General features: G+C 74.4%; 38 protein-coding genes. 5 read left to right on the top strand and 33 right to left on the bottom strand.

Translation table 11 applies throughout. The annotated features are described in order from the left end of the window. Positions 1–696: 696 nt before the first annotated feature. Positions 697–1,995 carry a tyrosine--tRNA ligase gene (tyrS, locus tag BUE45_RS28965; protein WP_073384099.1) on the bottom strand — a complete coding sequence of 433 codons (1,299 nt, stop codon included), beginning with the start codon at positions 1,993–1,995 and terminating at the stop codon, positions 697–699. 231 nt (positions 1,996–2,226) lie between these two features. Between tyrS and BUE45_RS28960 the strand changes: the two genes are divergently transcribed. From BUE45_RS28960 to BUE45_RS28945, 4 genes are all read left to right on the top strand, one after another. Beyond that, positions 2,227–3,057 carry an alpha/beta fold hydrolase gene (locus BUE45_RS28960; RefSeq protein WP_245833532.1) on the top strand — a complete coding sequence of 277 codons (831 nt, stop codon included), beginning with the start codon at positions 2,227–2,229 and terminating at the stop codon, positions 3,055–3,057. Next, positions 3,050–3,655 carry a TetR/AcrR family transcriptional regulator gene (locus tag BUE45_RS28955; RefSeq protein WP_073384097.1) on the top strand — a complete coding sequence of 202 codons (606 nt, stop codon included), beginning with the start codon at positions 3,050–3,052 and terminating at the stop codon, positions 3,653–3,655. Before BUE45_RS28960 ends, BUE45_RS28955 begins: the two co-directional genes overlap by 8 nt. After that, a complete protein-coding gene (locus tag BUE45_RS28950) occupies positions 3,655–4,233 on the top strand; it encodes a permease (RefSeq protein ID WP_073384096.1) in 579 nt (192 codons plus the stop codon). Before BUE45_RS28955 ends, BUE45_RS28950 begins: the two co-directional genes overlap by 1 nt. Positions 4,234–4,379: 146 nt before the next feature. Then, complete coding sequence (locus BUE45_RS28945) at positions 4,380–5,078, top strand: HNH endonuclease family protein (protein ID WP_073384095.1); 699 nt, start codon at positions 4,380–4,382, stop codon at positions 5,076–5,078. 99 nt (positions 5,079–5,177) lie between these two features. Here BUE45_RS28945 and BUE45_RS28940 read toward each other — a convergent pair whose 3' ends face one another. From BUE45_RS28940 to BUE45_RS28790, 31 genes are all read right to left on the bottom strand, one after another. Then, positions 5,178–5,702 carry a hypothetical protein gene (locus tag BUE45_RS28940; protein ID WP_245833531.1) on the bottom strand — a complete coding sequence of 175 codons (525 nt, stop codon included), beginning with the start codon at positions 5,700–5,702 and terminating at the stop codon, positions 5,178–5,180. A gap of 277 nt (positions 5,703–5,979) precedes the next feature. Beyond that, the gene (locus BUE45_RS28935; RefSeq protein ID WP_073384094.1) at positions 5,980–6,414 is read right to left on the bottom strand and encodes a DUF742 domain-containing protein; all 435 of its coding nucleotides are present in this window, start codon (positions 6,412–6,414) and stop codon (positions 5,980–5,982) included. Then, complete coding sequence (locus BUE45_RS33955) at positions 6,404–9,955, bottom strand: sensor histidine kinase (protein ID WP_073384093.1); 3,552 nt, start codon at positions 9,953–9,955, stop codon at positions 6,404–6,406. The genes BUE45_RS28935 and BUE45_RS33955 overlap by 11 nt, the downstream gene beginning before the upstream one ends. Before the next feature lie 253 nt (positions 9,956–10,208). After that, positions 10,209–11,123 carry a sirohydrochlorin chelatase gene (locus BUE45_RS28925; RefSeq protein ID WP_073384092.1) on the bottom strand — a complete coding sequence of 305 codons (915 nt, stop codon included), beginning with the start codon at positions 11,121–11,123 and terminating at the stop codon, positions 10,209–10,211. Positions 11,124–11,278: 155 nt separating this feature from the next. After that, a complete protein-coding gene (locus tag BUE45_RS28920) occupies positions 11,279–11,881 on the bottom strand; it encodes a GTP-binding protein (RefSeq protein WP_073384091.1) in 603 nt (200 codons plus the stop codon). Then, a complete protein-coding gene (locus tag BUE45_RS28915; RefSeq protein WP_084738075.1) occupies positions 11,862–12,320 on the bottom strand; it encodes a DUF742 domain-containing protein in 459 nt (152 codons plus the stop codon). The genes BUE45_RS28920 and BUE45_RS28915 overlap by 20 nt, the downstream gene beginning before the upstream one ends. Beyond that, on the bottom strand, positions 12,317–12,751 hold the full coding sequence (locus BUE45_RS28910) for a roadblock/LC7 domain-containing protein (protein WP_073384089.1): 435 nt from the start codon (positions 12,749–12,751) through the stop codon (positions 12,317–12,319). The genes BUE45_RS28915 and BUE45_RS28910 overlap by 4 nt, the downstream gene beginning before the upstream one ends. A 1-nt stretch (position 12,752) precedes the next feature. Continuing rightward, a complete protein-coding gene (locus tag BUE45_RS28905) occupies positions 12,753–15,251 on the bottom strand; it encodes a sensor histidine kinase (protein ID WP_073384088.1) in 2,499 nt (832 codons plus the stop codon). A 321-nt stretch (positions 15,252–15,572) separates the two neighbouring features. Then, on the bottom strand, positions 15,573–16,988 hold the full coding sequence (gene argH, locus BUE45_RS28900; RefSeq protein ID WP_073384087.1) for an argininosuccinate lyase: 1,416 nt from the start codon (positions 16,986–16,988) through the stop codon (positions 15,573–15,575). A gap of 47 nt (positions 16,989–17,035) precedes the next feature. Then, positions 17,036–17,569, bottom strand: coding sequence for an arginine repressor (locus BUE45_RS28895; RefSeq protein WP_073384086.1), 534 nt, complete (start codon positions 17,567–17,569; stop codon positions 17,036–17,038). Beyond that, a complete protein-coding gene (gene argF, locus BUE45_RS28890; RefSeq protein WP_073384085.1) occupies positions 17,566–18,513 on the bottom strand; it encodes an ornithine carbamoyltransferase in 948 nt (315 codons plus the stop codon). The genes BUE45_RS28895 and argF overlap by 4 nt, the downstream gene beginning before the upstream one ends. Continuing rightward, complete coding sequence (locus BUE45_RS28885) at positions 18,510–19,718, bottom strand: acetylornithine transaminase (protein ID WP_073384084.1); 1,209 nt, start codon at positions 19,716–19,718, stop codon at positions 18,510–18,512. Before BUE45_RS28885 ends, argF begins: the two co-directional genes overlap by 4 nt. Further along, positions 19,715–20,716, bottom strand: coding sequence for an acetylglutamate kinase (gene argB / locus BUE45_RS28880; RefSeq protein ID WP_073384083.1), 1,002 nt, complete (start codon positions 20,714–20,716; stop codon positions 19,715–19,717). The genes BUE45_RS28885 and argB overlap by 4 nt, the downstream gene beginning before the upstream one ends. Then, positions 20,713–21,492, bottom strand: a complete 780-nt coding sequence (locus tag BUE45_RS28875; protein WP_073384082.1) for a bifunctional ornithine acetyltransferase/N-acetylglutamate synthase — start codon at positions 21,490–21,492, stop codon at positions 20,713–20,715. The genes argB and BUE45_RS28875 overlap by 4 nt, the downstream gene beginning before the upstream one ends. A gap of 26 nt (positions 21,493–21,518) precedes the next feature. Then, a complete protein-coding gene (gene argC, locus BUE45_RS28870) occupies positions 21,519–22,547 on the bottom strand; it encodes an N-acetyl-gamma-glutamyl-phosphate reductase (RefSeq protein WP_073384104.1) in 1,029 nt (342 codons plus the stop codon). Between the two features lie 125 nt (positions 22,548–22,672). Continuing rightward, on the bottom strand, positions 22,673–24,124 hold the full coding sequence (locus BUE45_RS28865) for an NAD(P)/FAD-dependent oxidoreductase (RefSeq protein ID WP_084738073.1): 1,452 nt from the start codon (positions 24,122–24,124) through the stop codon (positions 22,673–22,675). A 169-nt stretch (positions 24,125–24,293) separates the two neighbouring features. Beyond that, positions 24,294–24,689: a MarR family winged helix-turn-helix transcriptional regulator gene (locus BUE45_RS28860; RefSeq protein ID WP_245833536.1), complete on the bottom strand. Its 396-nt coding sequence runs from the start codon at positions 24,687–24,689 to the stop codon at positions 24,294–24,296. A gap of 245 nt (positions 24,690–24,934) precedes the next feature. After that, on the bottom strand, positions 24,935–26,161 hold the full coding sequence (locus BUE45_RS28855) for an aminotransferase family protein (RefSeq protein WP_073384080.1): 1,227 nt from the start codon (positions 26,159–26,161) through the stop codon (positions 24,935–24,937). A 423-nt stretch (positions 26,162–26,584) separates the two neighbouring features. Further along, positions 26,585–29,074, bottom strand: a complete 2,490-nt coding sequence (gene pheT / locus BUE45_RS28850; RefSeq protein WP_073384079.1) for a phenylalanine--tRNA ligase subunit beta — start codon at positions 29,072–29,074, stop codon at positions 26,585–26,587. Then, a complete protein-coding gene (gene pheS, locus BUE45_RS28845; protein ID WP_073384078.1) occupies positions 29,074–30,192 on the bottom strand; it encodes a phenylalanine--tRNA ligase subunit alpha in 1,119 nt (372 codons plus the stop codon). The genes pheT and pheS overlap by 1 nt, the downstream gene beginning before the upstream one ends. 180 nt (positions 30,193–30,372) lie before the next feature. Then, positions 30,373–31,539 carry a sensor histidine kinase gene (locus BUE45_RS28840; RefSeq protein WP_073384077.1) on the bottom strand — a complete coding sequence of 389 codons (1,167 nt, stop codon included), beginning with the start codon at positions 31,537–31,539 and terminating at the stop codon, positions 30,373–30,375. Positions 31,540–31,819: 280 nt separating this feature from the next. Next, positions 31,820–32,665 carry a TrmH family RNA methyltransferase gene (locus BUE45_RS28835; RefSeq protein WP_073384076.1) on the bottom strand — a complete coding sequence of 282 codons (846 nt, stop codon included), beginning with the start codon at positions 32,663–32,665 and terminating at the stop codon, positions 31,820–31,822. 32 nt (positions 32,666–32,697) lie between these two features. Continuing rightward, positions 32,698–33,069, bottom strand: coding sequence for a 50S ribosomal protein L20 (gene rplT / locus BUE45_RS28830; RefSeq protein ID WP_073384075.1), 372 nt, complete (start codon positions 33,067–33,069; stop codon positions 32,698–32,700). A gap of 160 nt (positions 33,070–33,229) precedes the next feature. Next, on the bottom strand, positions 33,230–33,424 hold the full coding sequence (rpmI, locus tag BUE45_RS28825) for a 50S ribosomal protein L35 (RefSeq protein ID WP_073384074.1): 195 nt from the start codon (positions 33,422–33,424) through the stop codon (positions 33,230–33,232). A 187-nt stretch (positions 33,425–33,611) separates the two neighbouring features. Continuing rightward, positions 33,612–34,187 (bottom strand): translation initiation factor IF-3, encoded by a 576-nt coding sequence (gene infC, locus BUE45_RS28820; RefSeq protein ID WP_073384102.1) that lies wholly within the window; start codon positions 34,185–34,187, stop codon positions 33,612–33,614. 392 nt (positions 34,188–34,579) lie between these two features. Further along, positions 34,580–35,404 (bottom strand): shikimate dehydrogenase, encoded by an 825-nt coding sequence (locus BUE45_RS28815; RefSeq protein WP_073384073.1) that lies wholly within the window; start codon positions 35,402–35,404, stop codon positions 34,580–34,582. Next, positions 35,404–38,130, bottom strand: a complete 2,727-nt coding sequence (gene mltG / locus BUE45_RS33030; protein WP_218619603.1) for an endolytic transglycosylase MltG — start codon at positions 38,128–38,130, stop codon at positions 35,404–35,406. The genes BUE45_RS28815 and mltG overlap by 1 nt, the downstream gene beginning before the upstream one ends. Further along, positions 38,127–38,615: a Holliday junction resolvase RuvX gene (gene ruvX / locus BUE45_RS28805; RefSeq protein WP_073384100.1), complete on the bottom strand. Its 489-nt coding sequence runs from the start codon at positions 38,613–38,615 to the stop codon at positions 38,127–38,129. The genes mltG and ruvX overlap by 4 nt, the downstream gene beginning before the upstream one ends. A gap of 534 nt (positions 38,616–39,149) precedes the next feature. Further along, complete coding sequence (gene alaS / locus BUE45_RS28800) at positions 39,150–41,819, bottom strand: alanine--tRNA ligase (protein WP_073384072.1); 2,670 nt, start codon at positions 41,817–41,819, stop codon at positions 39,150–39,152. A gap of 1,035 nt (positions 41,820–42,854) precedes the next feature. Next, on the bottom strand, positions 42,855–43,127 hold the full coding sequence (locus BUE45_RS28795; RefSeq protein WP_073384071.1) for a hypothetical protein: 273 nt from the start codon (positions 43,125–43,127) through the stop codon (positions 42,855–42,857). Continuing rightward, positions 43,124–43,516 (bottom strand): DUF948 domain-containing protein, encoded by a 393-nt coding sequence (locus BUE45_RS28790; protein WP_073384070.1) that lies wholly within the window; start codon positions 43,514–43,516, stop codon positions 43,124–43,126. Before BUE45_RS28790 ends, BUE45_RS28795 begins: the two co-directional genes overlap by 4 nt. 338 nt (positions 43,517–43,854) lie before the next feature. Between BUE45_RS28790 and BUE45_RS28785 the strand changes: the two genes are divergently transcribed. Beyond that, the gene (locus BUE45_RS28785) at positions 43,855–45,390 is read left to right on the top strand and encodes a serine/threonine protein kinase (protein ID WP_073384069.1); all 1,536 of its coding nucleotides are present in this window, start codon (positions 43,855–43,857) and stop codon (positions 45,388–45,390) included. Between the two features lie 37 nt (positions 45,391–45,427). Here BUE45_RS28785 and BUE45_RS28780 read toward each other — a convergent pair. Continuing rightward, a partial coding sequence (locus BUE45_RS28780) for an AAA family ATPase (protein ID WP_073384068.1) occupies positions 45,428–46,331 on the bottom strand: 904 nt, incomplete at its 5' end.

Raw genomic sequence — 46,331 nt, 5'->3', positions numbered from 1 at the left:
TCGCACACTCCGGACGAAATCTCACCGACTTCGCCGTCGTGTGACGGGGCCAAAACAAACTTGGCTGTAAAAATCGAACACGCGCTGTTGAGTTCTCAAGAAGCAACCGCCCTTCCCGTACAAGCACCGGACCTGGGTCCGTGTTGCTCTTCCGTGGAAGGCGTCTGCGTTTCCGCTTTGTTGTGTCTTCACTTTATCAGTGTTTCTGCGACCCGCCAAACCGGCGTTTTCGCGGAATCAACCGACCAGGAGTGGAGAATTCCTGTTTTCCCTCACCGCCCTTTTCAAGGCGACCCCCTGACCCTACCGCCTCCGGGCGCATGCCCGTGACGCTCTGGATCGGAGTGAAGAAGAGGTGTCGCGCGATCGCGGTCCGGGGCCGAACACGCCCTCAGGGCGCTCGCCGTCCCGCAGCGACTTTGCCGAGTATAGGCGGAGGTATCGAGGACGTCAAACCACGGCCCGGGTCGGGTGTCGAACCGGGAACCTGGCGCCCCTCGGGGCCGCGTCTTCGGGTCCTGGGGACCTCGTGATCCTCGCGCTCCCCACACCGGGAGCCGCGTGTGCACGTGGGCCGTTGTCACTGGACAACGCTGGTCCTCCCCGGGGGATTCCTGATCGAAACCCCGCGAACGGGGCGAATTCTCCGCGCCCCGGTGCCGGGGGCCGGCGCCCACGGGCGCCGGCCCCCGCGGGTCAGCCGAGGACGACCCCGCCGATGTTGCGCTTGCCCTTGCGCAGCACCACGAAGCGGCCCTGGAGGACGTCGTCCTCGCTCAGGCGCGCTTCGACGTCGGTCACCTTCGTGTTGTTCACGTACGCGCCGCCCTCCTGGATGGCGCGGCGGGCCGCGGACTTGCTCGGGGTCAGGCCGCTCTGGGCGAACAGGTCCGCCACCGCGGGCAGGTCGGACACCGGGCCGGCCACCTCGGCCTTGGGCACCTCGGCCAGGGCCGCCTCCAGGGTGCGCCCGTCCAGCTCGGACAGCTCGGCGCGGCCGAAGAGGGCCAGGCTGGCGTCGACGACGTTGCGGCACTCGTCCGCGCCGTGCACCAGTGTGGTCAGCTCCTCGGCCAGGGCGCGCTGGGCGGCACGGGCCTGCGGGCGCTCCGCGGTCAGGGCCTCCAGCTCGGCGATCTCCTCCCGGGAGCGGAAGCTGAACACCTTGAGGTAGCGGAGCACGTCGCGGTCGTCGGCGTTGAACCAGAACTGGTAGAACGCGTACGGCGAGGTGAGCTCCGGGTCCAGCCAGACGGTGCCGGTCTCGGTCTTGCCGAACTTGGTGCCGTCGGCCTTGGTGAGCAGGTTCGTGGTCAGGGCGTGCGCCTGGCCGTGCGGCTCGTTGCCCTCGATCCGGCGGACGAGGTCCAGGCCCGCGGTGATGTTGCCCCACTGGTCGGAGCCGCCGGTCTGGAGCGTGCACCCGAAGCGCCGGTACAGCTGCACGAAGTCGTAGGACTGCAGCAAAACGTAGCTGAACTCGGTGTAGCTCATGCCCTCGCCGTCGAGACGGCTCTTGACGGTGTCGCGGGCGAGCATCTGGTTGACGCTGAAGTGCTTGCCCACGTCGCGCAGGAACTCGATGGCGTTGATCCCCGACAGCCACTCGCCGTTGTCGGCGAGGATCGCGTCGGTCGGCCGCGGCGCCTCCCCCTGCGGGGTGAAGCGCAAGAACGCGGACAGCTGGCCGCGCAGCGCCTCCACCCAGCCCAGCACGGTCTCCACCGTGTTGAGCCGGCGCTCGGCGCTCGGCTTGGGGTCCCCGATGAGGCCGGTGCCGCCGCCGACGAGGGCGATGGGCCGGTGCCCCGCCTGCTGGAAGCGGGCCAGGGTGAGGATCTGGGTGAGGTGACCGACGTGCAGGCTGCCCGCCGTCGGGTCGAAGCCGCAATACAGGGTGATCGGACCATCGGCGATCGCCTTGCGGAGTGCGTCAAGGTCGGTCGTCTGCGCGATGAGGCCGCGCCACTGGAGTTCGTCGATGATGTCGGTCACTGTGCTTGCTCTCTGATTCGTAGGCGGGCCCGGGGCCCGATCTGCCTTGCAGTGTAGGTCGGCCCGGCCGGGGGCTCACCCTCTTTTCCCCGCGCCGCCCGCTGACCTGCGGTCCACCGCAACGGTATCGGCTCGGCGCCCGCGCACGCCCGTGCGGCTTCCGGATCCCCCGGGGGCGGGGCCTTGACGCGCTTGGCTAATGCCATTAGCTTTACGGCTATGGAGATGAGCTTGAGTACTGGAGCGACCGTTCACCGCATCACCCGCCCCGGCGGACGGATCGCCTACGACCTGTACGGGGCCGGGCACACGGACGGGACGCTGGTGGTGTGCGTGCCCGGGATGTTCGACCACCGGGCCTCCTTCCGGTTCGTGGGAGAGGCGCTGGCGCGCGCCGGGCACCGAGTCGCGGTGATGGACCTGCGCGGCCACGGGGACAGCGACGCGACGTTCGACGACCACACCGGCCGGGCCGCCGCCACCGACGCCCTCGCCCTGGCCGAGGAGTTGGGCGGCCGGGACGTCGTCCTGGCCGGCAACTCGCTGGGCGGTACGGCGGCGGCCATCGCCGCGCTGGAGCGCCCCGACCTGGTGGCCGGGATCGCCCTGCTCGCGCCCTTCCTGCGGCAGCCCTCGCCCGGACCCGCCACCCGGATCGCCCAGCGGCTGATGCTGCTGCGCCCCTGGGGTCCGCGGATGCTGGTGCGCTTCTACGACTCCCTGAACAAGGGGCGCCGGCCCCAGGGCCACCGGGAGCACCTGGACCGGATCCACGCCATGCTGCGCCCCGCCGACCGCTACCGGGCGGTTCTCGCCACCGTCGAGGCGCTCGGTGAGGAGGTGCGCTCCGCCGAGGGGCTGCGGGCGGAGGCCGTGGTCGTCGTCGGTGAGCAGGACCCGGACTGGAAGGACCCGGTCGCCGAGGCCGCCTGGGCGGCCTCGGTGGTCGGCGGCCGGGTGGTCGCGGTCCCCGAGTGCGGCCACTACCCCCAGAGCCAGCGGCCCGACCTGGTCGTCCCGGTGCTGGAGGAGCTGATCGCGCGGGTGCGCACCAATGCCTAGGGCCGGGCTCACCCCCGCGCTGGTGGTGGACGAGGCCGCCCGGCTCGCGGACGAGGAGGGCTGGGAGGCGCTGTCGCTGGCGGCGGTGGCCAAGCGGTGCGGTGTGGCCGCGCCCAGCCTGTACAAGCACGTCGACGGTCTGGCCGGGCTGCGCCGGGAGATCGCGGTACTGGGCGCCAACGAGATCGGCGAGCACCTGCAGCGGGCCGCGGTCGGGCTCTCCGGCGCGGACGCGCTGCGGGCCGGGGCGCACGCCTACCGGGCCTACGCGCTCGCCCATCCCGGGCGCTACGCCGCGCTCCAGAGGCTCGCGCCGTTGGCGAGCGCCGACGTGCAGCTGGACACCGACCCGGTGCGGGTGATGGCGGCGGTGCTGCGCGGGTTCGGGATCGCCCAGGACAGGTCGGTGCACGCCATCCGGGCGCTGCGCAGCGCGCTGCACGGGTTCGTGGACCTGGAGTCACAGGGCGGGTTCGGCCTGCCCGAGGACGTGGACGAGAGTTTCGCACTGCTGGTCGAGGGGTTCGTGCGCGCCTACCGGGACTGGCCCGGGGGCGGGGTCGACGGCGGGGGGACCCGCGGAGAGGAGACGGACTGATGCTGGCCGGACATTTCGGAGTGGCGGGGATCGTCAAGGCGTGGCGCCCGGAGATCCCGTTGGCGGCGCTGCTGGTCGCCTCCCAGGTCCCCGACCTGGTCTTCCTGCCGCTGGCCGCGGCGGGCGTGGAGTCGATGGGCCCCGCGGCCCCCGGCCTGAGCGGCTACGGCTCACTGCTCATCACGGCGCCGTTCTCGCACGCGCTGGTGTCGAACGCGGTGCTGGCGCTGGCCGTCGGACTCCTGGTGCACGTGTTCCTGCGCGAGCGCTGGGGACCCTCCGCCGGCTGGGTTCTGGGCGGGGTGGTGTTCTCGCACTGGCTGCTCGACCTACTGGTGCACCGGCCCGACATGCCCCTGTTGCCCGGCGGCTCGGGTCCGCCGCTGCTGGGGCTGGGCCTGTGGGAGGTCCCCGTGGCGGCGGCGGTGGTGGAGGGCTCCCTGGTGGCGGCGGGGGTGCTGCTGTACGGGTGGCGGACACTGCGGGACGTGCCGGACCGCAGGAGAGCATGGGCGTACAGCGTCGGGGTGGGGGCACTGCTGGCGGGGTCGTTCCTGTTCGACCTGTTCGCCTCCTGATCCCCTCCCGTCCCCTTTCCGGTCGGTCCGGGGAGACGAACACGACCCGGACCGGTGTTCCCGGCCGGGCCCGACATGCGACAAGCTGGTGAAAGGCGCCGTCCCCCGGCGGCGCTCCCCCGTTCCCCAGCCCGTGGAGCTTCCTCATGGCCGATAAGAAGTCGTCGTCGAAACTGGGCGGGATCGTCTCCGCCGTCGTCGGTGCGATCGTCGTCGCGGCGTTCGTCCTCTACCAGGCGGGGATCATCGACCTCGGCCTGGAGGACGGTGCCGCGGGCCCGGACGGCGGCGCCCCCTCCCCCGGCGGGGGCGCGTCCGTCGAGCAGGCCCGGACCATGCTGGACGAGCTGCGGGTGGAGGCCGAGGACGATCCGCCCGGGTACGACCGCGCGGTGTTCCCCCACTGGAGCAGCCAGGACGGGTGCGACACCCGCCAGACGGTGCTGGAGCGCTCCGGGGAGAACGTGGAGATGAACGAGGACTGCCGGGCCGTCTCCGGTTCCTGGTACAGCGCCTACGACGGGGAGACCTTCACCGACCAGCAGGACCTCGACATCGACCACATGGTGCCGTTGAAGGAGGGGTGGCGTTCGGGGGCGCACGCGTGGACCACCGAGAAGCGCGAGGAGTTCGCCAACGACCTGGAGTCCTCGCCGCAGCTGTGGGCGGTCAGCGCCTCGACCAACCGGTCCAAGAGCGACTCCGACCCCGCGGACTGGATGCCCCCGCTGGAGTCGGCGCACTGCGAGTACGCTGCCGCGTGGATCGAGGTCAAGCACGTGTGGGACCTGAGCGTGGACCCCGACGAGGAGGCCGCGCTGCGCGGGGTGCTGGACGGCTGCTGAGCCGGCGGACCCGAACGGTCCGGCGCACCGGGGCGGCCCCGGGCGCCGGGCCGTTCGCCGTCGGGGCCCGGCCGTGCCGCAGGCGCGGCCCGGCCCCGGTCAGGCCCGGTCCGCGGGATCCCCCGGACCGTCGGGGCCGACACCGCGGGCGGTGGCCAGGAGTTCCTCCTGGCCCAGGATCCCGAAGGCGTCGCGCACCTCCACCGCCACGCCCTTGCCGGGCGTCCAGAACGCCTCGGTCGCGCCGTGCAGTGCCGGGACCCCTCCGTTGTCGAACGGGGTGAGCTCCCACTCCTGCGGGGAGCGCTCGTGGTACTCGGCGAGGAAGTCGCGCAGGGCGTCGAGGTCGGTGAGGGCGTCGCCGCGCAGGACCAGGACCTGCATGACCACCTCGACGCCTCCCCCGTCCCTGGGCCGCTCCCACACCCGGCTGGTGAAGGCGACGTCCCCCCACTCGTACGCGAAGTCCGAGACCGAGGTCTCCTCGTCGATGGCTGCGGGCAGATGTCCGATGCTGAAGCCGTCCAACTCTCCCCCTCGTGGGTCGGTGACGGCTGCGGCCGTCGTGAGCGCGAGCGTGATGACCGCGGCGAGGAAAACCGCGACCGGGCGGTGCAGGGGCATGGGGTCTCCCGCCGGTACGGCACGGGACCATCCCGGGCCTTCCGGCTCCTTCCATGCTGGATCGCCCCCGGGGCCCATACCAGCGTGCTCCGGAACCTGTGGATAACTCCGCTCCGACACGCACGGCCCGCCCGGTCCGGTCCCCTTCCCGATCACGCCCGGACCAATCCGGTGCGGCGGAGCGGAATCGGCGCGGGGGCGCCGGCCTCGGGGGCGGCGGGTCCCCGCGCTCCCGGGGGCGGGCCGGTGCGCAGCGCGCGGGCGGCGGCGCCCGCGGTCACAGGGAGCGCAGGCCGACGAGGACGGCGTGCAGGATGTCCTTGCGGGCCAGCGGCCGGGAGGGACCGCAGCGCTGGAGGGAGCCGTCCTCGATCATCCGGCCGGCGATGGCCCTGACCTGGCCGACCGGGAGGTTGACCTCGGCGGCCAGCTCCACGACCGTCCGGGCCCGCAGCGCGTGGCGGAGGATGGCCTCCCGCTCCGGGCGCAGCCACTCGCTGCGCCCGGGGGTGCGGGCGGCGACGACCAGGGTGAGCAGGTCGAGCGTCTCGGGGCCGGGACCGGGGCCGCTGCCGTCCGGGTCTCCGGCCGCCACGGCGAAGGGGCGCAGGAACCGCTCCTCGACCCGGTCCGGACCGGAATCGCCGCCGGAGTCGCGGTCAGCCCCGTCCTTGTCGTGCCGGGCCAGGGCGCGGCGCCTGTCATGGCTCACTGTGTCCTCCCGGAGGTGTGGGAGCCGGTACCCGCGGGGCGTCCTGCTCGCGGGTCGCGGGGCGCTTGGGCAGGGGGGTCCGCTCCTGGTCCGGGGCGCCGTCGGGCCCCGTCGGCCCGGCGCCCCGGGCCCGCTCCCCCGGGGCGCCGTGCGGGGGCCCGGCCGCCGCGGGGGCGACCGCACCGTCCGTGCGCGCACCGTCCGGGGCGGGCGGCGGCTCGGCCGGGGCGCGGTCCGCCCACGGACCGGGGGCGCGGGAGGGGGGTTCCTGGCCGGGGGTGACCGGCCGGGGGCCGGTGAAGCCGGGGGGCAGGTCGCGGCGCTGCGCCGGGCGGGCCCCCTCGTGGGCGGCGCCCGGCCGGGACGCGGCGCCGGGCCCGGAGCGGCGGTGCTCCACCGCGAGGTGGGGCAGCGGCTCGGTGGGGTCGCCGGGGCGCCCCTCGCCGTCCGTGCGGGGCCGGTCCCCCGGGACCGGCTGCGGACCGCCGCCGGCGGGCTCCCGGCGGGGGCCGGTGCGGGGCGGGTCGGCGGGGCGCAGCACGTCGCCCAGCGCCTCCTGCGGGCCGGTCCTGCCCCAGCGCACGTCCCAGGGGCCCTCGGCCGCGGCGGTTCGCGGACCCTCGCCCGGCTGCGGTCCGTCGGCCGGGGCCGGCGCGGAGTGCCGTGGCCGCCGCCGCTCGGCTGCGGGCGGGCCGTCGGCGGGCGGCGCGTCGGCGAAGAGGTCGACCTCGCCCGTGTCGCCGACCGGGTGGTGGGCGTGCGGGGTCTCCTCTGCCGCCGGGCGGGGCGCGGCCGTCCGACGGGGCCCCGCGCCCGTGGGCGCGCCGGCGGCGCGCCGGCCGCCCGGGCGGGGCCCGGTCCCGGGTTCGACGGCGGGGCGGGGCCCGGTGTCGCCGGGTGCGTCCGCGAGCGGGCGCCGGGGGTCGGGGCCGCGGCCGGGGAACGTCTGCGGACCGGTGTTCCGGGTCCGTGCGGAGCGCGGCCCGGCCTCCCGGGGGCCGGCTCCGGGAACGGCGTGGGGGCCGGTGCCGGGGAAGGCGCCCGAACGGGGGCCGGTGTCCCCGGTGCCCGCGGGGTCGGTCCCGGAGCCGTCGGCCGGAGCCGTCCCGGCGCGCGGGTCCATCGGGACGAGGTCGCCCAGGCGGGGCTGGGGCCCTGTGGCGCTCCCGTGGCCGGGCCGGGGCCCGGCCGCGTCGGCGCCGGGGGCGGGGGCGGGGCGGGGGTCCGCGGCCGGTTCGGTGCGGGGGCCGACCGGGCCCGCCTCGAACGCGGGCTGCGGTCCGGTGGCGGGGCCGGCACCGCTGCCGTCGAACAGGACGCCGTCGAAGACCGGACCGTCGAACGCGGGGGCTCCGGGCTCCACGGGGACGCCCTCCTCCGGCACGACGGGGCGCAGGCCGGGCCCGTCCTCCGGTTCGGCCCAGCGCTGCTGGTCGCGCTCGGGGCGGGCGCCGGACGCGGCGGCACCGGCCCGGGACTCGGGCAGCCCGAACGCGGGGCGCACGTCCCCCTCGGTGGCGGCGCCCTCCCGGGGCCGCGCCGCGGCGGGGACCACCCCGCGCGGCCCGACCACCGCCGGTGCCTCGGCCGGTTCCAGCAGGGCCCTGGGGATGAGCGTGATCGCGCGGGTCCCCCCGTAGGGCGAGGGCTCCAGCCACACCCGCACGCCGTGGCGCTCGGCGAGGCGGGCCACCACGAACAGGCCCAGCCGCGGGTCGTCGGGCAGCGCCATCACGTCGAACTCGGGCGGTCGCGCCAGGGTGCGGCGTGCCTGCTCGTAGCCGTGCTCGGACATGCCCAGGCCGCGGTCCTCGACCTCCACGAGCAGTCCCTCCGGGCAGGGCCCGCACCCCACGTCCACCGGGGTGCCCACCGGGGAGAACTGGGTGGCGTTCTCGATCAGCTCGGCCAGCAGGTGCACGATGTCGGCGACGGCCTGGCCGTGCATGAGCAGGCGGGGGGCCGAGGTGAGCCGGACCCGCTCGAAGTCCTCGGTCTCGGCGATGGCGGCGCGCAGCACGTCCACGAGGGGGCGGGGCTGGCGCCAGCGGCGGGCGGACTGGCCGCCGCCGAGGATGATCAGGTTGTCGGCGTAGCGGCGCGCGCGGGTGGTCAGGTGGTCGAGCCGGAACAGCCGTCCCAGGGCGTCGGGGTCCTGCTCGTCGTACTCGATCTCGTCGAGCAGCCGCAGCTGGCGCTGGACGAGGTTCTGGTTGCGAAAGGCGATTCCCAGGAACGCCTTGTTCGCGCCGCGGCGGATCTCGGCCTGGCGCACGGCGGCCTCCACGGCGGTGAGCTGGGCGCTGTCGAACGCCTCGGCGACCTGGCCGATCTCGTCGTCGCCGAACTCGTTCAGCGGCGGCAGCTCCTCCTGGGCGTCCACCCGGTCCCCGCGCTGGGCCCGGTCGACGATGTCGGGCAGGTCGTCGTCGCGTTCCATGACGCGCTCGCGCAGCAGGGTGAGCCGGTCGGTGAGTCGGCGGGAGGAGCGGCCGACGGAGAACAGGGCGGCGGCGCCGCCGAGCAGGCAGACCAGGGAGGCGCCCACTCCGAGGGAGACCTGGGTGAGCGCGGCGCTCCAGGCCAGGTCGACGGTGCGGTCGGCCTGGGCGCGGGCCACCCCGTCGAGCAGGGCGACGGAGGTCCCGGAGGAGGCGGCCCAGTCGTCGCCGTCGACGTCGACGGCGGTGTTCCACTCCGGCGACGGGGACTGCCCGGGGTCACCGGCGGCGGGCGCCGGGGGCCGGGTGACGACGCCGCGGCTGATGTCCTCGGCCCGTGCCCAGGCCCCGTCGGAGACCATCTCCTCGTGGCGGGCGCGCACGGCCGGTGACAGCAGGTCGGCGGTCCCGCCGAGGGTGTCGCGGTAGGAGGCGGTGAGGTAGGTGAAGTGGGCGGTCTCCTCGTACCCCATCGCCCCGCGGGCCGCGACGCCGGCCAGGAGGGCGTCGGCGGTGGAGTACTCGGTGGCCGCTCCGAGGAGTTCGCTGGTCAGGACCGCGTCGGTGAGGTTCTCACCGCCGTCGGTGGTGTGCACGAGGGCGGTGGTGACGGCGGTCGCGTCGTCGAGCACCTCCCCGTAGCCGACGAGGAGCTGCTCCTGCACGGCGGAGCCCTCGTCCAGGGCGTTGCGCAGGGCGGGCAGGTCCGCGACGGCCTCGATGAACGCCTCGGCACTGCGCCGGACCTCGTCGTCACGGGTGGCCGTCAGCTGCTCGGCGAGCCCGACGGCGTCGGCGAGGGCGGTGTCGGTGTCGGAGCGCTGGCCGGCCAGGGCCTGCGTGTCGAGGTCGCCGCCGGCTTCGAGGCGGCCCAGTTGGACCAGGCCGAGGCGGCGTTCGGAGCGGAGTTCGAGGACGGCGGCGGAGAAGGCCTCGGTCCCCTCGCGGGCCTGGGCGACGGAGCCCATGAGGCGGACGGCCTGGACGGTGCCGACCGCGGCGACGACGAGCCACAGAGCCAGGAAGCACAGGCTCGGCACGAGCACGATGCGGGTGAGCTGACCACGGATCGTGGACGCTTTGACGCGGGTTCTGCGCATGGCCCCTCCAGCCTGTGCGGGTGCCGGGCGCGATGGCCGCGGCGGCTTTCGGTCGTGCCGAGGCTATCGAAAAATCATGGCGGAACGTTGTCAAACGATTACTACGAGTTGCCTTCGGAGATGCGGAGGAGCCCCCGGGACCTCCGGATCACCCCCTGAGAACCAGGTCGGGGCGCCCGTGCACGACGAAGGGGCCGCCCGCCGAAGCGGACGGCCCCTCGAACACTCCCCGCGCCACGGCGTGTCGCCGCGGTCAGGCCTCCGGGCGGTGGCGCGAACCGACCGGGTCGGGCAGCTGGTCGGCGGTCGGCGGCTGCTCGACCCCCAGCGAGTTGAGGATCTCGGCGTAGCGCAGCGCGGCGATCTTGCCGAGCAGGCCGTCCGCCCCCAGCGGGGCGCCCAGGCGGGCGCCGTAGCGCTCCGCCGTGGCCGCCAGGTCCGCGTGCAGCTCCGGCCCCAGGGCGCTGGGCGCGATGACCGGGCGCCGGCAGCCCCCCTGGCGCAGCTGGGAGATGGCCAGCTCCAGGGCCGCCTCGTTCTCCAGGTCGGCGGGAAGCACCGTCAGCCCCAGGCGGGCGGCGAGCAGGACCGCGGTCACCCCGGCCGCGGCCACGGCGGACTCGCCGCCGACCGCGCCCACCACCACGCCGTCGGCCATACCGGTGTCGCGGGCCACGACGCTGATCAGGCGCATGCGGTCGGCGCGCACGTAGCCGCTCTCGGCCAGGCGCAGGTGCAGCACCTCGGCGAGCATCGGGTGCGGCCCCAGGCCCTCGCTGACGCGGACGTCGGCGCCGGAGGCGCGCACGGCGGCGCCGATGGCGGCCGAGACCCCGGTGTGCGGGGCGGTCACCAGCGGGACGACCACGCCGGTCAGCGGCCGCTCACCGTCGCCCTGCATGCCGGCCAGCGCCTCGGCGAGGGTCTGCTCGTCGCCGTCGAGGTGGCCGTGGCGGATGGTCACCTCGGGCCGGTAGGCGCGCACCAGGTCGGCCATCCGGGCACCGATGGACCCGCCGTCGACGCCCCTGGCCTGCTCGGCGGTACCCGGGACCGCCATGATCAGGTTCGGGGTCCCGAACCAGTCGTCGAAGGACAGCGGGTTCCGGTGGCGGCCGGACCTCCGCTTGGGCAGTTCGCGTGGGGGGAGTCGATCAGAGTTTCGCATACCAGGATTCAGGATGAGAGGCGGACGGGGTGCCCGGTCGGAGCGTTGTCACTGACGCGCCATTGTAGCGTTACAGGGCATATCCACGGGCGTGTCTCCCGAACGTACACCGGATCGCCCCTCCCCTGCCGGGGCGGGGTACCACCCCGGCGGGTTCACCCGCTCAGGGCCGGACTGCGACCGCGGATCACGTGGGTGACCAGGGCGACCAGCACGTCCCGGCAGGAGGCGCGATCGCGTGCGTCGGCGAGGATGACCGGCACCGCCGCGTCCACGTCCAGGGCCCGGCGCACCTCCTCGGCGTCGTAGCCGTCGGCACCGTCGAAGCGGTTGACCGCGACGACGAAGGGCACCTCCCGGCGCTCGAAGAAGTCCACCGCGTGGAAGCAGGTCTCCAGGCGGCGTGTGTCCGCCAGGACCACCGCGCCCAGCGCCCCCTCGGCGAGCTCGTCCCACATGAACCAGAAGCGGTCCTGGCCGGGGGTGCCGAACAGGTAGAGGACGACGTCGGAGTTGACGGTGATACGGCCGAAGTCCAGGGCGACGGTGGTGGTGGTCTTCTCCTCCACTCCCCCGAGGTCGTCGATCCCGTAGCTGGCCTCGGTCATCACCTCCTCGGTGCTCAACGGGGTGATCTCGCTGACGGAGGCCACCATGGTGGTCTTTCCGGCGCCGAAGCCGCCGGCGATGATGATCTTGACCGCCTGGGGGATCGCCTCGGTGTCCCCCGGCGCGGGCTCAGAGTCTGCGGATGCCATCGAGTACCGCCTGCAGCACTTTCTTCTCGGGAAGCCGGGCGGCGGGCGTCGCAGCCCGGGTGCGGATGTCCCCGGCGGCGAGCAGATCGCCCAGGAGCACCCTGACCACGGTGAGGGGGATGTCGAGCCGGGCGGAGACCTCCGCCACCGAGATGGGCCGCCGGCACAGTTCCAGGATGGCCCGGCACTCCGGATCCAGCCGCCGTTCGCCCCGGTCCCGGGCGGCCACCACGATGGTGATGAGGTCCAGCCGGGGACCCGTGGCGCTGGGGCGGACCCGGCCCCGGGTCAGCGTGTAGGGACGGACCAGGGAACCCTCGGGGGTGCCGGCGGCGAGCCCGGCGGCGGGGCCCTCCGAGCTGGGGTGCCCGCGCCCGGGGTGCCAGGGCATGGCGGGGCGGCGGGAGGGGGGCTCCCGTCGTTCCTCCTGGGTCGTCATGAGCCGGTACCCCCGGTGGCGGTGAGCTCGCCGGGGCGGCGCGGCGCGGCGGTGAGGAACCGGCCCACCCGCTTGACCCGCAGGTTCATCTCGTAGGCGACCAGGCCCACGTCGGCGTCCTCGGTGGCCAGCACGGCCAGGCAGGCCCCGGCCCCGGCGGCGGTGACGAACAGGTAGGAGCGCTCCATCTCCACCACGGTCTGGCGGACGTCGCCCCCGCCGAAGTGCCGCCCGGTGCCCCGGGCCAGGCTCTGGAAGGCGGAGGCCAGGGCCGACAGGTGCTCGGCGTCCTCGGAAGGCAGGTCCCGGGACCGCCCCAGCAGGAGTCCGTCGGCCGACAGCACGATCGCGTGCACGGCCCCGACCACCCGGTCGGCCAGGTCGTCCAGGAGCCAGTCGAGGTTGTCCGCGGCGTTGCTCTTGCCCACCATCTCAGTCGTTCTCTCCCGTGTGGTCGTCGGTGGTGCCACCGACCCGATGAGTGTCGTACTGCCGCCCGTGCCCGTCCTCGTCGACATCCGCGGCGCGTCCCCTGCGGGTCCCGGCGCTGAAGGCGTCCATCATGCGGCGGGCCTGCTCCGGGCTGCGGGAGGACGGCTCGGCCGCCGTCTCCTCTCCCGGAGCGGGCGAGCGTCTGAGCTGGGGGGCGATGTTGGCCTGCCGCCTGCGCCGGGGCAGGCCGGGGCGCTCGGCGTCGCCCCCGGCGTCGTCTGCGGGGTCGGGGCCCGGGAACGCACCGGACCGCGGGTCCTCCTGCGCGGGACTCAGGTCCGGGACGCTGCGCAGCAGCGGGGCGGGGGCCGCGGGGTCCGCCTCCCGCCCCTGGGGCGGGGGCACCGGCCGCAGCAGGGGCCGCGGCCGGACGGTGTCGTCGTCGGCGACCAGGACGCCGACGGCCCCGCCGGGTTCCGGGGCGTCCGGCGCCCCCGGGAGCGGGGTGCGCGGGACCCGGCGGGCCGCGGCCCGGGGCCGCTCGGGCGCGGGGCCCGTGCCGGCGGGGCTGAACAGCGTGCCGGGGATGAGCACGACCGCGCGGGTGCCGCCGTAGGGCGAGGGCCGCAGCTCGACCTGGATGTCGTGTTTGACGGCCAGCCGGGCGACGACGAACAGGCCCAGGCGGGCGTCGGTGCCCGGCGCCATGACGTCGAACTCCGGCGCCTCGCCCAGGGTGGTGTTGGCCCGGGCCAGGGCGTCCTCCGTCATGCCCAGCCCGCGGTCCTCGATCTCGACGGCCACGCCCTTGGGCACGGAGTCGGCGGAGATGGCGACCTCGGTGTGCGGGGGCGAGTAGGCGGTGGCGTTCTCCACCAGCTCGGCCAGCAGGTGGATGACGTCGGCGACGGCGGCGCCGGTCAGGGACAACTCGGGGACGCCGGTGACGTGGACCCGGGCGTACTCCTCGGTCTCGGAGACGGCCCCGCGCAGGATGTCGATGAGCGGGATCGGGCGGCGCCAGCGGCGTCCGGGCCGGGCCCCGCCGAGGATGATGAGGTTCTCGGCGTGGCGGCGGCCCCGGGTGGCCAGGTGGTCGAGCCGGAAAATGCTCTCCAGCAGGTCCGGGTCGTCCTCCTCCCGCTCGATGCGGTCCAGCAGCTGGAGCTGGCGCTGCACCAGGGACTGGTTGCGGTGGGCGATGCCCAGGAACACCCGGTTGACCCCCGAGCGCAGCTCCGCCTGCTTGACGGCGGCGGCCACGGCGGTGCGCTGGGCGATGTTGAAGGCGTCTGCGACCTGGCCGACCTCGTCGTCGCCGTGGTCGAGCTGCTTCATCTCGGCGTCGGGGTCGACGCTCTCCCCCGCCTCCAGGCGGCGCACGATGCGGGGCAGGTCGACGCGGGCGATGCCCAGGGCCTCGGCGCGCAGCCGGGCCAGCCGGTGGGTGAGGCGTCCGGCGGAGCGGGCGGCCACGCCGTAGGCGACGGTGCCGGCGAACAGCGAGGTGATGCCGCCGCCCAGGGAAAGGCTGAGCATCCAGGCACTGGCGGCCTCGGTGGCGGTGACCACATCGCCCGCCCTGGCGCCGGTGAGGTCGCCGAGTTCGGCGCCGACCCGGTCGGCCCCGGCCCGCCAGTCGTCGAGTCCGGCGGGCGGGGAGTCGTCGCGGACGACCTCCGCGGTGATCGGGTCCAGGGAGGCGGGGGCCTCGTGGGCGCCGATGGAGTCGCCGATCTCCAGGATCCGCAGCCACGCGGTGCTCTGGAGGACGGACGCGGGGGTGGCGCCCCCGGGGTCCTCGCCCGGGTGCACGGTGTCGAGCCGCAGGCGGGCGTCGTCGAGCAGGGAGGTGATCCGGGTCTGGTCCCGGCGGGTGAACTCCCCGCCGGCGGCGACCGCGGTGACCAGGGCGTCGGCGTGGCTGAAGGACTCCTGTGCCCAGAGCAGGTCGGTGGTGGCGGCGGCCTCGGAGGAGGCGCCGCCGTCGTCGAGGGAGCGCGCGGTGCCGGAGTACAGGCGGATGCCGTCGTGGATCGCGGCGGTGTAGGTCTCCAGGGTGTCGGCGTCGGCGGCCGCGGGGTCGGCGAGCACGGCGGCGCGGGCGGAGGCGACCGCGTCGAAGGACGCCAGGAGGTCGTCGGTGAGGGCGGGGGTGGCGGGGTCGTCCCGGTCGCCGAGGGTGCCGTCGAGCCCGCGGACGGTGTCGACGGCCTCGTCGGTGAGGCGCGCGTGGTCGGCCAGGTCCCGGCGGCTCCCGGCCCCGGGCCCGGCCAGGTACTCGGCGGCCAGGCGGCGCTCCTCCTGGAGGCGGGTGAGCGCGGTGACCAGGTGGATGCCGGCACGGCCCTCGGCCACGGAGGTGCGCAGCGAGACGGCCTGCACCAGGGTCGCCATGCTCAGCAGGACGAACAGGGCGAGGAAGGTGATGCTCGGGATCAGCACGATCTTGTTGAGCTGCGCCCGGATGCCGCGGCGTCGGCCCCCCGGTCTTGCCATTGCGCTCCTCCAGCGGACTGGTCGCGGACACCGGTCGGTGCGGCTCCGATGCAGGCCGTCACCGTGTGCACAGGGGAGAGCACTCAGCGGTACCCGCGGACTTCTGGACGCTACCGCAACGGGGGGCGGGTCGCCGGGCAAACGGCGAAATACGGCCGACGCCGAGCGCACGCTGAGCGATCGGCGCGCGGGGACGGCCGCGGCGTCCGCTCCGTGCCGGGCGCGACCGCGCCCCGCCGGGCACGGGGCGGGAACGCCGCAGGGCGCCCCCGGTGGCCCGGGGACGCCCTGCGTGTACGGCGGGGATTCAGCAGGACACGGCTAGGCGAAGGCCTTGCGGTTCTCGTCGATGGCGGCGCGCAGCCGGTCGAGCTGCTCGGCGACGCGGACCGGCGCGGTGCCCCCCCGCCCCGCGCGGGAGGCCAGGGAGCCCTCCACCGTCAGCACCTCGCGGACCGCGGGGGTCAGGTGGGGGGAGATCCGCGCGAAGTCCTCGTCGGACAGGCCGGGCAGGTCGATGCCGCGCTCCTCGCACACCCGCACGCAGGTCCCGGCGATCTCGTGGGCGTCGCGGAAGGGGACGCGCTCGCGCACCAGCCACTCGGCGATGTCCGTGGCCAGCGAGAACCCCTGCGGGGCCAGCTCCGCCATGCGGCCGGTGTGGAAGGTCATGGTCGCGACCATGCCGGTCATCGCGGGCAGCAGCAGGTGGAGGGTGTCGACGGCGTCGAACACCGGTTCCTTGTCCTCCTGGAGGTCGCGGTTGTAGGCGAGCGGCAGGCCCTTGAGCGTGGTCAGCAGCCCGGCGAGGTCGCCGACCAGGCGGCCCGCCTTCCCGCGGGCCAGCTCGGCCACGTCGGGGTTCTTCTTCTGGGGCATGATCGACGACCCGGTGGAGAAGGCGTCGTCGAGGGTGACGAAGGAGAACTCCTTGGTCGCCCAGAGGATGACCTCCTCGGACAGGCGGGACAGGTCCACGCCGACCATGGCGGTGACGAACGCGAACTCGGCGACGACGTCGCGGGAGGCGGTGCCGTCGATGGAGTTCTCCGCCGAGGCGGGGAAGCCCAGCTCCGCGGCGACGGCCTCGGGGTCCAGGCCGAGGGAGGACCCGGCCAGCGCGCCGGAGCCGTAGGCGGACACCGCGGCGCGGCGGTCCCAGTCGCGCAGGCGCTCGATGTCGCGGACCAGCGGCCAGGCGTGCGCCATGAGGTGGTGGGCGAGCAGGACCGGCTGGGCGTGCTGGAGGTGGGTGCGGCCGGGCATGGCGGCGCCGGGGTGGGCGGCGGCCTGGTCGGCCAGGGCCCCCACGAGGTCGAGCAGCCCGGCGGCCAGGGCCCGCGCCTCCTCGCGCAGGTACATGCGGACCAGCGTGGCGATCTGGTCGTTGCGGGAGCGCCCGGCGCGCAGGCGCCCGCCCAGCTCGGCACCGACCCGCTCGATGAAGCCGCGCTCCAGCGCGGTGTGCACGTCCTCGTCCTCCAGGACGGGGGTGAAGGCGCCCGAGGCGACGTCGGCCTCCAGGAGGTCGAGCCCTTCGATCATGCGGTCGAGCTCCTCGGGGGTGAGCAGCCCGGCGCGGTGCAGCGCCCGGGCGTGGGCGCGCGATCCGGCGATGTCGTGGCGGGCCAGCCGCCAGTCGAAGTGGGTGCTCAGCGACAGCCGGGCCAGGGCCTGGTCCGGTCCGCCCTCGAAGCGGCCTCCCCACAGGCGCAGCGCCTCGGGCTGGTCGGCCATGGTGTGGTTCTCCTCAAACGTGGGTTCGGGTGCGGGCCGCGGTGCCGCTAGGGGCGGCGGTCGGCCAGCCGCAGCAGGGCGGCGGCCAGTTCCTCTCCGCCCTGGGGGTCGCGGGAGATGACGAGGATGGTGTCGTCACCGGCGATCGTACCCAGGATGGCGTGGAAGTCGGTGTGGTCGATGGCCGAGGCCAGGTACTGCGCGGCGCCGGGCGGGGTGCGGACGATGACCATGTTGGCGGACGCCTCGGCGGACACCAGCAGGTCCTCGGCCAGGCGGGTGAGCCTGGCGCCGGAGACCTCGGCCAGGTCGAGGGTGCCGGGGCGGGTGCGCTGGAGGCGCTCGCCGCCCTCCCCCGGCAGGACGTAGGCCAGGTGGCCGGCGGCGGTGCGGAGCTTGACCGCGCCGAGTTCGTCCAGGTCGCGGGAGAGGGTGGCCTGGGTGACCTGGACGCCGGTCTCGGCCAGGCGCTTGGCCAGCTCCCCCTGGGAGCGGATGTCCTCGCGGGTGAGGACCTCGGTGATGCGGGCGTGCCGCGCCGCCTTGGTCATCGGCGCGGTGGCGCCCCCGTCGGCGGTCATCGTCGGGCGTCCCCTTCCGTGTCGGCGTGCTCCAGCAGGAAGGCCAGCAGTGCCTTCTGGGCGTGGCGGCGGTTCTCGGCCTCGTCCCAGACGGCGCTCCGGGGGCCGTCGAGGACGCCCGCCGAGATCTCCTTGCCGCGGTAGGCGGGGAGGCAGTGCAGGACGACCGCGTCGGGGGCGGCGGCCTCCATGAGCGCCTCGTCGACGATGTAGGGGCGGAAAGGCGCCTCCCGGTCGGCGGCCTCGGCCTCGTGGCCCATGGAGACCCAGGTGTCGGTGGCCACGACGTCGGCGCCGGCGGCGGCCTCGCGCGGGTCGGTGGTGACGGCCACCGACCCGCCGGTGGAGCGCGCGATCTCCGCCGCGCGCTCCAGCACCCGCGGGTCGGGGTGGTAGCCCGCGGGGGCGCCGACGCGGACGTGGAGGCCGGCGGTGGCGCCGCCCAGGAGGTAGGAGTGCGCCATGTTGTTGGCGCCGTCGCCCAGGTAGGCGAGCGTGAGGCCGGCCAGCGCCCCCTTGCGCTCGCGGACCGTCTGGAGGTCGGCGAGGATCTGGCAGGGGTGGAACTCGTCGGTGAGGGCGTTGACCACCGGGACGGTGATGTCCGCGGCCAGGGCCTCCAGGTCGGCCTGGGCGAAGGTGCGCCAGACGACGGCGGCGACCTGGCGCTCCAGGATGCGGGCGGTGTCGGCGAGGGGTTCGCCGCGGCCCATCTGGGTGGTGCCCGACTCCAGGACCATCGGGGTGCCGCCGAGGTCGGCGACGCCGACGCCGAACGACAGGCGGGTGCGGGTGGAGGGCTTGTCGAAGAGGAGGGCGACGGTGCGCGGCCCGGCCAGGGGCCGCTGCGCGAAGCGGTCCTTCTTCATGGCGTCGGCGAGGTCGAGGACGCGGGCCTGTTCGGCCGGGGTGAGGTCGTCGTCGCGCAGGAAGTGCCGGGTCATGACTGGTTCTCCTTGGTGGCGGCGGCCTCGGCGGCGTCGAGGACCGTGGGCAGTGCCTCGATGAACACCCCGATCTGCTCGGGGGTGATGACCAGGGGCGGGGCTATCCGGATGACGTCGGGGGCGACGGCGTTGACCAGGAACCCGCGGACGGCGGCCTGCTCCTGGACGTGGGCGGCGTGCGGCCCGGACAGGGTCAGGGCGCGCCACAGGCCCGAGCCGCGCTGCCCGGCCAGGAGGGGGTGGTCGATCGCCTCCAGCTGTTCGGCGAGGAGGTCCCCCATCACGGCGGTGTGGGCGAGCAGACCCTCCTCCTCGATGGTGTCCAGCACGGCCAGGGCGGCGGCGCAGGCGACGGGGTTCCCGCCGAAGGTGGAGCCGTGGTCGCCCTTGTGGAAGGCGTCGGCGTAGCGGCCGAAGCCGACGCAGGCGCCGATGGGCAGGCCGCCGCCCAGCCCCTTGGCGAGGGTGAGGACGTCGGGGCGCACCCCCGCCTCCTGGTGGGCGAACCAGGAACCGGTGCGGCCGATGCCGCTCTGGATCTCGTCCAGGACGAAGGCGGCGCCGGCGGCGTCGCAGATCTCGCGGACCCCGGCGAGGTAGCCCTCGGGGGCGGGGACGACCCCGGCCTCGCCCTGGGTGGGCTCGACGAACACGGCGGTGCACCCGGTGTCGACGGCGTCGCGCAGGGCGTCGAGGTCGCCGTGGGGAACGAAGCGCACGTCCATGCCGAAGGGGCCGAAGGGCTCGCGGATGGCGTCCTTGCCCGTCAGGGCCAGGGAGCCGGAGGTGCGGCCGTGGAAGCCGTGCCCCGCGGCCACGAAGTAGTGGCGGCCGGGTCCGGCGGCGCGCTTGACCAGTTTGAGGGCGGCCTCGTTGGCCTCGGTGCCGGAGTTGGAGAAGAACACCTTGGCGTCGCCGCCGAGCAGGGAGACGAGCCGCTCGGCCAGCTCGACCGCGCGTTCGTTGACGAAGAGGTTGCTGGTGTGGGCGAGGGTGGCCGCCTGGTGGGCGACGGCCTTGACCAGGGCGGGGTGTCCGTGTCCGAGGGAGGAGACGGCGATGCCCGCGATGAGGTCGAGGTACTGCCGCCCGTCGGCGTCATAGACCTCGCAGCCGCGCCCCAGGGTGAGGGCGATCTGCGGGACCCCGTAGTTGGGCATGATCGAGGCGGCGAAGCGTTCACGCAGTTCAGAGCCGGTCATGGCCTGCCTCCGTCGGTGTGGTCGGTGCGGTTGTCGTGGGGGCGCCAGGAGCGCGGTCGGTCTCCGGCGAGCAGGGCGGCCTCCAGCTCCTCGTCGGCGACCATGGTGCCGACGCCCTGGTCGGTGAAGACCTCCAGCAGGAGGGAGTGCGGCACGCGCCCGTCGATGATGTGGGCCTGGGGCACCCCGCCCTGGACCGCGGTGAGGCAGGCCTCCATCTTGGGGAGCATGCCGGCGGACAGGGTGGGCAGCAGGGCCTTGAGCTCGTCGACGCCCAGGCGGCTGACCAGCTCGGTGTTGGCCGGGTAGTCGGCGTAGAGGCCTTCGACGTCGGTGAGCATGATGAGCTTGCTCGCGCCCAGGGCCACGGCGAGCGCGGAGGCCGCGGTGTCGGCGTTGACGTTGTAGACGCCGCCGTCGTCGGCGCGGGCGACGCTGGAGACGACGGGGATGCGGCCGTCGGCCAGCAGGGCGGCGACGGCTCCGGGGTCGACCCCGGTGATCTCGCCCACGCGGCCGAGGTCGACGGGCTCGCCGTCCACCAGGACGCTCTTGCGTTCGGCCGTGAGCAGGTTGGCGTCCTCGCCGGACATGCCGACGGCGAAGGGCCCGTGCCGGTTGACCAGGCCCACGATCTCGCGGTTGACCTGGCCGGTGAGGACCATGCGGACGATGTCCATGGCCTCGTCGGTGGTGACGCGCAGTCCGGCGGTGAAGGTGGACTCCACGCCGGAGCGGTCGAGCATGGCGCTGATCTGGGGGCCGCCGCCGTGGACGACGACGGGGCGCAGCCCGGCGTAGTAGAGGAAGACGATGGACTCGGCGAAGCGGACGCGCAGCTCCTCGCTGACCATGGCGTTGCCGCCGTACTTGACCACGACGGTGCGGCCGTGGAAGCGGGACAGCCAGGGCAGCGCCTCGATGAGGTTGGCGGCCTTGTCGATGGCCTCGGCCCGGTCGTCGCCCGTGGCGGTGCTGTCGGTGGGTCGGGAGATCATGTCCGGTTCTCGTACTCCGTGGTGGCGGGGTCGGCGTCGATCTGGGCTGCGAGGTCGGCGCACACGTCGGTGAGCAGGGCCGCGAAGGCCTGCCGGTCGGGGGCGGCGCCAGCGGCGCCGCTGGCCATCAGCAGCGCCGTGTCGGCCGGCCCGGTGAGCGGTGGAAGGGTCTTGGCGGCGGCGTCGGCGATGAGGTCGCGGCACCGGCCGGCGTCCAGGTCGGCGTCGGTGGTGATGATGTACAGGCCGCCGGACAGGGACGGGTCCGGGCCCTTGGCCATGGCCCCGACGGTGTAGCCGTCCCCGCGCCGGAAGGCGATCTTGACGACGGTGTCGGTGGTGCGGACGGCGTCGGCGGCGGCGAGTCCGCCGGAGCGGGAGAGTTCGGCGACGGCGGCGGTGACGCCCTCGGTGAGCCGGCCCAGGGGCGGGCGGTCGCCGACCGGCCCGGCGGCGCACAGGGCGATCTCCGCGGCGGAGTCGTCGAAGGCCGCCGCGGCGTGCTCGGCCAGGGCGTGGGCGTCCTGGAAGCCGAGGGGGACGGTGTCGACGTTGGCGCAGCCGGAGTTGAGGACGGCGGCGCGGACCCGGCCCCCGGCCAGGACCTGCCGCGACCAGAGCGCGGGCGCGGAGCGGTCCGCGTCGGCGCCGAAGACGGCGCCGGCGGCGCGGGAGGGCCCGTCGTTGACGAGGACGGCGACGTCGCGCACGCCGGTGCCGGCGATGCCCGCGCTGACGCCCGCGGCTCGAAAGCCCAGGGGTGCGGTGACGCTCACGTTGTGCCTTTCCAGCGGTCCGGCGCTCAGGGGGCCACGGCGGCGAGCGGGAGGCCGGTGGTCTCGGGCAGGCCGAGGGCGATGTTGGCGCTCTGGACGGCGCCGCCCGCGGTGCCCTTGGTGAGGTTGTCCAGTGCGGCGACGGCGACCATGCGCCCGGCGTCGGGGTCCACGGTGACCTGCACCAGGGTGGTGTTGGCGGCGAGCGTCATCGCGGTGCTGGGCCAGGTCCCCTCGGGCAGGAGGTGGACGAAGGGCTCGTCTGCGTAGGCGGCCTCGTAGGCGGCGCGCACCTGCTCGGCGGTGGTGCCGGGCCGCAGGGGGGCGGTGCAGGTGGCGAGGATGCCGCGGGGCAGGGGGGCCAGGACGGGGGTGAAGGACAGCTTGACGGGCCCGTCGGCGACGGCGGTGAGGTTCTGGACGATCTCGGGGTTGTGGCGGTGGGCGCCGCCGACGCCGTAGGGGGTGAGGGCGCCCATGACCTCGCTGCCGATGAGGTTGGGCTTGGCGGCCTTGCCCGCGCCGGAGGTGCCGGTCACGGCGACGACGGTGAGGTCGGGTTCGACGAGTCGCCCGGCCAGGCCGGGGAAGAGCGCGAGGGTGGCGGCGGTGACGTGGCAGCCGGGGACGGCCACGCGCCTGGCGCCGGCGAGGCGTTCGCGCCGGCCGGGCAGCTCGGGCAGGCCGTAGGGCCAGGTCCCGGCGTGGGGGGTGTCGTAGAAGCGTTCCCAGGCGGCGGCGTCTTCGAGGCGGAAGTCGGCACCGCAGTCGACGACGAGGACGTCGTCGCCGAGCTGCTCGGCGATGGCGGCGGACTGGCCGTGCGGCAGGGCCAGGAACACGAGGTCGTGGCCGCGCAGGGACGCGACGTCGGTGGGGGCGAGGATCCGGTCGGCGAGCGGGAGCAGGTGCGGCTGGTGGCGGATGAGGGGGGTCCCGGCGTTCCGGGCCGCGGTGACGGCGCCGATCTCGATCTCGGGGTGGTCGAGCAGCAGGCGGAGCACCTCGCCTCCGGCGTATCCACTGGCTCCGGCGACCGCCGCGTTGTGACCCATGGTGCTCCCCTCACTCTGCATGACTGAACTATCATGCACACTGCTGTAAATTTATGCAAGCCAGATTCGGAGAAGGCCGGTGCGAGCGCGCTCACACCGGCCCGGGTGCGGGGGCCGCGGACGGGTCAGCGACCGGCGATGCGGGTGGCGATCCCGGCCAGGCGGGAGGTGTGGGACTTGTCCTCCGGCGTCTTGGACTCGCGGCGGTCGGCGGTCCGGTAGAGGCCGTGGATGACCCGGGTGCCGACCCAGCGCAGCGGTTCGGGCTCCCAGCCGCGCACCTGGTGGCCCACCCAGGGCAGCCGGGTCAGCTCGGTGTCCCGGCCCAGGATCAGGTCGCGCAGGGTGCGCCCGGCCAGGTTGCTGGTGGCCACGCCGCTTCCCACGTACCCCCCGGCCCAGCCGATGCCGGTCTCGGCGTCCATGTGCACGCTCGGGCACCAGTCGCGGGGCACGCCCAGCGCACCGGACCAGGCGTGCTCCACGGGGACCTCGGCCACGTCCGGGAACATCCGGGTGAGCGCCTTCCACAGCTCGGCGATGGCCTGGGGCTGGGTGGCGCCGTCCTTGTCCTGGCCGGAGCCGAAGCGGTAGGGGACGCCCCGGCCGCCGATGGCGATGCGGTCGTCGGCGGTGCGCTGGGCGTAGACGTAGGCGTGCGCCGAGTCGCCCAGGACCTCGCGCCCCTCCCAGCCGATCTTCTCCCAGACCGCGGAGGGGACGGGCTCGGTGGCGATCATCGAGGAGTTCATCGGCAGCCACTCGCGGTGCCGGCCGCGCAGGGTGGAGGTGAACCCCTCGGTGGCGCGCACGACGTGGTCGGCGTACACGGTTCCGCGGTCGGTGATCACGGCAGGGCGGACCCCGCCGCGGCGCGGCCGGATCTCCTCCACGGCGGTGCCCTCGAAGATGTCCACGCCCAGCCCCTGGACCGCCCGCGCCAGGCCGGTGACCAGCTTGGCCGGGTGCACGCGCGCGGCGTGCGGGGAGTAGGCGCAGGCGACCGCGTCGGCGACGGCCAGGGAGGGGGCGTGGTCCGCGGGGAGCAGGTGGATGTCGTCCGGCCAGTACCCCCACTCCTGGAGGTACTCGATGTCCTCGGCCAGCCGGTCGCGCTGGGCGGCGTTGGTGGCGACCAGGCGCATGCCGCCCTTGACGATGTCGGCGTCGATCCCCTCGGCGGCGGCGACGGAGATGACCTCGTCGACGGTGCTCATCATGGCGCGTTGCAGGGCGATGAACGCGCTCTTGCCGTGTGACTCCGCGTAGCGCTCGCGCGAGCCCGCGAACTCCGCGGACAGCCACCCTCCGTTACGGCCGGAGGCGCCGAAGCCGGCGAACTCGCGTTCGACCACCGCGACGCGCAGGTCGGGCTGCTCCTTCTTGAGGTAGTAGGCCGCCCACAGTCCCGTGTACCCGGCGCCGACGACGCAGACGTCGTAGTCGGCGGAGCCCGGGAGCGGGTCCCTGCGCTCGGGAAAACCGAGGTCGCGGAACCAGAAGGAGACGGAACCGTTCGCGAAGCGGGTGGACCGGGGAATCGGCCTCAGCTGTGCGGCAGTGGTGAACAGTCCCATGATTCCCCCCGGGCCTTTCCGTTGGAACCCCACCCCACGGGGCCCTCGAACTTCCGCCAACCTACACGGGAACGACGGCTGATGGGACGTTTTCCGTACTTTCGTACGGGAACGGCGGCCCCTGAACCGGCGAATCGACTACCCAGAGTTTCGGTTGGAGTGTGCCGAGTCAACAGGGGGAGCTGTCACGCAGCGTACGCGCCACCGCGGAGAGGGTGCGCACGCCCTCATCGCCCAGGGGGGCCAGGACGTACTCGCGCAGCCGTTCGACGTGCTTGACGCGCACCTTCTCGATGAAGTCGAGCCCCTCGGGCGTGAGGGTCGCGTAGACCACGCGCCGGTCGGAGGAGCAGTTCTCGCGCTGGAGGTGGCCCTCGCGTTCGAGGCGGTCGGCCAGTTTGGTGAAGCCGCCGGTGCTGAGGCTGACCTCGCGGGCCAGGCGGCTCATCGGCAGGCGGTGGCCGGGGGTGCGCTGGAGGCGTATGAGGACCTCGAACCAGGGCCCGGCCATGTCCTTGCCGTCGGGGGTGATGCCGCGCAGCAGCCGGGGGTGCACGCCGTTCATCGCCTCGTGCAACAGGCCCCACGCGGTGATGAGGTCGTCGTCGGTGACTGTCGCGGTGTCCTCGTTCGGCTGTGCGGTCACGGCGCGCCCCCTCAAGAAGTATCTTCCCGAGAAACAATACAGGACGATGGTCGCACGGGAAAGTCTTTTCCAAGGAAAATACTTCATCGGTTCAACGAAATGGAGGCCGGGGGTGGCTCCCCCGGCCTCCGGGCCGTCGTGCGCGCGGCGCGGGCCGCCGCGGCTCAGTGCCGTGCGGCCACCGCGTCCAGGGCCCCGGCCAGGGTCGAGACCAGGTGGTCGATCTGCTCCCAGGTGATGATCAGCGGCGGCGAGATGAGCAGCGCCGTCGGAACGGCCCGCAGGATCACCCCGCGCATCCGCGCCTCGGCGAACACCTCCGCCGTGGTGATCCCCCGCTCGGCCAGCGCCTCCTCGGTCAGCTCCACCGCGGCCATCACCCCCGTGCCCGAGCGGACCTGCGACACCAGCGGGTGGTCGGCCAGGGAGCGCAGCGCCCCGTCCAGCTGGCGCTCGACCTCCAGGGAGACCGTGAACAGGTCCTCCCTCTCCAGGATGTCGAGGTTGGCCATCGCCGCCGCGCAGGCGGTCGGGTGCCCGGCGTAGGTGGTCCCGTGCAGGAACGGGTGGTCGTCCTGGTACCAGAACGGCTCGGCCACCCTGCCGCTCACCACCACGCCGCCCAGCGGCAGGTAGCCGCTGGAGACGCCCTTGGCGAAGACGATCATGTCGGGCCGCGCCCCGAACCGCTCGATCCCGAACCAGTCGCCCAGGCGGGCGAACCCGCAGATGACGCTGTCGACGATGAACAGGACGCCGTACCGCTGACAGATCCGGGACACTTCGGCGAAGTACCCCTGGGGCGGTGCGTACACCCCGCCGGCCCCGATGACGGGTTCGGCGAAGAAGGCGGCCACCCGTCCGGGCCCCACCCGGAGGATCTCGGCCTCCAGGGCCGCCGCGGAGTCGTGCGGGACCACCGACACGTCCTCGACCAGCGGCCCGAACCCGGTGCGGAACCGCTCCATGCCGATCACGCTGGTGCCGAACCCGTTCAGGCCGTGGTAGCCGCCGGTGCGGCTGATCAGGTGGACCTTGTCCGGTGCGCCGCTGACGGCGTGGTAGCGGCGGGCGAGCTTGGCCGCGGTGTCGATGGACTCCCCTCCCCCGCAGGTGAGGATCACCCGGGGGTCGGAGACGGGTGCGTGCGCGGCCAGCCGCTCGCTGAGCCGCACCGCGGGTGCGTTGGCGAAGTCGCCGTACACGGTGTAGGCGTCCAGGGTGAGCATCTGGCGGTGGACGGCCTCGGCGATCTCGGGCCGTCCGTGGCCGACGTTGCAGTACCAGAGGCTGGCGGTACCGTCGAGGTACCGGTCCCCCGCCTCGTCCCAGAGCCACACGCCCTCGGCGCGTGCCACCGTGAACTCGGGGCCCTTGCGGACCGTGTTCATATCGCAGAAGGTGTGCCAGAGGCGACCGGGCTCCCGCGTCGGCTGGGCGACGGGGACGGACGGAACAACCGTTTCGGTCATAGGGCGACCTCCGAACCGTGGACGTGCGCGAAGAACGACGCGCTGCCGGAATTCCTGCGGTCCCCGCCTCCGGGCGCCCTTGGAGGGCGGGTTGCTTGCAGGCTAAATGCGCGAGGTGCCTCACAGCAAGAGACGAAACGAACTTTCATGCCCCGAAACACCGGGGTCATTCCGGCTACCCCGGCACATGCTCCCGAAAACCCATGACACGCTGGGAGAACAGGGCTGAAAAAAGCTCTTCCGAACCCCCTTTCGCGCGCGCTTTCACGCCTCGGGACCGCCATCTCCCGGAAACACGCGAGGGGCCGCCCCGGCGGGGCGGCCCCTGTACGGCGCGGCGCGTCAGGCGCGCAGCGAGGCGCCGGTGCGCGCGGCGGCCTCGGCCACGGCGGCGTCGCGGGCGGCGCCCGCCTCCTCCGCCGTCACCGTGCGGTCCGCCGCACGGAAGCGCAGGGTGAACGCCACCGACTTGCGGCCCTCGCCCACCTGCTCACCGGTGTAGACGTCGAACAGGCGCACGCTCTCCAGCAGCCCGCCCGCCCCCGCGGCCAGGGCCTCGCGCAGGGCGCCCACCGGCACGTCGCCGTCCACGACCAGCGCGACGTCCTGGACGGCCACCGGGTAGGTGGACACCTCCGGGGCGACGACCGGGGTGCGGGCCCGCTCGACGCGGTCCAGCTCCAGCTCCATGGCGGCGGTGCGCTCGGGCAGGCCGAACGCCTTGACGGTGCGCGGGTGCAGCTCGCCGGCGTGGCCCACGAGCAGGCGCTCGCCCTCCGCCCGCACGTACAGCGCGGCACAGCGCCCGGGGTGCCAGGGGGCGTGGACGTCGGCCTCGGCCTCCAGTTCCACCCCGGCGACCCGGGCGACCTCGCGGGCGGCCTGGACGGCGTCGGCCCAGGTGGCCGCACGGCCGGCGCCCCACCACCCGGCGCGCTCGGCGTCGCCGGTGATGACGGCGCCGACCCGGCGCGGCTGCTCGGGCAGGGCGGCGTCGACGAGCGCCAGCTCCTCGGCGCCCGGCCCCCGGTCGACCGGCAGCAGGGGGGCGCGGGTGGCCTGCGCCCGGGGGCGGTACACCAGGCCCGTCTCGAACAGGGCGACGTCGGTGAAGCCGCGGCCCGTGTTGCGGGCCAGCGCCTTGAACAGTCCCGGTAGCAGCGTGGTCCGCAGCAGCGGCTCCTCGTCGTTGAGCGGGTTGGCCAGGCGCAGGGCCTTGCGGCGGGCGTCGTCGGCGGGCAGCTGGAGCCCGTCGAGGTCGCGCTGCCCGGTGAACGGGTACGACAGCACCTCGTTGTACCCGGCGTCGGCCAGGGCGCGGCCCACGGCGCGGCGCAGCCGCTGGCCCGCGGTGAGGCCGCGGCCGGAGCCGCGCGGCCGGATCGAGGGGATGTTCTCGTAGCCCTCGAACCGGATGACCTCCTCCGCCAGGTCGTTGGGGTCGGTGAGGTCGGGGCGCCAGGGCGGCGGGGTGACCGTCAGGACGTCCCCGTCGGCGGAGACGTCGCAGCCCACGGCCTCCAGCCACTTCTCCGTGGTGCCCGCCGGGTAGTCGACCCCCGAGACCGAGGCGGCGTGCCCGGCCCGGACCGTGACGGGCGTGCGGGGCGCGACCCGGTCCAGGTGGGTGTACGCGTCCTCTGCGGTCGCCCCGCCCAGCTCGGCCAGCAGCCCGACGGCGCGGGTGGCGGCGGCGAGCTGGAGGTGGGAGTCGACGCCGCGCTCGAAGCGGCGGGAGGCCTCCGAGGAGAGCTGGTGGCGGCGCGAAGCACGGGCGATGCGGATCGCGTCGAAGTGGGCCGCCTCGATGAGGACCGCCGTGGAGGAGGCGCCGATCTCGGTGTCGAGCCCGCCCATGACGCCCGCGATCGCCTGGGCGCCGGCCCCGTCGGCGATGACGATGTCGTCGGTGTCCAGGGAGCGCTGGACGTGGTCGAGGGTCTCCAGCTTCTCCCCCGCCTCGGCGGCGCGCACGGTGACGGTGCCGGTGAGGCGGTCCCGGTCCCAGGCGTGCAGCGGCTGGCCGAGTTCGAGCATCACGTAGTTGGTGACGTCCACGGCCAGGGAGACGGGGCGCACCCCGCTCTGGTGCAGGCGGCGCTTCATCCACAGCGGGGTGGGCGCGTCCGGGTCGAAGCCGGTGGCCGCGCGCAGCACGAGGCGGTCGCACAGGGAGTCGTCGGCGATGGCGGCCGGGTGGCCCGCTCCCGCGGACGCGGGCACGTCGACGGCGGCGGGGTCGTGGAATGCGACACCGTACAGGGAGGCGGCCTCGCGGGCCACCCCGCGGATCGACAGCGCGTAGCCGCGGTCCGGCGTGACGGCGATGTCGATGACGTCCTCGCGCAGGCCGAGCGGGCCGATGGCGTCCTCGCCGACCTCGCCGAAGCCCTCGGGGAGGATGACGATGCCGCTGTGGTCCTCCCACAGCCCCAGCTCGGTGGCCGAGCAGATCATGCCCTCGGACAGGCGGCCGTAGGTCTTGCGGGCGCCGATCCGGAACCCGCCGGGCAGCTCCGCCCCGGGCAGGGAGACGACGACGAGGTCGCCCTCGGAGAAGTTGCGGGCGCCGCAGATGATCCGCTGGGGCTCGCCGGTGCCGTTGGCCGCGCCCACGTCCACCCGGCAGTAGCGGATGGGCTTCTTGAACTCGGTGAGCTCCTCGATCTCCAGGACGCGCCCGTAGACGATGGGGCCGGTGAGGTCCGCGCCCAGGGAGTCGACGGTCTCGACCTCCAGCCCGGCCAGGGTGAGCCGGGAGGCGAGGTCGCGCGCGGTGGCGCCGGCCGGCAGGTCGACGTACTCCCGCAGCCAGGAAAGGGGGACGCGCATCAGTTCTCACTCCCGAACGCCGAGGTGAAGCGGATGTCGCCCTCGACCATGTCGTGCATGTCGCGCACCCCGTGCGCGAACATCAGTGTCCGTTCGATTCCCAGGCCGAAGGCCCAGCCGCTGTACACCTCGGGGTCGACCCCGGCGGCGACGAGCACGCGCGGGTTGACCACGCCGCAGCCGCCGATCTCGATCCAGCCCTCGCTGGAGCAGGTGCGGCAGGGGTTGTCGGGGTCGCCCACCGACGCGCCGCGGCACACGAAGCACTCCATGTCCACCTCGGCCGACGGCTCGGTGAAGGGGAAGTAGGAGGCGCGGAAGCGGGTGCGCAGGCCCTCGCCGAACATCGAGCCGACGAAGGCGTCGATGGCGCCGCGCAGGTGCGCCATGGTGATGCCCTTGTCCACGACCAGGCCCTCCAGCTGGTGGAAGACCGGGCTGTGGGTGGCGTCGAGCTCGTCGGTCCGGAAGGTCTTGCCGGGCGCGACCACGTAGACGGGCAGTTCGCGGGAGAGCAGCGCGCGGACCTGCACCGGCGAGGTGTGGGTGCGCATGACCACGCCGGAGTCTCCGCCGTCGGGGCCCTCGACGAAGAAGGTGTCCTGCATGGTGCGGGCCGGGTGGTCGGGCTGGAAGTTGAGTGCGTCGAAGTTGAACCACTCCGCCTCGACCTCGGGGCCCTCCGCGATCTCGAAGCCCATGCCGACGAACACGTCGGCCATGCGCTCGGCGACGGTGGTCAGCGGGTGGCGGGCGCCGCGCGGCGTCCGGTCCCAGGGCAGGGTGACGTCGACGCGCTCCTCGACGAGGACGCGCTCGTCGCGCTCGGCCTCCAGGGCGGCCTGGCGCTCCTTGACGGCCTGGCCGACGTCGCGGCGGGCGCCGCCGACGCGCTTTCCGGCCTCGGCCTTGGCGGCCGGGGGCAGCGCCCCGATCTCCCGGTTGGCCAGGGCCAGCGGGGACCGGTCGCCGGCGTGGGCGAGGCGGACCTCCTTGAGTTCGGCGAGGTCCTGTGCCGCCGCGATGGCGGCCAGTGCCTCCTCGCGCATGCGGGCGACCTCGTCGGGGTGCAGGGGGGTCACCTCGACCGGGTCGAAGGAATTGTTCGGTGCAGACATGGTTGGTCACCTCACCGTCGCGTCCCCGTGCAGGGAGGGGGCGCGCGGTGGTCACGGTCCGCCGTGGGGCGGACGAGGCCGACAGGGAAGCTCGCGAATGCCGGGCGCGCACGGAAAGGGTCCACTCACCGTTCCCGGGCACGCCGTGGAGCCCGCCGGGGACGTGGAGGGTCTGAGGGCTCAGACGAACTCGGGAGTCCCGGCGGGCATGGTAAATCGGAACTCGGCGCCGCCGCTGGGGGCGCGTCCGACGGTGATCGTGCCGCCGTGGGCCTCGACGAGGCCCTTGACGATGAACAGCCCGAGGCCGGTCCCGCTCCGGCGCTTGCTGCGCCAGAACTGGCGGAAGACGCGCGGAATGGTCTCGGGCGCTATGCCCTGGCCTTCGTCGCGCACCGACACCGCTGCTCCTCCTTCACACGGCTCGATCACGACACTGACAGTACCAGCGCCGTGCCGCACCCCGTTTTCGACGAGGTTGGAGAGGATCTGCCCGATCTTGTCGGGGTCCAGCCACATCTGCGGGAGGCCCTGGCGGGTCTCGACCCGGAAGCGCTCCTCGGACTCCCCGGCCGCGACGCGTCCGGCCACGACCCGGCGGGCCGCCTCGGTGACGTCCACGACCTGGCGGCGCACCTCGATGCGCCCCGACTCGATGCGGGAGACGTCGAGCAGGTCGTGGATGAGCCGGGTGACGCGGTCGGCGTCGGCGTTGACGGTCTCCAGCATGAACAGCTTCTGCTTGTCGGTCAGCCGTTCCCACTTGGTGAGCAGGGTGGAGGTGAACCCCTTGACGCTGGTGAGGGGGGAGCGCAGTTCGTGGGCGACCTCCGAGACGAGGTCGGCGCGGCTGCGCTCGGCCCGCGTGGAGGCGTCGCGCAGGGTGACGACCAGGCGGATGAGGTCGCCCCCGGGACGGGCGCGCACGTAGCGGGCGGCGACGAGGATCTCGCGGTCGTCGGGCAGGTAGAGGGCGCGCTCGGTCTGGCGGGTGCGGCCGCGGTCGCCGCCGTAGGGGTCGCTGGCCTCCCACCAGTCGTTGCCGTCGGCGCCGACCAGGGGGAGGGCGGCGCGGAAGTCGCGGCCCAGGGCCGCAGTGGAGGCGGTGCCGGTGAGCTGGGCGGCCTGGGCGTTGTAGAGGACGACGCGGCCGCGGGCGTCGGCGACGACGACCCCGTCGGGCAGGTCGTCGGCGTTCAGGGGGCTGTGCCCGGGGACGGTGTCGTCCACGTCCCACAGCGGTGCGGGGGTCCGGTCGCCTCCGGTGCCGTCGTCCGGCGGGGAGTCGGAGGGATGCGCGTCCTCCCCGCCCTCCACCGGGTGATCCACCTGCCGGCCGCTGCCCACGACTCTCCCCGCTCCCCTTGTAGGTCCGCGGACGCAGGGCCTCTGCGCCCGCGGGCCGCCGACCGATGGCGCCGGCATCCGCGACCACCACCGCAGATCTACCCGGCACGTCCGCCCGGTACGCCTTTTGAACAGGGATCTCCGCCCGCGCGGGGGCCGGAGGGCGCATCGGGGGGCGCCACCGTGATCCCGCTCAGACCCTATCGGCACCGGGGCCCCGTGCACGTGCATTTGCCAATGCGGACGACTGTTCCGTGTCGGAGTCCCCCGCGCGGGCCGCTCAGGAACGCCGCTGCTGGCGTGCCGTGGTGTAGAGGCACACGGCCGCGGCCGTGGCCAGATTCAGGCTTTCGGCCCCGCCGTAGATGGGGACGCTGACGGCGCCGTCCGTCAGGCGGACGGTCTCCTCGGGCAGGCCCCAGGCCTCGTTGCCGAAGACCCAGCCGACCGGGCCGTCGAGGTCGCCGCCGTCGGCGACGCCGTGCAGGTCGCGCGTCCCGCCGCCGTCGGCGGCCCAGACGCGGGCACCGCGCCCGCGGAGGAAGTCGATCGCCCCCGCCACCGGGACACCCACGACGATCGGCAGGTGGAACAGGCTTCCGGCGGAGGCCCGCACGCACTTGCCGTTGTAGGGGTCCACCGAGGCGTCGGTGAAGATGACCGCGTCGGCCCCGGCCGCGTCGGCGGTGCGCAGCACCGTTCCGGCGTTGCCCGGGTCGCGCACGTGGGACAGCACCGCGGCCATGCGGACGTCCCCGAGGCGGTCCAGGGGGACGTCGACGAACTCGCAGACCGCGATGACGCCCTGCGGGGTGACGGTCTGGGCCAGCTCGGTCATGACGTCGAGGCTGACGCGGTGGACCGGGACGCCCACCGTGTGGGCGGCGTCCACCAGGTCGAGGTGGCGCTGCATCGCCTCGGTCGTGGCGTAGACCTCCACCACTCCCGGGGCGGTCCCGCCGTAGGGGGACCGCCCGGAACCGTCGGCCGCGGCCAGTGCTTCGCGCACGGCCTGCGGCCCCTCGGCGAGGAAGCGCCGCTCGCGCTGGCGGAAGGTGCGCTTGGCGAGCCGCCGAACCCCCTTGATCCTGGGTGACCGGACACTCGTGAACTCGTGGCTCGCCATCGCTCTACCCGTCGGACTCGGTATGGAACCGGTCAGGCCGCGGCCTCGGCCGGAAGGGCCTTCTTGGCGGTCTCCACCAGGCCCGCGAAGGCGGCCTCGTCGTTGACGGCCAGCTCGGCCAGCATACGGCGGTCGACCTCGATGCCGGCCAGCTTCAGGCCCTGCATGAAGCGGTTGTAGGTGAGGCCGTTGGCGCGGGAGGCGGCGTTGATCCGCTGGATCCACAGACGACGGAACTGGCCCTTGCGGTCCTTGCGGTCGCGGTAGGCGTAGGTCATCGAGTGGAGCATCTGCTCCTTGGCCTTGCGGTACAGGCGCGAACGCTGACCGCGGTAGCCGCTCGCCCGGTCGAGGACGACCTTGCGCTTCTTCTTGGCGTTGAGAGCCCGCTTCACGCGTGCCACAGTGACTCCCTCTTGTGTGTTCCGGCGCGCGGGGCGCGCCGACCGGCCCGGCTCCCAGGAGCCCGGCGACCGGATTCGCTTCTGAATGATCCCGCCCGGCGGCCGTCACCGCGCCCGGGGGGCGCGGGGGCTCTTCCGGCGGGAGGGGAAGGTTCGCGGACTACTTGCCGAGAAGCTTCTTGATGAACTTCGCGTCCGCGGGGGCGAGCACGGCCTCGTTGCTCAGCTTGCGCTTGCGCTTGGAGGTCTTGTGCTCGAGGATGTGGTTCTTGTTGGCACGGCGGCGCATGATCTTGCCAGAGCCGGTGACCTTGAAGCGGTCCTTGGCCCCACTGTGGGTCTTGTTCTTCGGCATGTCGCCGTCGTCTCCTACTCCGTCGGCGTGTCGGGCCGCGCACGGGGCGCGGACGACACGGTTCTTCCGCCGCTACGGCGGGATCCCTGAGCGCCGGAACGCAACGCTTCCGGGGCGTTCGAGCACAGCCCACCCCACCACCCGGTCCCTTCCGGCGGCCGGGCGGTGGGGGACTTCCCCGAAGCCGCTAAGCCTGTTCGGCGGACTCCTGCGGACGGCGGGCCTTGTCCCCCGCCGCGGCCGCACGGGCCTCGGCCTTGTGCTCGGACCGCCGCTTGTGCGGGCCGATCACCATGACCATGTTGCGACCGTCCTGCTTGGGCTGCGACTCCACGGTGCCAAGGTCCTGGACGTCCTCGGCGAGCCGCGCCAGCAGGCGGCGGCCCAGCTCCGGACGGGACTGCTCGCGACCGCGGAACATGATCGTCACCTTGACCTTGTCCCCGCTCTTGAGGAACCGCACCACGTGACCCTTCTTGGTCTCGTAGTCGTGCGGGTCGATCTTCGGGCGGAGCTTGATCTCCTTGATGATCGTGTTCGACTGGTTCTTACGGGCTTCGCGGGCCTTGACCGCTGACTCGTACTTGAACTTGCCGTAGTCCATCAGCTTGGCGACCGGCGGGCGCGCGGTCGGCGCGACCTCGACGAGGTCGAGGTCCGACTCCTGGGCGAGGCGCAGGGCGTCCTGCACGGAGACGATTCCGACCTGCTCGCCGTTGGGTCCGACCAGGCGGACCTCTGGCACCCGGATGCGGTCATTGATGCGGGGCTCGGCGCTGATGAGACCCCTCCCTAGCTTTCTCGGATTACCTGGGACCGGCCGCCCCTGATTGGAGCGGCCTGCTGGATCGGCCCGCCCGTCTCCAGCGGATGGACCGATCGCGTCGGGGTTCTCCTGGAAAAGCGAAAACCCCGCCAGCGTGTGCAAGCGGGGTCGATCCGTCGGACGGCACGGCTGTCCGGGGTGCCGGGCGGGGCCGTGTGCACGGCATCCCGTCGCGAACGCACCGGAGCGGGCCGACTCGGTGGACCCGCCCGGGCTGCACCCGGCGGGTGGGAGGATCATCTCCGCTTGCGGTTCCAGTGTGGCAGGCACACCGGACCAAGTCGATATCTCATACTACCAGTCGAACGGACCGGCGCCGCCCGCGCCGCTCAGGGGGCCGCGCGGCGGGCCAGTTCCGCCTCGCCCGCGGCGCGCATCGCCTCCACCGGCACCCGCTCGTCCCCCGTCATCAGGCGGACCTGGGCGGCGGCCTGGTGCAGCAGCATGGGGAACCCCCCCACGACCCGGCCGCCGGACCCGGCGACCCGGCGGGCGGCGGCGGTGGGCCAGGGGGCGTAGACCACGTCGAACAGGGCGGCGCCGCTCCGGGCCAGCGGGCCGGCCAGGCCGTCGGCCGCGCCCGCGGGAAGGGAGGAGACGACCAGGTCGACGTCGAGGTGGTGCTCGATCCCGGACAGCGGGGCCACCTCCACCGGGTGCCCCAGGCGCTCCGCGGCGGCCACCACCTCGCCGGCGCGCGAGGCGTCCCGGGCCAGCACGGTGACGGGGGCGGTGAGCCCCAGCACGCGCAGGGCGGCCAGGGCCGAGGCCGCGGTGGCACCCGCTCCCAGTACAACGGCGCTGCGCGGGGCGTCCACACCCGCCTCCGCCAGGGCGGCGACGATGCCCTCCACGTCGGTGTTGTGGGCGGTCCAGCCGCTCCCCCCGCGCACCAGGGTGTTGGCGCCGCCGACGCGCACGGCCAGGTCCTGCGCCCGGTCGGCGAGGTCCAGGGCCCGGCGCTTGAGCGGCATGGTCAGGGACAGCCCGGCCCAGTCCGGGCCGAGCCCGGCGAGGAAGGGCTCCAGCCCCTCCTCGCCGCACTCGTGCAGCCCGTAGGACCAGTCGTCCAGTCCCATCGCCGCGTAGGCGGCGGTGTGCAGGACCGGGGAGAGCGAGTGGGCGACCGGCGAGCCCAGGACGGCCGCCCGCATCAGCCGCCGCTCCAGTTGTCCATGAACTCCTGCTTGAGCTGCTCGAACTCGGTCTCGCTCGCGGTGAACTCCGTGACGCCGTTCTCCGGGTCGGTGGCCACGAAGAACAGCCAGTCGCCCTCCGCTGGCGACAGCGCGGCCTCGATGGCGTCCTCGCCGGGGGCGACGAACGGCCCCGGGGGCAGGCCCGACTTGTGGTAGGTGTCGAACCCGCTGGTGTCCGCCTGGCACCTGGCCAGCTGCTCGTTGTTCAGCGCGATGCCGTACTCGCCGATGGCGTAGAAGCAGGTGCTGTCCATACGGAGGTTCATGTCGATGTCGAGGCGGTTGTAGACGACCCGGGAGACCTTGGGCATGTCATCCGTGTTGCCGCTCTCGGCCTGGACGATGGAGGCGATGGCCATGACCTCGTCGGGGGTCAGGCCCAGCGCCTCGGCCCGCGACTCCAGCTCCAGCTCCTCTGCGGTCGCGTGGAACTGCTGGACCATGGTCTTGAGCATGGTCTCGGCGTCGGTGTCGGGGTCGAACATGTAGGTCGAGGGGAACAGGTACCCGGCGGCCTCGCCCTCGGCGTAGTCGGGCAGGCCCAGCTCGTCGGGGCGCGAGTGCGCCTCTTCCAGCTCCTCGTAGGGGACGCCGGTCTCCTCGGACAGCTGCTCCAGGACCTGTTCGTTGCGCCGGCCCTCGTTGATGGTGACCCGCCCGCCGAGTCTGTTGGCGGGGTCCAGCAGCGCCCGGACGGCGTTGTCGGCGCTCATGCCCAGGGCGAGGGAGTAGCTGCCCGGGACCAGGCCCTGGCCCAGCTCTTCGGCGGACAGGTCCTCCAGGGCGTTGGTGAACGCCCGCGGGCTGGCCACCACGCCCAGGTCGGCCAGTCCCTGGCCGACACTGGCGCCGCTCTGGCTGTCCTGGATGACGTAGACGACGTCGCCGCTGCCCTCGCCGTCGAAGTCCGGCGGGAAGACATAGGTGCGCATCACGAAGAACCCGCCGCCGCCGATGACGGCGATGAGGACCAGGACGAGGAAGATCGTCATGCCCTTGCCGCGCCGCTTGGCCCGGCGGCCCTCCGGCGTGCGCTGCTGCTGGGCCAGCCGGGCCCGCTTCAGCTCCTTGGCCTTCCTGCGGCTGTCCCGGCCGCCGCCGTAGGCCTCGGCGATGTCGGACAGGGCCGGTTCCTCGTAGTCGTCGTAGCCGTCGTCCCCGGACTCCTCCGCGGCGGGCTCGTCGGCCGCCGGCGCGGACTCCTCCTCGCGTCGGCCGCGCTGGCGGCCCCCGCGCCGGGTGCCCGCGCGGCGACCGCGGCCCCTGCCCCGGCGTCCGGCGGGTTCGTCGTCCTCGTCCTCGGCGCTGAACTCCGCCTCCGCGGGTTCGGCCTCCTCCTCGGGGACCTCGTCGGGAGCGGCTCCGCGGCGGCGCCGGGAGCGGGGCGCCTGGGCCGGCTCGTCCGCGGCGCGGGAGCGGCGCGAGCGCCGGGAGCGCGGCTGCTCCTCCTCCGCGGCGTCGGGGGCGCCTCCGTCGGCGGTGTCCCCGCCGTCCGGGAAGGCCCCGGTGTCGTAGGAGCCCGTGTCGTAGGAACCCGTGTCGTGGCCGCCGGAGGAGCGGGGACCCGCACCCCGGGGGCCGGTGTCGAACGCGGCGGTGTCGTAGGAGCCCGTGTCATAGGAACCGGTCTCGTAGGAGCCGGTGTCGCGGGGGTCCGCACCGGGGGCGCGGTCCCGGCGGGCGCGCCGGCCGCGGGGCGGGGCGTCGGCCTCGAAAGCGCCGGTGTCCGACGGCGCCTCCTCGGCCGGGCCGCGGCGGCGGCGGCCGGAGCGGCGGGACTCCTCCACGGGTTCGGGCGCCTCCTCGGCCGCGCCGCCGCGATGGCGGCGGCCCCGGCGCGGGGTGGAGTCGAAGGACCCGGAGTCGGGGGCGTCCCCGCCCCGGGCGCCGCGCGAACGCAGGTCCTCGTCGGTCAGCGCGGCGAAGGCGCCGGTGTCGGCGGAGCTGTTGACCCCCGGGAACGCGACGGCGTCGAACGCGCCGGTGTCCTCGGGAAGGCCGTCCAGGAAGCCGGGCTCCTCGTCGCGGCGGCCGCGCTTGCGCCCGCGCCCGCGGCGCGGGGGCTCCTCCTCCGCGTTGGCGCGCCCGCGGCGCGGGGTTTCCTCCTCCGCGCTCCTGCGGCCCCGGCGGGCGGCCCGCGGCTCCTCGTCGGCGGGGGCGGGCGGCGCCTGCTCGGGCTCGGGGCGCTCGCGGCGGGCACGGCGGGGCGGTTCCTCTCCCGCGGGAGAGGGGGCGGGGGACCCCAGGCCGGCCAGGGCGGCCAGGGCGTCCTGGGTGGAGTCGTCCGCGGGCGGCGGCCCGGCGTCGCCGGGGCCGTTCTCACGCGGGCGTCCGCCGCGTCCGCCGCCGGAGCGGGCCGCGCGGCCGCCGCGCAGGGCGTCGGCGGCACCGCCGCGGCGCTGCGGCGCCGCGGGGGGCTCCTGGCCGCGGGCGGGGCGGCGCGGGGTCAGCGGGTCGTACTCCTGGTCGGGCCGGGGGGCGTAGCGGGGGGTGCGGAACTCTCCGGTCGAGGGGCCGGTGTGCCGGGAGCCGGGCTCCTCGGGCTCGGCCCACGGGGAGCCCTCCGCCCGGGAGCGGCGACCGCGCGCGGGGGGGCCGTCGAGCGGGTCGTAGTCGTGACCGCCGTCGCGGTCGGCACGTCCACGATAGGGATTGTCGGAGTAGTCATCCCTGTCGTTCATGATTCTCCCTGGCTGGAGCGGACGATCTCGCCCGGGGGCCGGCCTGTCGACCGTTCCTGGTCCAAGGCGCTCTGCAGGAGGACCGTGGCCGCCGCCTGGTCGATGACCGTTCGGCGGGCGCGACCGCCCTTGGCGCCCTTCTTACTGAAGGAGGCTCCGGAGAGCAGATGTCCCTGCGCGGTCACGGTGGTGAGGCGTTCGTCGACCAGGCGGACGGGGACGGGGTGCAGGAGTCCGGCGAGCGCCGCCGCGAACTCCCGGGCCGACCGGGCCGCCGGTCCTTCCTCACCTGACAGAGAGGCAGGGTAACCCACGACGACCTCCCGTGCCTCTTTCTCCAGGACCAGCAGGGCGACCCTGTTCTTGTCGCCCCTGCCGCGCGGGATCGTCTCCAGCGGGCTGGCGAGTATGCCGGAGGGGTCGCTGACGGCCACACCGATGCGGGCGTTGCCCGGGTCGAGGGCCAGGCGGACACCGTTCCTCACGAGGAGCGCCCCCCGGTTCGGGGAAGGCGGCACGGGCGGGCCGTCCCGGTACGGGCACGGCACCGCGATGGGAAAATCCTCGACACGGTGGTCCTGTTCGTCAGGTGGATCGCGGGAACTCCGCGCAGACAGCCGTGTGATCGGCTGTGACGCGCCACAGTATGCCCGATTCGATGACTGCACGCAGCCTGGGCCATCCGGAGCGGTCGCAGGACAGCGGTCCGGACGGCCTGCCCGACTCAGCACGGGGTGCGGAGCGGTCGTGGGGGCCGAATCCGAGTGTAAGTCACCCGAATCGCCCGTCACTGCGGCCGTCCCGCGCGCACGGCCGGAACCGGGCTCGCGGACGACCGCGTTCGCCCGGATCGTCACAGGTCGTGATGTTACCCGGCGTCTTGCATCACGGTGTGTCACCACGCCCGTGTTGCGAAGACCACGCCGGAGAAGGGCTCCTCCGGAGCGCTCTCACCGGACCCCGTCCGCGGGTTCCCGCACGGCCCGGGGGCCGGCGGCGCGGACGGGGTCCGGTACGCCTCAGGCGCCGGCGACGCGGGCCTCGACGGCCCGCAGCGCCTCGTCCACCTTGGACGCGTCGGTGCCGCCGCCCTGGGCGATGTCGGGCTTGCCGCCGCCGCCTCCGCCGAGCGCGCGGGCCGCCACGCCCACCAGGTCGCCGGCCTTGATCCCGGCCTTCTGGGCCGCCTTGTTGACCGCGATGACCACGACCGGGCGGTCCTTGGGCACTGCGGTCAGCGCCACCACGGCGGGCTCCGCCTCGCCCAGGCGGCCGCGCACGTCGGCGGCCAGGGCGCGCAGCTCGTCGCCGCCCGCGCCCTCGGGGGCCTGCTCGGCCACGACCAGCGCCGGGCCGTGGCGGCGGGCCCGCTCCGCGATGGAGCCCGCGGCCTGGAGGACCTGCGCGGCGCGCAGCCTCTCGATCTCCTTCTCCGCGGCGCGCAGCCGGGAGACGACCGAGTCGATCCGCTCGGGCAGCTCCTCCCGGGGGCTCTTGAGCTGCTCGGAGATCCGGCCGACCAGGGCCGACTCCTTGGACAGGCGGCGGAAGGCGTCGACGCCGACCAGCGCCTCGACGCGGCGCACGCCGGAGCCGGTGGAGGACTCGCCCAGGAGCTTGACGATGCCCAGCCGCGCCGTGGAGGGCACGTGGGTGCCGCCGCACAGCTCGACGGAGTAGTCGCTCATCTCCACCACGCGGACGCGGTCGCCGTACTTCTCGCCGAACATGGCCAGCGCGCCCATCTTGAGGGCCTCGTCGAGGGTCTTCTCCTCGGTGCGCACCGCGATGTCGCCGGACAGGACGGTGTTGACCTCCTCCTCGACCTCCGACAGCCGCGACTCGCCCAGGGCGTTGTCGGCGGTGAAGTCGAAGCGCAGGCGGCCGGGGCTGTTCTCCGAGCCGGCCTGGCCCGCCGACGGGCCCAGCGCGTTGCGCAGCGCCGAGTGGATGAGGTGGGTCGCCGAGTGGGAGCGCTCGATGGCGTGGCGGCGCCCGGTGTCGATGGCGGCGTGCACGGTGTCGTCCACGGCGATCTCGCCCGCGCGGACGGTGCCCCGGTGGACGAACAGGCCCGGCAGGGGCTTTTGCACGTCCTCGACGTCAACGACCGCGCGGCCCTCGACGGTGAGCGTTCCGGTGTCGGCCAGCTGGCCGCCGCTCTCGGCGTAGAACGGGGTCCGGTCCAGGACGATCTCGACCTTCTCGCCCTCGCGGGCGGCGGGCGAGGAGACCCCGCCGACCACGATGCCCCGGACCGCGGACTCGCTCAGGACGTCGGTGTAGCCGAGGAAGTCGGTGGCGCCCGCGCCCTCCAGCAGCTGCGCGTAGAGGGAGACGTCCGCGTTGCCGAGCTTCTTGGCCTTGGCGTCCGCCTTGGCGGTGTCCTTCTGCCGCTGCATGAGCTCGCGGAAGGCCGTCTCGTCCACGGTGAGGCCCTGCTCGGCCGCCATCTCCAGGGTGAGGTCGATGGGGAAGCCGTAGGTGTCGTGGAGCTGGAAGGCGTCGGAGCCGGAGAAGACGGTGCCGCCCGCGTGGCGGGTGCGCTCCGCCGCCCGCGTGAACAGGGTGGTGCCCGAGCGCAGGGTGTCGGCGAAGCCGGCCTCCTCGGTGTCGATGACACCGTGGATCACGTCGGCCTTGTCGGCCAGGTCGGGGTAGATGTCCTTCATCGCGTCGATGCTGACCGCGGTGAGGTCGTGCATGTACGCGGTGTCGGTGCCCGAGAGCAGGCGCATGTTGCGGATGGAGCGGCGCAGGATGCGGCGCAGGACGTAGCCCGCCTTCTCGTTGCCGGGCTTGACGCCGTCGCCGACCAGCATGACGGCGCTGCGCACGTGGTCGGCGACCACGCGCAGCAGGACGTCCTGCCCGTGGTCGTCGCCGTAGCGGACCCCGGCCAGCTCCGCGGCGCGGTGCAGGACGCGCCCGATGATGTCGGTCTCGTAGATGTTGTCGACGCCCTGGAGGACCGCGGCCAGGCGCTCCAGGCCCAGGCCGGTGTCGATGTTCTTCTTGGGCAGGTCGCCGAGGATCGGGAAGCCGGACTTGTCGCCGCCCTCACCCCGCTCGTACTGCATGAAGACGAGGTTCCAGATCTCGATGTAGCGGTTCTCGTCCGCCTCGGGGCCGCCCTCGACCCCGTACTCGGGGCCGCGGTCGTAGAAGATCTCGGAGCACGGGCCGCAGGGTCCGGGGACGCCCATCGACCAGTAGTTCTCCTCCATGCCCATGCGCTGGATGCGCTCGGGGCGCACGCCCACCTTGTCGCGCCAGATCGCCGCGGCCTCGTCGTCGTCGAGGTAGACGGTGACCCACAGCCGCTCCGGGTCGATGCCGAAGCCGCCGTCCGCGACCGGGGTGGTGACCAGCTCCCACGCCAGCGGGATCGCCTGCTCCTTGAAGTAGGCGCCGAAGGAGAAGTTGCCGAGCATCTGGAAGAAGGTGGCGTGCCTGGAGGTCTTGCCCACCTCCTCGATGTCCTTGGTGCGGATGCACTTCTGGACGCTGGTGGCGGTCTCGAACGGCGGAGTGCGCTGGCCCAGGAAGTAGGGCTTGAAGGGGACCATGCCTGCGGGGACCAGCAGCAGCGTGGGGTCTTCGGCGATGAGGCTTGCCGAGGGCACCACGGTGTGTCCGTTCTTCTCGAAGAAACTGAGGAAGCGGCGCGCGATCTCTGCCGTCTCCATGGATGCCCTCCTGTGCTCGGCTCCGCCGCCCTCGGCGGGCCCGTCCCTGGCCGGGACCTGATTGCGCGTGGTCGTTTCGGTGCCCCATGGTAGGGGCGCGACCACGCGGATGCCTGTGGTTTTCTCCTTCGCGGCCGACCTTCCGGACGACCGCCCCCGGGGCCCGTCGTGTTCACGACAACGCCGGGACCTCGGTTGTTCCCAGGCTATCGCCGTCGGGCACCGGCGGGCGCCGGGTCGGCCGGACCCGTACGGGTTCGCGGTGCACCGCGCGGGGGGCGTTCCGGCGCGGCGCGGCACCCCCGGGGGCGCCCGCGGCGGTCCCGGTCGGCCGCGCGCGAACGGAGCCCCTGGGACGGGGGCACCTGAAACCGGAGGGGCGCCAGGGGCCCGGGAGACGCCCGGGGCCGGCGAGGGGGGCCGCCCGGGCCGCACCGAAGCGGCAACGGCACGGGGGAACACCACCGCGCCGTGCGGGCACGGCCGCAGGCCACGCGGGTACCGGGGGCCGGGAGGCCCCAGGAGCCTGCGGTGCGGGACCCGCGTCGCGGCCCTGCGACGGCACACGGACGCACGGGACGCACGAAACCGGAGGGGCGCCAGGGGCCCGGGAGGTGCCCGGGGCCGGCGAGGAGGGGCCACCGCAGCCGTACGGACGCACAACGGCGCGCGGACACGGGGGAACACCACCGCGCCGTGCGGGCACGGCCGCAGGCCACGCGGGCGCCGGGGGCCGGGCGGACCGCCGGGCCCGGCCGTGAAGGAAGCACGGCGCGCGGACACGGGGGCACAGCACCGCGCCGTGCGGGCACGGCCGCAGGCCACGCGGGCGCCGGGGGATATCCGGGTTCGGCGGCGAAGGACACCGGTGGCACGGCCGCGCGGAGCCGCCGGGGCAGGCGCCCGGGGCCGGTGGGGAGGGGTACACGCCGCAGCCGTACGGGGGCACCGCCGCACGGGGCGGTGCCGGAGGGCGCGCGGACACGGACCCGCGGCGGCACGGCGGCGGCCGGGGCCCGAGGGCCCCGGGGCCGGTCAGTCCTCGGGGAGGGCTCCGCGCCCGGTCCGGGGCAGGGCGCGGGAGCGGCGGGGCGCGTAGACGCGCAGCAGCTCCTCCTCCTGCTCGCGGACGGCGTCCGCCAGGTCCTCGTTCAGCTCCCGCAGGGCGCCCCGGTACTCGCCGACCCTGCCCTCCACCCGCTCGGCGATGCCGCCCGGGGTGAGGGCGCGGCGGGCCCGGTGGACGCGGTGCACGGCGTACCCGCCCAGGGCGGCGCCGGCGGCGAGGTAGAACAGCCGCCCGATCACCGGTTCTCCTTCCGGCGGCGGCTGCGCACGACCGCCAGGGCGCGGCGCCGGCCCAGGACCCGGCGGACCCCGTAGGACAGCGAGGCGGCCTTCACCAGCGGTCCGGTGACCACCGAACGGGTCAGCGCGGTCATGGTGGCGACGTCCTCGCTGCTGGCCTGCGCGTTGGCGGTGATCTCCTCCACGCGCTCCAGCGAGGTGTTGGCGCGGTCGACCGTGGCGGCCACGTCGTCCATCAGGGGCGGGGTGCGGTCGCCCAGTTCGGAGACGACCGCGGTCGCGGCGTTGATGAGCTTGATCAGTTTGACGAGCGCCACGCAGATGAACGTGGCCAGCACCGCCCAGACCACCGCGGCGACGAGCGCGGCGACCTCTCCTCCGGTAAGCATGCGGGCTCCGTAAGGCGGATAGGGGTGACTTTCGAGGGTCTGTGTGCGACGCGGTCCCCCGCGCGTGCGCCGGAGAGCGCCGGGGGCCGTCCGCCGCCGGCCGCGCTCCGGGGTGGGGGCGTCCGAACCGACGGGTTCCGGCCGACCATATCGCGTCGGGCCGGCGGACGCGTGCGGGCCTCGCCCCGGGCGCGCCGCCCCGCCGGTGGCCGGTGGCGGACGCGGATGTCGATTCGTGTCCCGGTCATTCGGGAGAATGAACGTGGATCCGGAACTTCACTACGATGTCCGGATACTCCGCCGTCCCGTAGGCCCGGAAGCATCGCGACAGGACACCCATGAGCCCTCGTTCTCCCCGAGAGATCTCCGTACTGGTACCGGAGCACCTCCCCCCGCTGTATCCGGACGATCCGACGCGGATAGGTCCCTACCTCGTCCTCGGGCGGCTGGGACAGGGGGCGTCCGGAACCGTCTACGCCGCGGTGGACGCCGCGTCGCCCACCGCGGGCGAGCGGCTGGTCGCCGTGAAGGTCCTGCGGACACCCGCCACCGAGCCCGAGCGGGAGGCGCTCGTGCGGCGGCTGACCGCGCTGGCGCAGGTGGACCCGGCGCGCGTGGTCGTCCCCGCCGCGTTCGACGGCCGGGCCGAGCGGCCCTGGCTGGCGATGCCGTACATGGAGGGCCAGCGGCTCTCCCACCTGGTGACCAAGCGCGGCGGCCTGGGCACCGGCAAGCTCCTGGCGCTGGCCGTCGGCCTGGCCGAGGGCCTGTCCGCGCTGCACGCGCGCGGTATCGCGCACGGGTCGCTCAACCACGAGCGGGTGCTGCTGGAGTCGCGCGGCCCGCACATCATGGACTGCGCCGTCGCGGACGCGCACGCGGACGGGACGGGCGCGACCTGGCTGAGCCCGGAGCGGTTCACCGGCGCGCAGGCGTCGCCCTCCGCCGACGTGTTCGCCTGGGGCGCGGTCACCGCCTACGCGGGCACGGGGAGGCTGCCCTTCGGTGCCGGGGAGCCCGAGGAGATCGCCGCGCGCGCCGCGGCCGGGGAGCACAACCTGACCGGGCTGCCCAAGGGGCTGGTGCCGCTGGTGTCCCGGGCCCTGGCGCCCGAGCCGGGGGCGCGGCCCAGCCTGCACGAGGTGATCGGCTCGGTCCTGGCCGTCTGGCAGCGGGAGAACGGCCGGGACAGCTCCGGGCCGCCCGACCGCGAGGAGCTGGCCGCCCTGATGGAGCGCGAGTGGCGGGCGGTCGAGCCCGCCCAGCGCGTGCCCCGGGTGATCCGGCTGGAGGGCCGTCCGCCGGCGCGGACGTCCCCGCGGGTGCCGCTGCTGGTGGGCGCGGGCGTGCTCGCCGTGGCGGTGGTCGGCGCGGGCGTGTGGGGCGTGGCCCTGCTGGCGGGTTCCCCCGAGGACGAGGCGCTGGTGGCCGACACCGCGCAGGAGGAGGCTTCCCCCTCCCCCTCCCCCGAGGTGCCCCGGACGCTGGTGGTGCGCTTCGACCCCGCCGAGCAGGAGGACGTCGCGGAGGGGCCGTGGGTGTTCACCCCGGTGGACCGCGACGACGAGCCGGAGCGCGGGCAGGGCGTGCCCACCCACCAGGACTGGGCGGCGCAGTGGGACGAGGCCGGGGACTCCGCGTCCGCCGTGATCGACCCCGAGGCCGAGGTGCTGTGCGCCAAGTTCTGCGCCGCCCCCGACCACGTCTTCCTGGACGAGGAGGGGCGCGGCACCTGGGAGCTGACCGGCCGGGACTTCATCGACTACCTGTCGTGGGGGCCGGTGGTGATCGTGGAGGTCACCTTCTCCGACGAGGAGCCCGCCGAGGGCGAGCCCCGGGAGATCGTCCAGGTCACCGAGCTCTTCACCGACTAGTGCGCTCCCGGCACCGCCCCGGGCACCCGGAGCGGGGTCAGGGCCGGCCGCGGCGCAGGACCTCCTTGATGCGGCGCAGCACCTCCGAGACACGGCGCTCGGCGCCGTGCTCGGTGGGCCGGTAGTACTCGCGGCCCTCCAGCCCCTCGGGCGCGTGCGCCTGGGGGGCGACCCCGCCCGGGTGGTCGTGCGCGTAGAGGTAGCCCTTGCCGTGGCCCAGCTCCGCGGCCCCCTTGAAGTGGCCGTCGCGCAGGTGGCGCGGGACCGGGCCGGCGTGTCCGGCCCGCACGTCGGCGAGCGCCTCGCCGATGGCGGTGACCACCGCGTTGGACTTGGGCGCCACGCTGATGTGGATGACGGCCTGCGCCAGGTTGATGCGCGCCTCGGGCATGCCGATCAGCTCGACGGCCTGGGCGGCGGCCACGGCCGTCTGGAGCGCCGTGGGGTCGGCCATGCCGACGTCCTCGCTGGCGTGCACGACGATGCGGCGGGCGATGAACCGGGGGTCCTCCCCCGCCTCGATCATGCGGGCCAGGTAGTGCAGGGCGGCGTCGGGGTCGCTGCCCCGCATGCTCTTGATGAACGCGCTGACGACGTCGTAGTGCTGGTCTCCGGAGCGGTCGTAGCGGACGGCGTGCCGGTCCACGGCCCGTTCCAGGTGGGCGGCGGTGATCTCCACCGGCTCCGCGGCGGGCGGCCCGGCGACCAGCGCCGCGGCCTCCAGGTAGGTGAGGGAGCGGCGGCCGTCGCCCCCGGCCAGCCGGACGAGGTCGTCGGCGGCCTCGCCGGTGAGCGTGTAGCGCCCGTCCAGGCCGCGCTCGTCGGCGAGCGCCCGCTCCAGCAGGGCGTGCACGTCGGCGTCGTCCAGGGACTCCAGGGTGAGCAGGAGGGAGCGCGACAGCAGCGGCCCGACCACGGAGAAGAAGGGGTTCTCGGTGGTG

The sequence above is a fragment of the Nocardiopsis flavescens genome (assembly GCF_900141985.1).
GTDB classification, from domain to species: domain Bacteria; phylum Actinomycetota; class Actinomycetes; order Streptosporangiales; family Streptosporangiaceae; genus Nocardiopsis; species Nocardiopsis flavescens.
The sequence above is the reverse complement of the archived record's forward strand: the minus strand, read 5'-3'. Positions and strand labels throughout refer to the sequence as shown.

Excerpts from the sequence above, each read along its gene's own strand:
- BUE45_RS28955 (WP_073384097.1), top strand. The coding sequence starts at position 3,050 with ATGCCTAGGGCCGGGCTCACCCCCGCGCTGGTGGTGGACGAGGCCGCC.
- BUE45_RS28950 (WP_073384096.1), top strand. The coding sequence starts at position 3,655 with ATGCTGGCCGGACATTTCGGAGTGGCGGGGATCGTCAAGGCGTGGCGC.
- BUE45_RS28945 (WP_073384095.1), top strand. The coding sequence starts at position 4,380 with ATGGCCGATAAGAAGTCGTCGTCGAAACTGGGCGGGATCGTCTCCGCC.
- BUE45_RS28940 (WP_245833531.1), bottom strand. The coding sequence starts at position 5,702 with ATGCCCCTGCACCGCCCGGTCGCGGTTTTCCTCGCCGCGGTCATCACG.
- BUE45_RS33955 (WP_073384093.1), bottom strand. The coding sequence starts at position 9,955 with ATGCGCAGAACCCGCGTCAAAGCGTCCACGATCCGTGGTCAGCTCACC.
- BUE45_RS28925 (WP_073384092.1), bottom strand. The coding sequence starts at position 11,123 with ATGCGAAACTCTGATCGACTCCCCCCACGCGAACTGCCCAAGCGGAGG.
- BUE45_RS28920 (WP_073384091.1), bottom strand. The coding sequence starts at position 11,881 with ATGGCATCCGCAGACTCTGAGCCCGCGCCGGGGGACACCGAGGCGATC.
- BUE45_RS28915 (WP_084738075.1), bottom strand. The coding sequence starts at position 12,320 with ATGACGACCCAGGAGGAACGACGGGAGCCCCCCTCCCGCCGCCCCGCC.
- BUE45_RS28910 (WP_073384089.1), bottom strand. The coding sequence starts at position 12,751 with ATGGTGGGCAAGAGCAACGCCGCGGACAACCTCGACTGGCTCCTGGAC.
- BUE45_RS28905 (WP_073384088.1), bottom strand. The coding sequence starts at position 15,251 with ATGGCAAGACCGGGGGGCCGACGCCGCGGCATCCGGGCGCAGCTCAAC.
- argH (WP_073384087.1), bottom strand. The coding sequence starts at position 16,988 with ATGGCCGACCAGCCCGAGGCGCTGCGCCTGTGGGGAGGCCGCTTCGAG.
- BUE45_RS28895 (WP_073384086.1), bottom strand. The coding sequence starts at position 17,569 with ATGACCGCCGACGGGGGCGCCACCGCGCCGATGACCAAGGCGGCGCGG.
- argF (WP_073384085.1), bottom strand. The coding sequence starts at position 18,513 with ATGACCCGGCACTTCCTGCGCGACGACGACCTCACCCCGGCCGAACAG.
- BUE45_RS28885 (WP_073384084.1), bottom strand. The coding sequence starts at position 19,718 with ATGACCGGCTCTGAACTGCGTGAACGCTTCGCCGCCTCGATCATGCCC.
- argB (WP_073384083.1), bottom strand. The coding sequence starts at position 20,716 with ATGATCTCCCGACCCACCGACAGCACCGCCACGGGCGACGACCGGGCC.
- argC (WP_073384104.1), bottom strand. The coding sequence starts at position 22,547 with ATGGGTCACAACGCGGCGGTCGCCGGAGCCAGTGGATACGCCGGAGGC.
- BUE45_RS28865 (WP_084738073.1), bottom strand. The coding sequence starts at position 24,124 with ATGGGACTGTTCACCACTGCCGCACAGCTGAGGCCGATTCCCCGGTCC.
- BUE45_RS28860 (WP_245833536.1), bottom strand. The coding sequence starts at position 24,689 with ATGAACGGCGTGCACCCCCGGCTGCTGCGCGGCATCACCCCCGACGGC.
- BUE45_RS28855 (WP_073384080.1), bottom strand. The coding sequence starts at position 26,161 with ATGAACACGGTCCGCAAGGGCCCCGAGTTCACGGTGGCACGCGCCGAG.
- pheT (WP_073384079.1), bottom strand. The coding sequence starts at position 29,074 with ATGCGCGTCCCCCTTTCCTGGCTGCGGGAGTACGTCGACCTGCCGGCC.
- pheS (WP_073384078.1), bottom strand. The coding sequence starts at position 30,192 with ATGTCTGCACCGAACAATTCCTTCGACCCGGTCGAGGTGACCCCCCTG.
- BUE45_RS28835 (WP_073384076.1), bottom strand. The coding sequence starts at position 32,665 with ATGGCGAGCCACGAGTTCACGAGTGTCCGGTCACCCAGGATCAAGGGG.
- rpmI (WP_073384074.1), bottom strand. The coding sequence starts at position 33,424 with ATGCCGAAGAACAAGACCCACAGTGGGGCCAAGGACCGCTTCAAGGTC.
- BUE45_RS28815 (WP_073384073.1), bottom strand. The coding sequence starts at position 35,404 with ATGCGGGCGGCCGTCCTGGGCTCGCCGGTCGCCCACTCGCTCTCCCCG.
- mltG (WP_218619603.1), bottom strand. The coding sequence starts at position 38,130 with ATGAACGACAGGGATGACTACTCCGACAATCCCTATCGTGGACGTGCC.
- alaS (WP_073384072.1), bottom strand. The coding sequence starts at position 41,819 with ATGGAGACGGCAGAGATCGCGCGCCGCTTCCTCAGTTTCTTCGAGAAG.
- BUE45_RS28790 (WP_073384070.1), bottom strand. The coding sequence starts at position 43,516 with ATGCTTACCGGAGGAGAGGTCGCCGCGCTCGTCGCCGCGGTGGTCTGG.
- BUE45_RS28785 (WP_073384069.1), top strand. The coding sequence starts at position 43,855 with ATGAGCCCTCGTTCTCCCCGAGAGATCTCCGTACTGGTACCGGAGCAC.